Source organism: Pseudomonas ovata, assembly GCF_003131185.1.
Classification (GTDB): domain Bacteria; phylum Pseudomonadota; class Gammaproteobacteria; order Pseudomonadales; family Pseudomonadaceae; genus Aquipseudomonas; species Aquipseudomonas ovata.
Map to the genome: position 1 here is coordinate 57,672 of NZ_QFFU01000014.1, position 57,671 is coordinate 115,342.

Annotated in this window: 41 protein-coding genes, 1 tRNA gene and 2 pseudogenes (2 of these 44 cut by a window edge); 11 read left to right on the forward strand and 33 right to left on the reverse strand. The window is 62.5% G+C overall.

Annotated elements, in window-relative coordinates:
• The 13 genes from DGA31_RS18425 to DGA31_RS18485 form a co-directional block, all read right to left on the reverse strand.
• Window positions 1-442 carry the 5' portion of a glycosyltransferase family 4 protein gene (locus DGA31_RS18425; protein WP_109513529.1) on the reverse strand. It extends 842 nt beyond the left edge of the window, so 442 of the gene's 1,284 nt are visible here — the first part of the coding sequence; it begins with the start codon at window positions 440-442; its stop codon lies off the left edge, out of view.
• A 29-nt stretch (window positions 443-471) separates the two neighbouring features.
• Complete coding sequence (locus tag DGA31_RS18430) at window positions 472-3,291, reverse strand: DUF4347 domain-containing protein (RefSeq protein ID WP_109513530.1); 2,820 nt, start codon at window positions 3,289-3,291, stop codon at window positions 472-474.
• A 200-nt stretch (window positions 3,292-3,491) separates the two neighbouring features.
• Window positions 3,492-7,991: a beta strand repeat-containing protein gene (locus tag DGA31_RS18435; protein WP_109513531.1), complete on the reverse strand. Its 4,500-nt coding sequence runs from the start codon at window positions 7,989-7,991 to the stop codon at window positions 3,492-3,494.
• Between the two features lie 420 nt (window positions 7,992-8,411).
• The gene (locus DGA31_RS18440) at window positions 8,412-9,410 is read right to left on the reverse strand and encodes an NADP-dependent oxidoreductase (RefSeq protein ID WP_109513532.1); all 999 of its coding nucleotides are present in this window, start codon (window positions 9,408-9,410) and stop codon (window positions 8,412-8,414) included.
• Window positions 9,411-9,462: 52 nt separating this feature from the next.
• Window positions 9,463-10,245, reverse strand: coding sequence for an SDR family NAD(P)-dependent oxidoreductase (locus tag DGA31_RS18445; RefSeq protein WP_109513533.1), 783 nt, complete (start codon window positions 10,243-10,245; stop codon window positions 9,463-9,465).
• Between the two features lie 48 nt (window positions 10,246-10,293).
• Window positions 10,294-11,394 carry an alkene reductase gene (locus DGA31_RS18450; RefSeq protein ID WP_109513534.1) on the reverse strand — a complete coding sequence of 367 codons (1,101 nt, stop codon included), beginning with the start codon at window positions 11,392-11,394 and terminating at the stop codon, window positions 10,294-10,296.
• 673 nt (window positions 11,395-12,067) lie between these two features.
• Entirely contained in the window at window positions 12,068-12,307 is a 240-nt protein-coding gene (locus DGA31_RS18455) for a DUF2934 domain-containing protein (RefSeq protein ID WP_109513535.1), read from the reverse strand.
• Between the two features lie 65 nt (window positions 12,308-12,372).
• Complete coding sequence (locus DGA31_RS18460; RefSeq protein WP_109513536.1) at window positions 12,373-12,717, reverse strand: con-10 family general stress protein; 345 nt, start codon at window positions 12,715-12,717, stop codon at window positions 12,373-12,375.
• Between the two features lie 234 nt (window positions 12,718-12,951).
• The gene (locus DGA31_RS18465) at window positions 12,952-13,128 is read right to left on the reverse strand and encodes a con-10 family general stress protein (protein WP_109513537.1); all 177 of its coding nucleotides are present in this window, start codon (window positions 13,126-13,128) and stop codon (window positions 12,952-12,954) included.
• A 369-nt stretch (window positions 13,129-13,497) separates the two neighbouring features.
• Window positions 13,498-17,646 (reverse strand): CheR family methyltransferase, encoded by a 4,149-nt coding sequence (locus tag DGA31_RS18470; RefSeq protein ID WP_109513538.1) that lies wholly within the window; start codon window positions 17,644-17,646, stop codon window positions 13,498-13,500.
• Between the two features lie 569 nt (window positions 17,647-18,215).
• A complete protein-coding gene (locus DGA31_RS18475) occupies window positions 18,216-18,761 on the reverse strand; it encodes a hypothetical protein (RefSeq protein WP_109513539.1) in 546 nt (181 codons plus the stop codon).
• Window positions 18,762-18,869: 108 nt separating this feature from the next.
• Window positions 18,870-19,676: a putative hydro-lyase gene (locus DGA31_RS18480; protein ID WP_109513540.1), complete on the reverse strand. Its 807-nt coding sequence runs from the start codon at window positions 19,674-19,676 to the stop codon at window positions 18,870-18,872.
• 123 nt (window positions 19,677-19,799) lie between these two features.
• Entirely contained in the window at window positions 19,800-21,035 is a 1,236-nt protein-coding gene (locus DGA31_RS18485) for an NRAMP family divalent metal transporter (RefSeq protein ID WP_109513541.1), read from the reverse strand.
• 322 nt (window positions 21,036-21,357) lie between these two features.
• Between DGA31_RS18485 and DGA31_RS18490 the strand changes: the two genes are divergently transcribed.
• Entirely contained in the window at window positions 21,358-21,963 is a 606-nt protein-coding gene (locus DGA31_RS18490; RefSeq protein ID WP_056841443.1) for a GntR family transcriptional regulator, read from the forward strand.
• 11 nt (window positions 21,964-21,974) lie between these two features.
• On the opposite strand, the gene DGA31_RS18495 is transcribed toward DGA31_RS18490, so the two are convergent.
• Window positions 21,975-23,357, reverse strand: coding sequence for an MFS transporter (locus DGA31_RS18495; RefSeq protein ID WP_109513542.1), 1,383 nt, complete (start codon window positions 23,355-23,357; stop codon window positions 21,975-21,977).
• A gap of 987 nt (window positions 23,358-24,344) precedes the next feature.
• Between DGA31_RS18495 and DGA31_RS18500 the strand changes: the two genes are divergently transcribed.
• Complete coding sequence (locus DGA31_RS18500; RefSeq protein ID WP_330219674.1) at window positions 24,345-24,563, forward strand: helix-turn-helix domain-containing protein; 219 nt, start codon at window positions 24,345-24,347, stop codon at window positions 24,561-24,563.
• A 470-nt stretch (window positions 24,564-25,033) separates the two neighbouring features.
• Here the strand turns inward: DGA31_RS18500 and DGA31_RS18505 are convergent.
• From DGA31_RS18505 to rpsU, 6 genes and pseudogenes are all read right to left on the reverse strand, one after another.
• Window positions 25,034-26,158 (reverse strand): annotated as a pseudogene (locus tag DGA31_RS18505) (Fic family protein).
• A 501-nt stretch (window positions 26,159-26,659) separates the two neighbouring features.
• Window positions 26,660-26,736 (reverse strand) — tRNA-Ile (locus DGA31_RS18510).
• A gap of 16 nt (window positions 26,737-26,752) precedes the next feature.
• Window positions 26,753-28,489, reverse strand: a pseudogene (locus DGA31_RS18515) (putative bifunctional diguanylate cyclase/phosphodiesterase); the annotation flags it as partial.
• A 263-nt stretch (window positions 28,490-28,752) separates the two neighbouring features.
• A complete protein-coding gene (gene rpoD, locus DGA31_RS18520; RefSeq protein WP_056841449.1) occupies window positions 28,753-30,594 on the reverse strand; it encodes an RNA polymerase sigma factor RpoD in 1,842 nt (613 codons plus the stop codon).
• Window positions 30,595-30,661: 67 nt separating this feature from the next.
• Window positions 30,662-32,635, reverse strand: a complete 1,974-nt coding sequence (gene dnaG / locus DGA31_RS18525) for a DNA primase (protein WP_109513544.1) — start codon at window positions 32,633-32,635, stop codon at window positions 30,662-30,664.
• 397 nt (window positions 32,636-33,032) lie between these two features.
• Window positions 33,033-33,248 carry a 30S ribosomal protein S21 gene (rpsU, locus tag DGA31_RS18530; RefSeq protein ID WP_002551877.1) on the reverse strand — a complete coding sequence of 72 codons (216 nt, stop codon included), beginning with the start codon at window positions 33,246-33,248 and terminating at the stop codon, window positions 33,033-33,035.
• A gap of 199 nt (window positions 33,249-33,447) precedes the next feature.
• Here rpsU and tsaD point away from each other — a divergent pair, with 199 nt between their 5' ends.
• Window positions 33,448-34,473 carry a tRNA (adenosine(37)-N6)-threonylcarbamoyltransferase complex transferase subunit TsaD gene (tsaD, locus tag DGA31_RS18535; RefSeq protein ID WP_056841527.1) on the forward strand — a complete coding sequence of 342 codons (1,026 nt, stop codon included), beginning with the start codon at window positions 33,448-33,450 and terminating at the stop codon, window positions 34,471-34,473.
• 45 nt (window positions 34,474-34,518) lie between these two features.
• Here the strand turns inward: tsaD and plsY are convergent, their stop codons facing one another.
• Window positions 34,519-35,088, reverse strand: coding sequence for a glycerol-3-phosphate 1-O-acyltransferase PlsY (gene plsY / locus DGA31_RS18540; RefSeq protein ID WP_161959205.1), 570 nt, complete (start codon window positions 35,086-35,088; stop codon window positions 34,519-34,521).
• Between the two features lie 75 nt (window positions 35,089-35,163).
• Here plsY and folB point away from each other — a divergent pair, with 75 nt between their 5' ends.
• Window positions 35,164-35,517, forward strand: coding sequence for a dihydroneopterin aldolase (gene folB, locus DGA31_RS18545; protein ID WP_056841451.1), 354 nt, complete (start codon window positions 35,164-35,166; stop codon window positions 35,515-35,517).
• Entirely contained in the window at window positions 35,508-36,026 is a 519-nt protein-coding gene (folK, locus tag DGA31_RS18550) for a 2-amino-4-hydroxy-6-hydroxymethyldihydropteridine diphosphokinase (RefSeq protein WP_109513546.1), read from the forward strand. Before folB ends, folK begins: the two co-directional genes overlap by 10 nt.
• Window positions 36,027-36,223: 197 nt before the next feature.
• Here the strand turns inward: folK and DGA31_RS18555 are convergent, their stop codons facing one another.
• The 11 genes from DGA31_RS18555 to DGA31_RS18605 all read right to left on the reverse strand — a co-directional run bounded on the left by DGA31_RS18555 (window position 36,224) and on the right by DGA31_RS18605 (window position 50,219).
• Window positions 36,224-37,387, reverse strand: coding sequence for a multifunctional CCA addition/repair protein (locus DGA31_RS18555; protein WP_109513547.1), 1,164 nt, complete (start codon window positions 37,385-37,387; stop codon window positions 36,224-36,226).
• Window positions 37,388-37,461: 74 nt separating this feature from the next.
• On the reverse strand, window positions 37,462-39,027 hold the full coding sequence (locus tag DGA31_RS18560) for a SpoVR family protein (RefSeq protein ID WP_056841454.1): 1,566 nt from the start codon (window positions 39,025-39,027) through the stop codon (window positions 37,462-37,464).
• Complete coding sequence (locus DGA31_RS18565) at window positions 39,024-40,295, reverse strand: YeaH/YhbH family protein (protein WP_056841455.1); 1,272 nt, start codon at window positions 40,293-40,295, stop codon at window positions 39,024-39,026. Before DGA31_RS18565 ends, DGA31_RS18560 begins: the two co-directional genes overlap by 4 nt.
• A gap of 156 nt (window positions 40,296-40,451) precedes the next feature.
• Window positions 40,452-42,374: a PrkA family serine protein kinase gene (locus tag DGA31_RS18570; RefSeq protein WP_056841456.1), complete on the reverse strand. Its 1,923-nt coding sequence runs from the start codon at window positions 42,372-42,374 to the stop codon at window positions 40,452-40,454.
• Between the two features lie 287 nt (window positions 42,375-42,661).
• Window positions 42,662-42,982, reverse strand: coding sequence for a thiosulfate sulfurtransferase GlpE (glpE, locus tag DGA31_RS18575; protein WP_109513548.1), 321 nt, complete (start codon window positions 42,980-42,982; stop codon window positions 42,662-42,664).
• A gap of 27 nt (window positions 42,983-43,009) precedes the next feature.
• On the reverse strand, window positions 43,010-43,870 hold the full coding sequence (locus tag DGA31_RS18580) for a symmetrical bis(5'-nucleosyl)-tetraphosphatase (protein WP_109513549.1): 861 nt from the start codon (window positions 43,868-43,870) through the stop codon (window positions 43,010-43,012).
• The gene (apaG, locus tag DGA31_RS18585; RefSeq protein ID WP_109513550.1) at window positions 43,870-44,250 is read right to left on the reverse strand and encodes a Co2+/Mg2+ efflux protein ApaG; all 381 of its coding nucleotides are present in this window, start codon (window positions 44,248-44,250) and stop codon (window positions 43,870-43,872) included. The genes DGA31_RS18580 and apaG overlap by 1 nt, the downstream gene beginning before the upstream one ends.
• 105 nt (window positions 44,251-44,355) lie before the next feature.
• Entirely contained in the window at window positions 44,356-45,162 is an 807-nt protein-coding gene (gene rsmA, locus DGA31_RS18590) for a 16S rRNA (adenine(1518)-N(6)/adenine(1519)-N(6))-dimethyltransferase RsmA (protein ID WP_109513551.1), read from the reverse strand.
• Window positions 45,162-46,148, reverse strand: coding sequence for a 4-hydroxythreonine-4-phosphate dehydrogenase PdxA (pdxA, locus tag DGA31_RS18595; RefSeq protein ID WP_056841461.1), 987 nt, complete (start codon window positions 46,146-46,148; stop codon window positions 45,162-45,164). Before pdxA ends, rsmA begins: the two co-directional genes overlap by 1 nt.
• The gene (locus DGA31_RS18600; protein WP_056841462.1) at window positions 46,145-47,467 is read right to left on the reverse strand and encodes a peptidylprolyl isomerase; all 1,323 of its coding nucleotides are present in this window, start codon (window positions 47,465-47,467) and stop codon (window positions 46,145-46,147) included. The genes pdxA and DGA31_RS18600 overlap by 4 nt, the downstream gene beginning before the upstream one ends.
• A complete protein-coding gene (locus DGA31_RS18605) occupies window positions 47,448-50,219 on the reverse strand; it encodes an LPS-assembly protein LptD (RefSeq protein WP_056841463.1) in 2,772 nt (923 codons plus the stop codon). The genes DGA31_RS18600 and DGA31_RS18605 overlap by 20 nt, the downstream gene beginning before the upstream one ends.
• Before the next feature lie 128 nt (window positions 50,220-50,347).
• Between DGA31_RS18605 and DGA31_RS18610 the strand changes: the two genes are divergently transcribed.
• Genes DGA31_RS18610 through DGA31_RS18620 form a run of 3 tightly spaced genes read left to right on the forward strand, consistent with a single transcriptional unit; the run spans window position 50,348 to window position 52,850 of the window.
• On the forward strand, window positions 50,348-51,373 hold the full coding sequence (locus DGA31_RS18610; RefSeq protein ID WP_056841464.1) for an aminoglycoside phosphotransferase family protein: 1,026 nt from the start codon (window positions 50,348-50,350) through the stop codon (window positions 51,371-51,373).
• 35 nt (window positions 51,374-51,408) lie between these two features.
• The gene (gene murU, locus DGA31_RS18615) at window positions 51,409-52,083 is read left to right on the forward strand and encodes an N-acetylmuramate alpha-1-phosphate uridylyltransferase MurU (protein ID WP_109513553.1); all 675 of its coding nucleotides are present in this window, start codon (window positions 51,409-51,411) and stop codon (window positions 52,081-52,083) included.
• Window positions 52,083-52,850 (forward strand): DnaJ domain-containing protein, encoded by a 768-nt coding sequence (locus tag DGA31_RS18620; RefSeq protein ID WP_056841466.1) that lies wholly within the window; start codon window positions 52,083-52,085, stop codon window positions 52,848-52,850. The genes murU and DGA31_RS18620 overlap by 1 nt, the downstream gene beginning before the upstream one ends.
• Before the next feature lie 59 nt (window positions 52,851-52,909).
• Here the strand turns inward: DGA31_RS18620 and DGA31_RS18625 are convergent, their stop codons facing one another.
• Window positions 52,910-53,860 carry an alpha/beta hydrolase family protein gene (locus tag DGA31_RS18625; protein WP_109513554.1) on the reverse strand — a complete coding sequence of 317 codons (951 nt, stop codon included), beginning with the start codon at window positions 53,858-53,860 and terminating at the stop codon, window positions 52,910-52,912.
• 92 nt (window positions 53,861-53,952) lie between these two features.
• On the opposite strand from DGA31_RS18625, the gene DGA31_RS18630 reads away from it, so the two are divergent.
• The 3 genes from DGA31_RS18630 to DGA31_RS18640 all read left to right on the forward strand — a co-directional run.
• Window positions 53,953-55,959: a sensor histidine kinase gene (locus tag DGA31_RS18630; protein WP_161959206.1), complete on the forward strand. Its 2,007-nt coding sequence runs from the start codon at window positions 53,953-53,955 to the stop codon at window positions 55,957-55,959.
• Window positions 55,956-56,585 carry a response regulator gene (locus DGA31_RS18635; RefSeq protein WP_056841469.1) on the forward strand — a complete coding sequence of 210 codons (630 nt, stop codon included), beginning with the start codon at window positions 55,956-55,958 and terminating at the stop codon, window positions 56,583-56,585. Before DGA31_RS18630 ends, DGA31_RS18635 begins: the two co-directional genes overlap by 4 nt.
• Window positions 56,586-56,902: 317 nt before the next feature.
• On the forward strand, window positions 56,903-57,671 hold the 5' portion of the coding sequence (locus DGA31_RS18640; RefSeq protein ID WP_109513555.1) for an ABC transporter ATP-binding protein. 356 nt of this gene lie beyond the right edge of the window; the window shows 769 of its 1,125 coding nt (coding positions 1-769); it begins with the start codon at window positions 56,903-56,905; the stop codon falls past the right edge of the window.

A 57,671-nucleotide genomic window follows, 5' to 3' on the forward strand; every position in this document is an offset into this window, starting at 1 on the left:
GGCGGTCGTCCAGAGTCGCAGGAAATTGCGGGTCAAAGCCGACATCGCCGCCCGTGCCGTGGTAGTAGTACTCGAAGTACTGAATCAGGCGCGCCCGGGGAAAGACATCCTTGAGAAACAACCCTTCGCCCCAGCCGGGGTGGGCGACGATGACATCGGGCTGCCAGCCTTCTTCATCGCGCAGCTTGAGCAGCAGCCGCACCACCGTCTGCCCACGACGCACATGCCCTTCGAGGTCTTGCAGATAGTGGTGAGTCTGCTTCTGGCCACCCGCGCCACGCTGGTAGCCCAACAGGCGAATGCGCGGATGCAACGCCCCTCGTGCCTGAAGGTTGGCGGCCTCGCCAAGGGCGATGACCTGGTTGTCCGGATCATCGGCCAGCGCCTTGGCGACGTGGCGAAACTGGCCGGGGAAGTTCTGGTGGATAAAGAGATAACGCATCGAACAGGCCCCGGCCCGGTACAAGTCAGTCAGAGAATGAGGTCGGCCGTGCTCAAGGCGGTCACGCCGACCAGTTGGATCGAGAACTCGGCCTCGGCATCGGCGTCGATGTTGCCATAGAGCACCTGCGCCTTGTTGTCGAAATACAGATCACCCACCGACGCGAAGCGACCGCTGAACGCCGCACCCGTGATCAGCGAGTCGAAGGCGTCATTGGTGCTGGTCGCGGTATTGGCATCGAGGGTCGACAGGTCGATCTTGTCCTGGCCACGCACAAAGTCCGAGATCACATCCCGCGTGCTGCTGGCAAGACCGGTGTCGGTCACCGCATTGAAGTCGAAGAGGTCATTGCCGGCACCGCCCATCAGCGTGTCCTTGCCGCCACCACCGATCAGGGTGTCATTGCCGCTGCCACCTGACAGGTTATCGTTGCCCAGCCCGCCATTGAGCACGTTCTTGCCGCTGGAGCCGCTGAGGATATTGTTGAGGCTGTTACCAACGAGGTTGGCGGCGGCGCTGGTGTCGATACGGCCGTTCTCGACGTTGGCCGACAAGGTAAAGGTGCTGGCCGTGGAGCGAACGGTGTCGATGCCTTCGCCGGCTTTCTCGATGACCACATCGCCGGCGTTGTCGACGTAGTAGGTGTCGTTGCCGGTGCCGCCGGTCATGGAGTCCGCGCCCCAGCTGCCGTCGAGGGTGTCGTTGCCTGCGCCGCCATCGAGGACATCCACGCCCAGGCCGCCGGTGAGGACGTCGGCATTGGTCGTGCCTTCGATTTTCAGAGGGTTGAAGTTATGGGCGTTGACGGCGGTGGCCAGGACGTTCTGGAGCGTCACTGCTGTGTACCAAGAGTATTGGTTGCCGGCCGCGCCATCTTCGTCGTACTGGAGTTCGGTGTGCTTGCCGTTCTGCACCAGGCGCAGGTAGCCGTTGGCAGCGCTCATGGGGTTGCCGCCCTGGTAGCCGCGGCCGTTGGCGGCGCTGTAGTCGAGCAGTGTGCTGACGTCGATCAGGTCGCCGCCGGCGCCGGTGGCGAAGTCGGTGATGGTGAGGCGATAGGCGCTACTGCCTGATATGAACTCATAGGTATCCCTGCCTGCACCGCCTGTTGCAATCATGACGTCATCGTTTCCAGCCCAGCTTACGTTGTAGCTCTTTATCCTGTCGTCACCGTCGCCACCGAATACGCGAGCGGTCTGAGCATGATCGTTGTCGTAGAGCCAGACTGAAAAAGTATCGTTACCACTGCCGCCGAGCAAGGTGTCGTTACCCTGGCCGCCAGAGACGGACAACGTGTCATCACCAGCACCACCATCAATACTGTCATTTCCAGCATTACCATCCAGACGGTCATTGCCAGCGCCACCGAAAATGGTGTCGTTACCCGATCCTCCTTCGATGTAGTCACCACCCCACAGGTCTGTCTCATCACCGCCTTCTATCCGGTCATTACCCCCACTGCCGGTAATCGTATCGTTACCTGCACCACCCAGAAGGGTGTCGTTGAAATAGCTTCCGGCAAGCAGTTCAGAATTGCTTGTACCTGACACTTTTAAGCCCGGCACTGCGGAGCCATCGGGCTTTATGCCGTTATTAAAGTTGTCAGCGGTCAATCGGGTCGCCAATACGTTCTGAAACGTCACTGCTGTGTACCAAGAGTGTTGGTTGCCGGCCGCGCCATCTTCGTCGTACTGGAGTTCGGTGTGCTTGCCGTTCTGCACCAGGCGCAGGTAGCCGTTGGCGGTGCTCATCGGGTTGCCGCCCTGGTAGCCGCGGCCGTTGGCGGCGCTGTGGTCGAGCAGTGTGCTGACGTCGATCAGGTCACCGCCGGCGCCGGTGGCGAAGTCGGTGATGGTGAGGCGATAGGCGCTACTGCCTGATATGAACTCATAGGTATCCCTGCCTGCACCGCCTGTTGCAATCATGACGTCATCGTTTCCAGCCCAGCTTACGTTGTAGCTCTTTATCCTGTCGTCACCGTCGCCACCGAATACGCGAGCGGTCTGAGCACGATCGTTGTCGTAGAGCCAGACTGAAAAAGTATCGTTACCACTGCCGCCGAGCAAGGTGTCGTTACCCTGGCCGCCAGAGACGGACAACGTGTCATCACCAGCACCACCATCAATACTGTCATTTCCAGCATTACCATCCAGACGGTCATTGCCAGCACCACCGAAAATGGTGTCATTGCCCGGCCCGCCCTGAATGTAATCCCCGCCCCACAAGCCGGTTTCATCACCGCCCTCGATCCGGTCATTACCCCCACTACCGATAATCGTATCGCTGCCGGCTCCCCCCCGGATCGTGTCATCCCCCACTGAGCCTTCCAGCGTGTCGTTTCCTGCCGTCCCCACCAGTACCCCAAGGCTTGCCGTCAATGACGACAGGTCGTACCCCTTGGCCTCGACCACGCCGGCCTTCACTTCCAGCACCGAATCCGCCTGGGCACCCGAACGATCATCACTGGCCGCCACATCCGCGCCGGTGAGGTGGGCCAGGGCGTTGACGAAGCTGACGCCGGCCTCGCCCTGCGCCACATCGCACCCGTAGAGCAGGAGGTCGCCATCGGCGGCCAGGCTGGCGCCGATCGCCTTGAGGGGCGCCTGGTACTGGCCGAGGTTGCCGGCCTTGAGCACGGTGCTGCCCAGGTACAACGCCCCGGCCGCGCCGTGGCTGATGACCTGCACCGAGTCGAGCCCGGCGTAGCCTTCCAGTACCTTGTGCATCTGGTTGACACCGTCCTGGCGCGCATCGAGCAGGTACCAGCGGGTATCGGCGCTGAAGCCGGCAATCAGGGTTTCGTAGCCGGCGACGCGGCTATCGATGAAGACAACATTATTGATGGTCATGGTCCAGCATTCCCTGGAGGACGGAAGGGGAAGAAAGCGTGGCCGGCAAAGGAGAGGAATCGGCCGGTGATGGCATTGTGCCCGTTGCTCGTGGGCTTGCCAATCGGGCCTTTGATCAGGCGTGAGCAGGACCGCGTAAGGGCAAAAAAAATGGCCTGTACCTTGCAGTACAAGCCATCTTCAATCGGCCTGTCAGCCGGTTACAGGATGAAGTCCGCCGCCACCAGGGTGTTGATTCCGGTGAGTGCAATGGCGAACTCGGCATCGCCGTCGGCATCGGTGTTGCCGTACAGCACGCCTGCCGCCAGCTTGAGCTGGCCGGCGGTGGTGAACGCCGCCGTGGACCCGATCAGCGTGCCGATAAAGGCATCGTTGGCCGTGGTCGCGGTGTTGGCATCGAGTGTCGACAAATCGATACGGTCGCCCTTGGCGAAGTCGGTGATGATGTCCCACGTGGCACTGGTGGTGCCCATCTCTGACAACGAATTGAAGTCGAACACATCGTTGCCCGCCCCGCCCGACAGCACGTCCTTGCCGGCACCGCCGACCAGCGTGTCATTGCCGGTATGGCCTTCGAGCGTATCGTTGCCGGCGCCGCCGATCAGCATGTCGTTGCCTTCCCAGCCCAGCAGGCGGTTGGCGGCGGCATTGCCGGTCAGGGTGTTGGCCAGGGCGTTACCGGCCCCGCTGGTGCCGAGGGTGCCGGTCAGGACCAGGTTCTCGACGTTATTGGCCAGCTTGTGGCTGACGGCGGCATACACCAGGTCAGTGCCTTGGCCGGCGGTTTCCACGACCTTGTCCAGGGCGTTGTCGACGTAGTAGGTGTCATTGCCGGCACCGCCATTCATGACATCGGCACCGGCCTTGCCGTCGAGGATGTTGTTGTAGTTGTTGCCGGTCAGGGTGTTGGCCGAGGCATTGCCGGTGCCCTTGAGCACGGTGGCGAGGTTGGCCAGCGACAGGTTTTCCAGGCCGGCTGCCAGGGTGTAGTTGTTCAGCGAGGCAATCACGCTGTCCACGCCTGTGGTGTCGGTGATCACATCGCCTGCGTTGTCGACGTAATAGGTGTCGTTGCCGTCGCCACCATTGAGCACGTCGGCGCCGGCCCCGCCATTGAGCGTGTCGTTGCCGGCCAGGCCGTAGAGGACGTTATTGAACTCGTTGCCGGTCAGGCGGTTGTTGTCGGTATTGCCCACGGCATTGAGGGCTGTCGATACGCCGGCCTGCAGGGTCAGGTTTTCAATGTTATAGAGGCTGTCGGTGGTCGAGACGCCGCTGACATAACCGCCCAGGGACGTGTTCAAGGTGGTGATGACGGTGTCGTTGCCGGCGTTCGAGTCTTCGCGAACATAGTCGGACGTGGAGTCGACGTAGTAGGTGTCGTTGCCAGCGCCGCCGACCATCGAATCATTGCCGGTGCCACCGTTGAGGGTGTCGTTGCCGGCGCCACCCTCCAGCGAGTCATTGCCGGCCGCGCCCAGCAAACTGTTATTGAGCTCGTTGCCGGTGATGAGGTTGGCCAGGTCGTTGCCGATGCCATTGAGCGCAGCGCCGGTCAGTTGCAGGTGCTCGACGTTCGCCGTGAGGGTGTAGGAAGCCTGCGAGGAGCGCACGGTGTCGGTGCCTTCGGCGGCATTTTCCACCACGCGGTCGCCTGCGCCATTGACCAGGTACACGTCATCGCCCGTACCGCCCACCATCGAGTCGTTGCCGCTGCCGCCATCCAGCGTGTCGTTGCCCGCGCCGCCCACCAGGGTGTCGTTGGAGACAAAGCTGCTGATATTGATCGGCAGCGAGGCGCTGACCATGGTGCCGGTCGACGACATGGTCATCAGCTTGGCGGTGATCTGGTCGGTGCCGCTGGCGCCCAGGGTAATGGCCGCCGATTCGAAGCGCAGGCCCAGTGGCGTTATGGTGAAGCTGTCGGAACCGATCAGGTCGATCAGCGTGCCGTTGCGGTACACCTCGACCCAGGCGCCGTCGGCCAGTGCCAGCACCGAGGTGTTGAGCAAAGTGGTGTCGAGGTCTTCGGGGTTGGTGACGATGATCGCCGAATTGTTGTCGATGCCGTCATCGAGCAGGTCGAGCGGGTTTTCCGAGGCGCCGTCGCCCATGCCGATGGCGCGGATCGAGGTGCCGTCGGTGCCCAACTGACGAATCAGGTTGGCGGTGTCGATGTAGCTGGTGCCATCGGTCGGTGCGCCATCGGACAGGAAAAACACGATGTTTTTTCCCGAACCCAGCGACGACAGGTAGCTCTGGGTCTGTTGCAGGGCCGCGTTGTAGGCCGTGCCGCCGCCGGCCTTGAGTTGCAGCAGTTGGTCGTACAGGTCGACCCGGCCGTTGGCATTGTTGTCGGTGCCCGGATTACCGTTGTAGAGCACCTCGGCGGTGTCATCGAACTGGATCAGCGAGACGTTGGCCTGGCCGCCCAGGCCGCTGGCAATGATGGTGTCATTGAGCTTCTTGACCGAGGCAATGGCGGCATCGAGCACCGAGTTGCTGTAGTTGTCGCCGTTCAGGTCGCCGACATCGGTGGTGCCCTGGAAGGTGCTGGTCATGCTGCCGGAGTGGTCGACCACATAGACAATGTTGACGCCGGTGTTGCCCAGGCTTACGCCGCTGATGTTGCCGGTGATCTTGACCGTGCCGTTGGCTTGTTCGGGGGCGGAAATGGTCAGCGCCACGACCTGGCCATCGACGATGGCTTCGCCGGAGCTGATAGCGTTCTCGGCGCTGCCGCTGTCGCCCACCAGCAGGTCGTTGCCATCGCCGCCGACCAGACTGTCGTTGCCACCACCACCGAGCAGGGTGTCGTCGCCGGCTGCGCCGGAAATCGTGTTGTTGGCCATGTTGCCGACAATACGGTTGGCCAGGGCGTTGCCGGTCATGCCGGCGGCACTGCCAAGCATGACGCCGTTTTCAATGTTGGCGCCCAGCGTGTGGCCCGACAGGGCCGTGCGCACGGTGTCGACGCCGCCGCCGGCGGCCTCGCTGATCACGTCACCGGCCGCCAGCACATAGGTGTCGTTGCCGGCGCCACCGGCCATGGTGTCGGCACCGGCGCCGCCGTCCAGCCAGTTATCGGACGCATTGCCGGTCAGCTTGTTGGCCAGTGCATTGCCGATGCCTTTGTAGGCGGTGCCTTGCAACACCAGGTTCTCGACGTTATTGCCCAGCGTGTAGTTGAGGCTGGCGTAGACCGTGTCGGTGCCACCGGTGGCAAGCACAGCATTGGTTTCGGTGACCACATCGCCAGCCTGGTCGACATAGTAGCTGTCGTTGCCGTCGCCGCCATTGAGGCTGTCGGCACCGGCACCACCGTCCAGGGTGTCGTTGCCTGCGCCGCCGTTCAGGAGGTTCTTGCCGGCATTGCCGGTCAGCTTGTTGGCGCCGGCATTGCCTGTACCGTTGATATTGCCGGCCCCGGTCAGCACCAGGTTTTCCAGGTTGGCCGCCAGGGTCCAGGACACGTTGGCCTGTACGGTGTCGGTGCCTTCGTTGACCTTTTCGGTGATCACATCGCCGGCCCCGACGATGTAGGTGTCGTTGCCCAGCCCGCCGATGAGCGTGTTGGCGCCGGCGTGGGTGCTGCCATTGAGCACATTGTTGGCGGTGTTGCCGGTGGCCGTCAGCCCGGCGGCGGTGCCGGTCAGGGTGATGTTTTCCAGGTAAGGCTGGGCGGCAATGGAGTAACTGATGCTGGAAATGACCGTGTCGGTGCCTTCGTTGGCATTCTCGGTGATCACATCGCCCGCCGCGTTGACGTGGTAGGTGTCGTTGCCGACGCCACCGGCCATGGTGTCATTGCCGGCGCCACCGTTGAGGGTGTCGTTGCCGGCCATGCCGAACAGCTTGTTGGCCGCGCTGTTGCCTGTGATCAGGTTGTCGCGCGCATTGCCGGTGCCGTTGATGGCAGCGGTGCCGGTCAGGGTCAGGTTCAGGCCGTAGCTGGGCAGGGTGGTGGTGGCGGCCGCGCTGATGTCCTTGGTGAAGTTGACCAGCCCGTTCAGTTCGGCTGCCGTCACGCCGGTGAGGTAGGCATTGTTGCTCAGGTTGGCCAGCGAGTTACCGATTGTCTTGGCCGCCGCGGTGTCGCCGGACAACGCATAGAAATGCATGATCACCTGGGTCTGGCCCGCCGCCAGGTTCAGGTTGTATGAAGTCACTTGCTGGTCTGCGGACGTGGAGCTGACTGCACCAGGGGAGCCGGCGCCGCCCGAAACGATATGCGTCAGTGTCGGGTAGCTGGTATTGGAGGCGCTGCCGTAGGCCGCCCAATCATCGGCGGCGGTGCGTGTGGTGTCGCCGCTGGAGGTCGCCAGGGTCTTGGTGCTGCTGTCGTAGTAGAGATCGTCCTTGAGGTCGATCTTCACGGCCTTGGCCGTGGTGCCGGTGTTGGTCACGATTTCCAGCATGCGCACGTAGCCATCGGCCACGAACGTCTTGCGCTCCACCGAAATGCCCGCCGAGGTATTGGCACCGGTCACGCTGTGGGTGTTGGTGCCCGCCGTCGCTGTCGCCCAGTTCAGGTAGGTGGTGCTGCTGGAGCCTGCGACGTACACCGACAACGAGGTGTTATCCAGGGCATCCTGGGTGGACGTGCTGCCAGGCAGGTACTTGCCTCGGGCATCATTAAGGTTGCCGTTGCTGTCGATGAACCAGATATTGCCGAGTGCATCCGTATAGTTGAGAGACACGTCCGTTCCCTTGCATGAAAAAGTGATGGCGTTGGTTTTTTTCGGTGACACAGCGTGTCAGGCGCGGGCTACGCCTTGATGACGTGCTGGCGTCAGCCGTATTCGGTAGGAAAGTCGCGGGGGGAAAGCAATGACAGGTCGGGCTCGACACACCGGGTGTGCGTCGAGGCGGCACAGGCGTAGAGGCCGGCCGTGCGGTTGCCAATCAAAACGAGATGCCTGAAAGACATGGTCCAGCCTTCCCTGACGGACAAAATGGGCAGCGTAATGTGTACAGAACAGACACATTTGCGAACAAATGGCATTGTGCCCGTTGCCCGCGAACTTGCCAATCAGGCGTGTGGAAGGTTTGTGATGCAGTGCTGGAAAAGAGACGCGCCTGGTCGGTAGAGACCGGCCAGGCGCGCGCCAGGCGGCTCGTCACATGAGCGTGACGACGACCTTGCCCTTGGCGCGGCCTTGCTCGACCAGGCGCAAGGCGTCGGCCGTGGCGGCGAAGGGGAAGGTGCGGTCGATGACCGGCCTGATCACACCGGACTCGACCAATGCGGTGATTTCGCGCAATTGCGCGCCATCGGCCCGCATGAACACAAAGGCATAGTGCACGCCCTTTTTACGGGCCTTGCGGCGGATGCCGAAACTCAACAGACGCATGGCCTGCCGCAGCCCCCAGGACAACCCTTGTGCCTGGGCAAACGCCGGGGTGGGCGGCCCCGAGATGGAGATCAACTGGCCGCCGGGCTTGAGCACGCTGAGCGATTGTTCAAGCACCTTGCTGTCCAGGCTGTTGAGCACCACGTCATAACCACTGAGCACGTGGGCAAAATCCTGCTGGGTGTAGTCAATGACCACGTCCGCCCCCAGTGCCTTGACCCACTCGACATTGGCGGTGCTGGTGGTGGTCGCGACAAAGGCGCCCAGGTGCTTGGCCAACTGGATGGCCACCGTGCCGACGCCGCCTGAGCCGGCATGAATCAACACCTTCTGGCCTTTCTTCAGGCGCGCGGTTTCCACCAGCACCTGCCAGGCAGTCAGCGCCACCAAGGGCAAGGACGCCGCCTGCACCATGTCGAGGTTGTGCGGTTTCAGCGCCAGCGCCTGTTCATGCACCGCGATCCGTTCGGCGAACGTGCCGATGCGGTCTTGCGGTGGGCGTGCGTAGACCTCATCGCCCGGTTTGAAGCGCTGCACGGCCGGGCCCGTGCCCACCACCACCCCGGCCAGGTCGTTGCCCAGAGCCTGCGGCAATGCATACGGCAGGATCAACTTGAACTCGCCGGTGCGAATCTTCGCGTCCAGCAGGTTGACGCTGGCGGCATGCACCTGAACCAGCACATCGTGCGGTCCCACCGCAGGCTCGGGCACCTCATTGAAACTGCCGCTGTGCTTGCCATAGCGATCGATTGAAAAGGCTTTCATGGGGAGCGGTCCTGGTTGCCAAGGGGCGGGGTGGGTGGCGGGCAGGCCGGTTTCAGGCCCGATAACGTTCGGCCACCTCGGCCTGGCGGATGTCACCGAGCAAGGCCTGGCGGGCGCCCTGCAAGGCTTCCCAGCGAGCGGCGTCCTGCAAGGGCGGAATGGTCACCGTTTCCCGGCGATCGAAACCGACCAGCGCGGCATCGACCAGGTCGTCGACTTCCATGATCTCGGCAATGGTGTCGATGTCGATGCCGGCCCGCTCCCAGATGGCCGTGCGCGTGGCTGCCGGCAGCACCGCTTGCACATAGACGCCTTTGGGGGCCAGCTCCAGGCTCAGTCCCTGGGACAGGAACAGCACGAATGCCTTGGTCGCGCCGTACACCGACATGCCGAACTCGGGTGCCAGGCCCACCACCGAACCGATATTGATGATCGCACCTTCACCGGCCTGTACCAGGCGCGGCGCAACGGCGCTGGCCAGGCGCACCAGGGCCGTGGTGTTGAGCGCAACCAGCTGCGCGATGCTCTCGGTGCTCTGCTCGATGAACGTACCGGACTGGGCCGCACCGGCATTGTTGATCAGGATGCCGATGCGGGTGTCTTCACGCAGGCGCGTTTCGACGGCCGCCAGGTCGCCTGGCTGGGTGAGGTCGGCCTGCAGTACATCGACGTTCACCTTGTGCTCGTCGCGCAAGCGGGTGGCCAGGGCGTCCAGTTTGGCCTGGTCGCGGGCAACCAGCACCAGATCGTGACCGCGCTGGGCAAAGCGTGCGGCGTAGGTGGCGCCAATGCCGATGGAGGCGCCGGTAATCAGAACAGCAGGGCGAGCAGTCATGAGGTCGTTCTCTTGAGAAAAGATGGGTCAGTGTGGGAGGCGGGCGGCTTAGCCTTGACGGGCATCGGTGTGGGCCAGCGCCGGGTAGTCGATGTACCCCTCTGCGCCGCCGCCATACAGGGTGGCGGGGTTGAAATCTGCCAGCGGTGCGCCGGCTTGCAGGCGTGCTACCAGGTCCGGGTTGGCAATGAACGGCCGCCCGAATGCGACCAGGTCGGCCTGGTTATCGCGCAGGCGGGCGTTGGCCAGGTTCAGGTCATAACCGTTGTTGGCCAGGTAGGTGCCCTTGAAACGCTGGCGCAGCGCATCGAAATCGAAAGGCGCTACGTCGCGTGGGCCGCCGGTCGCGCCTTCGACCACATGCAGATAGACGATGCCCAGAATGTTTAGCTGGTCGACGAGGTAGTCGTATTGCGCTTGCGGCTCGTGGCTGGAAATACCGTTGGCCGGCGAGACGGGCGAGATACGCACGCCGGTACGCTCGGCGCCGATCTCGGCCACGACAGCGGCCGTCACTTCCAGCAATAGGCGGGCGCGGTTTGCAACCGAACCGCCATAGGCGTCGGTGCGCACATTGGCGCCGTCCTTGATGAACTGCTCCAGCAGGTAACCGTTGGCACCGTGGACCTCGACACCGTCGAACCCGGCGGCCATGGCGTTGGCGGCGGCCTGGCGGAAATCGTTGACGAGGCCAGGTAACTCATCAATGTCCAGCGCCCGAGGGGCCGAGGCATCCACGAAGGTGTTGTTGACGAACACCTTGGTCGCCGCCGGCAGGGCCGAGGGGGCAACGGGGGCCGCGCCTCCGGGCTGCAGGTCGACATGCGAAACCCGGCCCACGTGCCACAGCTGCAGGAAAATCCGCCCGCCCTGGGCATGCACCGCCTCGGTAACTGCGCGCCAGCCCTCGATCTGTGCCTGGGTGTAGATGCCCGGTGTGTCCTGATAGCCCTGGCCCTGCTGCGACACTTGCGTGGCCTCGGCAATCAACAGCCCGGCCGAGGCGCGCTGGCTGTAATAGGTGGCGGCGAACTCGCTGGGGACAAAGCCTGCGCCGGCCCGGTTGCGTGTCAGCGGGGCCAGGACCGCGCGGTTGGACAGCGTCAGGGCGCCAAGGGTGTAGGGGGTAAACAGATTCCGGTCGGTCATGAGAGGGTGTTTCCATGCCAGTGGATGAAAGACGGCTGCGCCAGGTGGAGGGGGTGTGAGCGCGTTGAATTAGGATGATGTTCAAAATCTAAACTGTCAATGGTTTTGATTATGAACAAAATCTAATTTGGGGGGCAGCCCGGTATCACACAGCACACAGGGGTGTAGGAGCGCGCTTGCCCGCGACCGGCTGCGTCAGCAGTCGTAAATTTGCAGCGTTTCACAAAATTTTCGGTCATTAGCTGCAGATTTTCAGCGTTTTGGAGATTTTGCGAGCGCTACGCACTCGGTCGCGGGCAAGCGCGCTCCTACCTGGCGTTGAACGTTATGGCCAGTAACGCCAGTGGATTATTTGTGTTTGATGAGAGGTGAGCAGGGCTGGGGAGGGCTGAGGAACCAGCCATCATTACACAGCACACAAGGGGGCGGTGTAGGAGCGCGCTTGCCCGCGACCGGCTGCGTCAGCAGTCGTAAATTTGCAGCGTTTCACAAATTTTTCGGTCATTAGCTGCAGATTTTCAGCGTTTTGGAGATTTTGCGAGCGCTACGCACTCGGTCGCGGTGGTCCGGCATCCCGGCAAGCGCGCTCCTACCTGGCGTTGAACGCTATGGCCAGTAACGTCAGTGGATTATTTGTGTTTGATGAGGGCGAGAAGGGTGTCCGCAGGCGGACTTAGCGTTTCTTGCTGGCGCGCTGTTGTCTGGCGCCTTTTGATGATTGTTCTTGCGGGGTTTTCAAGTGCGGTGTCGTGGGCGGCGTTACGCCTGTGCTCACCCCACCGGCCAGGCCATCGCTGCCAGTGCTATCCAGCGAGTCCCGGGCTTGCAGCCAATGTTCGAAATCCTGGCCATGAGGCTTGCCCTGCTTTTCCCAGATGTCATAAGCCGCTTTCCTGATGGTTTCTTCATCCATGCCAATGCTCCTGTTGGCTGTTTCGGTAAACGGCAGGGGAGGTGGACTCCCCTGCACCAGTCTGCTTAATGGCGCGCACCGCCATGACTGTTCGAGCCGCCCTTGCTGCCGGCCTCGGACGCTTTCTGCGGGTCATTGGCAAAGTTGCCGCCGCTGTTCTGGCCGCCCTTGCTGCCGGCTTCGGCAGCCCGTTGCGGGTCGTTCTTGAAGTTGCCGCCGCTGTTCTGGCCGCCCTTGCTGCCGGCTTCGGCGGCCTGTTGCGGGTCGTTCTTGAAGTTACCACCGCTGTTCTGGCCGCCCTGGCTGCCAATGTCCTGGTAGAACGCTTTATCGTGGCTGGCCGAGGTGGCTTCGCCGCCTTTCTTGCCGGCTTCGCTGACACTCATGCTGCCGTGTTTGTCATTGGTCATTTCCGTCGTCCTCATAACATTCACCTGCGCGCAGACAGGTACTGGAGCGAGTTGTGTTTCCGGTGGCCCGGAAGCGGAGTATCGATAAGGGCCGTTGCTGACATTCAGGTCATGGCTTTTGCAGCGGAGTTGGAACTGGCCAAGCCGCAACGGATGAATAAGGATCAACGTGCCCTACCGGTAATGCCGTCGTGAAGAAGAGGCAGCAGCGCCGCCTCTAAAAACCGGGCTCAATCACGATTGGCGACCGCCGCCGTGGCTGTTCTGACCGCCTTTACGGCCGGCTTCAGATGCTTTTTCACGGTCATTGGCAAAGTTGCCACCCGAGGCCTGGCCGCCTTTTCTTCCGGCTTCGGACGCCTTGGCGCGATCGTTGGCGAAGTTGCCAGGGTTTTTGTTAGTTGTCGTCATGATGGCTCTCCAATATCAATTGCTCAGTGGGTAAGTGTCCATTTACGTAACGGACATACACTCTGATACAGCGCCATCGAAAATTGTTTTCGGATTTTTAAAGTTCACCGATAAACGGTATTAGTTGTGAATAAAGTTGGACAGAAACTTTATATTTCTTGCCGCTTCGTCCAAGTTTTGGATGGCCTCGAATGAGGGTATTAAAGTTGAATTACAGGTGTTTTGAGGGTTGATAAAAAAGGCGAAGCTGTAGTATCAGGCCGGCAGTTACAGGCGCTTTGATATGTCCGATACCCCCTGTTGAGCAGCCCCGAACAAAAAAGGCGCCGACCGCAGATGCGGCCGGCGCCCGGCGTTGTACACGTCAGCCTATGAGGCTTTGGCAGGCTGCAATTTTTCCAGGGTGCCGATCAGGGTTTCCATGTCCACCGGCTTGCCCAGGTGGCAGGTAAAGCCGGACTGCACGGTCTTCTGCACGTCCTTGCCAGCGCCGTAGCCGGTCAGTGCCACGCTGGGGGTGTCGCTGAAATTGGGCAGGTGACGCATCGCCTGCATCAGCTCGTGGCCGTTCATGCCCGGCATGCCGATATCGGAAATGAACACGTCCACCTCGAGGGCCGGGGCCGCCTCCAGGGCTTTGACAGGATCGGAAAAGGTCTGGACTTCAGCTTCCTCCATCTCCAGCAGCAGCCTGAGGGTTTCGAGTACGTCGGGCGAGTCATCGACCAGCAGCACCTTGACGCCTTGCAAGCGCCCGGCAGGCTCTTCATCGGGTGTGTGCTCCGGCAGGCCGGTGTCATCTGCCAAGGCGGGCAGCATCACCGTGAAGGTGCAACCTTGGCCCAGTCCGTCAGAGTGCACGCGGGTGTGTCCACCGTGAGCTTCGACCAGCTGGCGCACCAGTGACAGGCCGATGCCCAGCCCTTCGCGCTGGTGCGAGGTGTGCTGGATCTCGGCCTGGCTGAACAGGTCGAAGACTTTCTCCAGATGCTCGGGCGCGATGCCAGCGCCGCTGTCGATGACTTCCAGCCGGATCCAGCCCTCTGACTGTGCCGCCGCAATGCGGATCGAACCGCATTGCGGGGTGAACTTCACCGCGTTGCTGACCAGGTTCCAGATGATCTGCTCAAGACGGGTCGGGTCGGCGTCGACAAACAGCGCCGGCTCGTGCGTTGCCGGCAATTCCAGGCTGATGCGGTGTTCCGGGTTGTGATTGATGATGACCGTATGGATCTCGGTCAGCACCTTGCCCAGGTCGATGGGGGTGCGCTTGAGCTTGAGCTTGCCGGTCCTGACCCGGGCAACATCGAGCAGATCATCGATGATGCGCGCCTGGCTGGCCACCGCTTCGCGAATGGTGCCCACGGCCTTGGTGGCCGAGGACGTGGTCTTGATGGCCGGCAGGCGTCGCAGCAGTTCGGCGTTGAGCTGGATCAGGTTCAGCGGGTGCTTGAGCTCGTGGGACATGACCGCAAAGAACTCGTCCTTGAGGTGACTGTTGTTCTCGGTCTCGGCCAGGCGTTGCAACTGTTCTTCCTGATGCTGCTTTTGCCCGGTCAGGTCCCGGGCCATCTTCACATAGCCCTTGAAGTTCTGGCCCCTGAGCACCGACACCTCGCCGCTGCAGAAGAACAAATTGCCGTCCTTGCGCACATGCCAGCGCTCATCTTCGGCGCGGCCCAGGCGCTGGGCCTTTTGCAACTCGCTTTCCGGCACGCCGGCGGCCCGGTCTTCGGCGGTAAAGAGAAAATCGAAGTAGCGGCCTTCGGCCTCCTGCTTGCTGTACCCGAACATCAGTTCGGCACCCCGGTTCCAACTGGTGACCACGCCCTCTTCGTCCTGCACGATGATGGCGTAGTCCAGCGCGCTCTCGGCGACCAGGCGCATGCGCTCTTCGCTCAGGCGCAGTTGCTCTTCGGCGGCCCGGCGCTTGGTGATGTCGATGAAGGTCAGCACGGTGCCGTCGATATGGTCTTCGTTGGAGCGATAGGGCAGCAACCGGGCAATGTACCAGCGGTCATGGGTGCTGCTGACTTCGCGCTCGATGGTGGTCAGCGACTCGAACACGTCGCGGGCGTCCTGGCCCAGGGTGTCGTAGTGCAGGCGATGAGTGATGTCCAGCAGCGAGCGGCCGGTGTCGACCGCCAGCATGCTGAAGATTTCCGTGGCCGCCGGGGTGAACCACTTGATGCGCAGGCTGCGGTCGACGAAGACCGTGGCGATATCGGTGGAGGCGATCAGGTTGGTCAGGTAGTCATTGATCTTGTCGGTCTCGTCGACCTTGGTCTTGAGCTCGTGGTTGACGGTCAGCAGCTCTTCGTTGATCGACTGCAGCTCTTCCTTGCTGGTTTCCAGCTCTTCGGTGGCCGAGCGCAGTTCTTCATTGATGGCCTGCATTTCCTCATTCGAGGCCTTGAGCTCCTCGGCAGAAACCTCCGAATGCTCGATGGTTTCCTGCAGTTGCAGCTTGGTGCGTTGCAGCTCGCCCTCCAGGTTGGCCATCACGTGGTTTTCGGCTGAGTCGAACGTGAAGAAGGCGCCCGGGTATTCTTGCGCGGTGCTCTCGATGAAGGTCACCAGGAAATAGGTGCCTCCCGATTCCTCGTCGTGATACGGCTTGATCTCCATGCGCACTTGCACAGGCGCCTGGTCCTTGCTCATCTCGACTGGCCTTGAGTGCACTTCCTGGCCGTTCTGGTTGGCCTGGAACAAGGCCGTACGCGCTTCCAGGCGCAGCTCGGGCGCGATCAGCGTGACCAAACTGTGAGACATCTCGCCACTGACATAGCGCAAAAAGCGCACGGCTTCTTCGCTGGTGTGCAGGATGTCGCCCTGGCCGTCGACGATGATGCTGGGCGGCGCCGCATGGCCGATGGCGCGCAGGTGAATATCCGAGAATGCCTTGCGCTTGACCCTGATGGGCGAGGCCATGCGCGTTGGTGAGTCCTGGCGCACGATGTTGTTGCGGGCCAGGGTCGGCGGCTTGCGCGGAATCGAGGCGCCGGACAGGGCCCGGTAGATACGGTTTTTCTTGTCGACCGGGGCAAACAGGTCGCTGCACAGGTCGGCCGATTCAGAACTACCCAGAAACAGATAGCCGCCCGGGCGCAGGGCAAAATGAAAGGTCTGCAGGATTTCGCGCTGCACTTCCCGGTCGAGGTAGATCATCAGGTTGCGGCACACCACCAGATCGATTTGCGAGAACGGCGGGTCGCTCAGCAGGCTGTGCTGGGCGAACAGCACGCGCTCGCGGATTTCCTTGCGGATCCGGTAGTGATTGCTCTCCTTGATGAAATACTGGCGCAGGCGCGAGGGCGGCACATCGGTGATGATCGCTTCCAGGTAATTGCCGGCCCGGCCCACCGCAATGGCGCGGGCGTCGATGTCGGTGGCGAACACTTGCAGGCGGGCGCCGCTGTCTTCGACCTGTAATTGATCACTGAACAGCATCGCCAGGGAATACGCCTCTTCGCCCGTGGAGCACCCGGCCGACCAGATGCGGATTTCCTCGTGCTGTTGCGTCGAGGCGGTCGGGATCCTGACCAGCTCGGGAAGGACGTCACGCTCCAGAGCCTCGAAGGCTTCGCGGTCACGAAAGAAATTGGTCACCCCGATCAGCATGTCGCCCAGCAGCGCCTTGGTTTCTTCCGGATGGCCCTTGAGGTACTGGTAATACGCGCCCAGGCTCGATTGCGCGGTGACCTGCATGCGCCGCTCGATACGCCGCAGCACGGTGGCGCGCTTGTAGTGCTTGAAGTCGTGGCCGGTGCCGGTGCGCAGTTGCACCAGAATGTCGAACAGGGCCTGCTCGGCCTGGGCCGCCTCATGCTCGCCAGCCGGCGCCAGGGCCTGGATCTCGGGGTCATCATTGACGGGCAGGATGATTTTCTGTGAATTGCTCCAGAGCTCCAGCAGCCTCTGCGGCATTTCCACCACCGGCATGACCAGGTCGACCTGCCCGGTCTCGATGGCGGCCCGTGGCATGCTGTCGTATTCGGCGTCGTTGGGCGATTGGGCGATGGTCACGCCGCCCTGTTCCTTGATGCGTGAAAGTCCTACTGCGCCATCGGACCCGGTGCCGGACAGGATCAGGCAGAAGGCCCGCTCCTTGTGCACGTCGGCCAGGTCACGGAAGAAATGATCAATGGCCACATGACCGCCCCGACGCGGCTCCGGGGTCGAGACGCGCAGGTAGCCGTCATTCATCAGCAAGTGATGCGCCGGCGAGATCACATAAACCTTGTTGCGCTCTATCGGCACCGGCTGGGTGACCTGCAACACCGGCATCCGCGTGGATTCCTGGATGATCCGGTCGGCAATGCTCTGATGGTCCGGCGACAGGTGCAGGATGATGACGAATGCCATGCCGTTGTCCTGGGGCATGTGCTCGAAGAAGCTCTTGATCGCATGAAAGCCGCCCGCCGAGGCGCCGATGCCTACAATCGGAAATGTCAGGTCGCTGGGCTGCAGTTCCCTGCGCTGGGGAACATTCGGAGAGCGCTGCGTAGGGTGCGACATCTATCTGCGTCCTTACAATAAGATCAAAAGAAGGGGGCAGCACGTGCCGTTCGAACGTGCCCCCTGTCCCTGCATTCGAATTGACGCTCAACGGCGTGAGGCGGCGATAAGGCAAACGGGTCGAAGAGCATAAACCGGAATCAGGGCCTTATAAAACCTGCGCGCCGATACACGTGAGAGTCGCCGCTAACTTGGCAGAGTGCCATCTATCGGCATGGCCAATGCGCAAGTGCAACTTTGAACATAGAGAACAATTCCCTTTGTCCGTGAGATTTCTGACAAGTGGCCGCTTCGTTTGAAGTGTATTGCTCATAAAGTCTTTGTTGTTTGAACGCCGCAGACACTGTTGTAGGAGCGCGCTTGCCCGCGACCGAGTGCGCAGCGCTCGCAAAATTTGTGCAACGCCACAAATGCTGGACTGTGGACGCGTTCAAGATCTATGAAACGCCACAAATTTACGACTGCTAACCCGTCAGGGATCTATGAAACGCCACAAATTTACGACTGCTAACGCAGCCGGTCGCGGGCAAGCGCGCTCCTACCTGGCGGTGAATGCCAAAGCCGGTCAATCAGCAGGGTAGGGTGGGGTGTTGCAGGTACTCGATGACGGCGGCGATGGCGGGCAGTGGCGGGGCTTGTCTGGTGGCCTGCGTGGCCGGGCACCAGGGGTAGCTCAGCCCTTGCAACCAGTCCATCACAGGCACCAGCTCAGTGGCCGGGATGACCTGCATCGTTTCGATCTGGATCGTCAGGTGAGTCACATGCCCTGACTGTGGATCAAACTGCCAGTGGTATTCACCGCACCCCACGCGCACTTCACCCGTTTGCTTGTCCGACATGCCCACGAACCATTTGCAGGTATGGGCCGGCGCGTCTGCCACAGGCGGCTCACCGACGCAGAAGGTGTAGATGTTTTCGTACGTCTGGTTGAAGCGGCGCACCAGTGTCTCGGCAATGGCCGCTCGGTCTTCAAGGTGAGCGGGGAATGAAATGGCGTCCGTACGGACAACCATTTCCACGCGGGCCTCAGGCGTGAACGCCTGGCGCAAGAGGTCGGGGCGGTTTCCATCCTTGCCCAGGATGTAGTTTTCGATAGCGTGGCGAGGGGTTGGCATGCAGTTCACAGTCCTGTGTGGCCGTTCGGTGGTGGGGTGCAGCGTTGAGGCGCACAGGCGCTTTCAGGCTGAGCGTCAGAAAGCGCATGCAAGGCCTCTAAAGGAGCCCTAGACGTGATAGGTGCTGTCAGGCACATCAGTGATAAACATATAGCCGGGTGCATGGGTGATGGCGAACGGCACCCCGGAGGCGGCGACCGCGGCTTGCGGCGTCACGCCACAGGCCCAGAACACCGGCACTTCACCGGGTTCGATGCGCACCGCGTCGCCGTAGTCGGGGCGGCTCAGGTCCTGGATGCCCAGCAACGCGGGTTCACCGATGTGCACGGGCGCGCCATGCACCGACGGGTAGCGTCCGGAAATACCACTGGCCTCGGCCACACGATGAGCCGGGATCGGGCGCATCGACACCACCATTTCGCCTTGCAGGCGACCGGCCGGCCGGCAGGCACGGCTGGTGCGGTACATCGGCACGTTGCTGCCATCAGCAATATGCCGCACTTCGATGCCGGCTTCCTGCAGCGCCGTCTCGAAGGTGAAACTGCAGCCAATCAGAAAAGCCACCATGTCGTCGTGTTCGGCCCAGGCCCCGGTGGCGTCGGTGACTTCTTCCACCAGTTTGCCATCACGCCAGACGCGGTACAGGGGAATGTCGGTGCGCAGGTCGGCGCCCTCGGCCAGCACCGTATGCGGACTGCCGGCATCGGTGACGTCGAGGATCGGGCAGGCCTTGGGGTTGCGTTGGGCGTAAAGCAGAAAATCATAGGCCCAGTCGCGCGGCAGGGCGATCAGGTTGGCCTGGGTCATGCCTGGCGCGATGCCGGCGGTGGGCGTGACCAGACCGTCGCGGTAGGCCGTGCGCGCCTCCTGTGCCGCAGCAATGGCCGCTTGACGGGCGCGTTCGAAAGCATTCATGAGGGATCTCCGGTAGCGGTTGCAAGGGCATGGCGCCTGGGGTGCCAGGCGCGGTTTACAGGCCATCTCGAACGCGGCAGGGTTGTGGCCGTGAGCGTCGCTTGAGACAGCTAGAATTGGCAGTCAGACCACGTTGAGAAAGGCGAAGATCGGACCGACCGATTTGGCCGCCATGTACCAGGTCAGGGCACAGGTAATGGCGCCCAGCACCAGCAGCCAGCGTGGGTAGTGGTAGTTATTCATGAGGTCGGCCCGGCGCCAGCCCACATAGACAAAGATGCTCAGGCCGAGCGGCAGGATCAGGCCATTGAAGCCGCCGGCAAACACCAGCAGCGCTGCCGGGGCGGTGCCGAGCGAGAGGTAGATCAGCAGCGACAGGGTGATGAACACCACGGTGGCCCGGTTGCGACTGCGCTCGTCCAGGGACGGGCGGAACACGGTGATGAACGACATTGAGGTGTACGCCGCGCCGATCACGCTGGTGATGGCCGCCGCCCACAGGATCAGGCCGAAGGCGCGCAAGCCGAATTGTCCTGCCGCCGCCTGGAACGCCTGGGCGGCCGGGTTGGCGCCCTTGCCCGACAGGTCAATGACCACGCCGCTGGCCACCACGCCCAGAATCGCCAGGAACAAGACGTAGCGCATGATGCCGGTGACCAGAATGCCGCTCAGTGCTGCACGCGTGACCTCTTTCACATGCTCTTCGCCGACCAGGCCGCGATCCAGCAGGCGGTGGGCGCCGGCATAGGTGATGTAGCCGCCGACCGTGCCGCCAACGATGGTGGTGATGGTGGCGAAGTTGATCTGGTCAGGCCATACCGTCTGGCGCAACGCCTCGCCGAGCGGCGGATTGGAAGCGTAGGCGACGAACACGGTAAGCCCGATCATCAGCAGGCCCAGCACCACGATCATGCGATCGACGGCCAGCCCGGCCCGGTGCGAAAGGAAGATGCCGATGCCGGCCAGGGCGCTCAAGGCCCCGCCCCATTTCGGATCGAGCCCCAACAAGGCGTTGAGCCCCATGCCGGCCCCGGCAATGTTACCGACGTTGAAGACCAGGCCACCGAAGATCACCAGCACCGCCAGCAGGTAGCCGCTGCCGGGAATGGCCGCGTTGGCCAGATCGGAAGCGCGCATGCGGGTCAGGCTGACGATGCGCCAGACATTCAGTTGCACCACGAAGTCGATCAGGATCGACGCCAGGATGCCGAATGCGAACGCGGCGCCCATGGTGGTGGTGAACGTGGCGGTCTGGGTGATGAAGCCCGGGCCGATGGCCGAGGTGGCCATCAGAAAGATGGCCCCGATTAAGGAGGAGCGGCGTGACTGGACGAACTCACTGGTGGTCTGGACTTGCATGGAACACTCCTCGCGTCTGGATAGGGTCTGCAGGGTGTAACGCAATCACTGTGCCATATAGGGCTAAATGCGCTCGGTTGTTGATTCCAGATGGTTTTATTGTTCAACAATGATGATTGATGTATGGGTTAATGTGCACCAGATTGTTACTCAGATACCCTGTGATGCTACTTATTGAAGCACCCTGCGCTTCTTTCTTGTCCCCCGGACCAGGCTCTGGTGGAATATCGCCGCCTCTTCGCCCTCGGGAACCTTCATGAACGACCACGCGCCGCCCCCTCCCCGCACCCTGGGCGAGACCATCACCCAGGAGATTCGCCGAATGCTGGTCGAAGGCGAACTCGCGCCTGGCCAGCGCTTGTCGGAGGCCGCCCTGGCCGAAAGCCTGGAGATCTCGCGCAATACCTTGCGCGAGGCGTTCCGGGTGCTGACGCGCGAAGGCCTGCTCAAGCATGAACCCAACCGCGGCGTGACCGTCATCGAGCCCGACATGGCGTCGATCATCGACATCTACAGGGTCCGCCGTTTCATCGAATGCAAGGCGATAGGCCAGGGGTATCCCCAGCACCCCGGCGCGCTGCACATGCGCCAGGCCGTCGAGCTGGGCCAGCGTGCCCGTGAAGCCAAGGACTGGGTAGCGGTCGGCACGGCCAACATGATCTTCCACAAGTCCATTGTCGAACTCGCGGACAGTCCACGGCTGGTGATGTTTTACCAGCAGATCTCGGCCGAGCTGCGCCTGGCCTTTGGCTTGCTTGATGATCCGCAATTCATCCACCTGCCGTTTCTCGACATGAACGCTGCGATTCTCGCGTGCGTCGAAGAGGGCCGGGCAGAGGACGCGGCTGCCATGCTTGAGGCATATCTGGTGCAGTCGGAGCGCACGGTGCTGGCCGCCTATGCGCGCAGTACCAGTCGTCAGGCGTAAGGCCTGCTTCGTCAGGCTTTCTTCAGCGCGGCAAGCAGCAGGGCCAGCACCGCCAGGCCCGCTGCGGCCAGGAAGGTTACACGGAACGCGTGGCCGATGACCGGTGCCGGACTCTCGGCCAGGCCAGGCTGGCCCAGCACAAAGGCAAACAGCAGGGGCGGCAGCGAGGCGCCTGCAATGAGCCCGAGATTGCGCGACAACCCCAGCAGCCCGGCCAACAGGCCCCGGTGCTCAGGGTCGGCCTGGACCATCACCACGGTGTTGTTGGCAGCCAGGAACAGTTGAAAGCCCGGGGTCATCAACAACAAGGCCATCACGTAGCCCCGGACACCGGCCAGGGGCGCCAGCGTGGCAAAGGCGGCCAGGCCCACGAGGGTGAGCAGCAGGCCGGCCATCAATGCCCGGTCTGCGCCAAAGCGATCCACGGCCCGCCCCGCCGGCACGCCTGACAGCGCTGCGGCGATCGGCCCTGCGGCCATCACCAGGCCGGTTTCAGCATCGCTCAGGCCAAGCCCGAACGACAGGAAAAACGGGCCGACCACCAGCGTGGCCATCATGAGCATTCCCACCAGCAGGTTCATCGACAGTGAAAGGGCGATCACGCGGCCACGCACCAGGGCCACGGGAACAAGCGGGTTGGCGACGGTCAGCTCGGTGCGGATGAATATCAGCAGCGCCACGGCGGCCAGCGTCATCAGCATCCAGGGCTGGACCCTCACACCCAGCTGCCCACCGGCCGCAGACAGCCCAAGGCCGGCCAGCGCCGTCGACAGCCAGAAGCTGCCCGCCCAATCGATACGGCTGGCAGAAGGGCCGGTGCTTTCGGCCTTGAACAGGCCGCTCAGGAGCAGTGCCAGCAGGCCGGCGCCACACAAGGTCAACAACGTGAACACAGAACGCCAGCCATACACACCGACCAGCGCGCCGCCCAGCGCCGGCCCCAATGCCGTTCCTACGGCGGACAGGGTGCCAAGCAACCCCATCGCCGCACCCAACCGCTCTTTGGCCACCAACGCCTTGGCCATGGGCAGCGGCAACGACATCAGAATCGCCGCCCCCAGGCCCTGCACCACACGGCCCGTGATCAGCCAGCCCAGGCCGGGGGCCAATGCGCAACCGGCAGAGGCCAGGGTAAACAGCGCAACGCCAACGACGAGCACACGGTGATTGCCATAGACATCACCCAGGCGCGCGACCACCACGATGGCCGCCGTGACCGTCAGCAGGTAGGACAGCACCACCCACTGCAGCGCCTGCACGTCTGTCGAAAAGGCCCTGGCCAGGCTGGGCAGCGCCACCGTGGCGATACTGATGCCCAGCGCCGCCAGCATGATCGAGCCGGCCAGTGCAGCGATCAGCAGGGTGTTCTGCAAGCGAGATGAGGGGGTTTGCATGGGCGACTCCTGGCCGTTTCAAAGGGCGATGAGTCACTGTGCGGGTTCAAGTGGACTTGAGGTCAAGCCGCCGATAATCATGGCCTTGGCACCGCCGCAAGGCGGTACGCTGTCGCGCAGCAAAAAGGATTGAAGGAGCGCGCGCTTGCCGGAATGCCGGACCATCGCGACCGAGTGCGTAGTGCTCGCAAGATCTGCGAAACGTCATACATTTACGACTGCTGGCGCAGCCGGTCGCCGGCAGAGCGGGCTCCTACGAGATCTGCGCACGTATCTGTGCCGCCGTCTTGCCTCGGGTTTCCACTTTCGTCCCTAACGCCTGAACCCGGACAATTTCCGCCTCGGTCAGCCCAAGACGACGAAGCCCATCAACCCACCGTTGCAAACGCACCGGTGCGGTGTCCCTGGCGTTAGGCCCCCCGTATGCAGGCAGGTGCGACACCTGTCCTCGGGAAACGGCTTGCTGGCCCAAGTGCCTGGCCGGCGATATTCGAACAGCCCGCAATCGCAGCGGCACACCCAGACCGTGCCTTTGCCCGAACGGCTTGGACGGCACCAGGCAATCGCGGTCATGCGGCCACGCCGTTTGCCGGTGTGATCGGCGGCGTTTTCGGGGCGAGGGGAGAGGTTGGGCAAGCGGTCGAAGATGAGTGCGGTTGTGGCGTCGCTCATGGTTGCCATCCCTGGCTGGTTGATGAGGTCGGGGGCGTGGGCTTTCTTTGGGCAAGCCGATCCCGTTGACGGCTGAGCGTCGTTTTGAGTGTTCATGGTGTGATCTGCTGGTTTGTGGGTTAAAGATGCTGGTTGCGCTCAGGTGAGATGAACAGAGCATGCAGGCGCGATCACGGAGGTCGTGTCGGGGGCGAGCTGTGTTCTGGTAATCTCTGGCGAAAGCTTATTTGAGTAAGGTTCCTTTGTTGGAACTAATTTAGTTCCTTGGTTGGAACCTGTCAACAGGGAAATCTGAGAGTGGATCTGCCAGCAAAGATGAAAGCCATCCGTGCACGGGAAGGGCTCACGCAAGGGGAGTTTTGCGAGGTGGTAGGAATCAGCATCAGTAGCTGGAAGAAGTATGAGGCGGGGATTACCGAGATGGGATTGCAGCCTTTTTTGAAGGTTGCCAATCACGAGCGGTTCAGGAAGTACGCGCTTTGGCTTACGACGGGGGAGGCGGCGATTGAGTGTGGACAGGTGAGTCCGCTTTGATTGGAGCAAACGTAAGGTAAGGGTGTTTATTGTGCTTGCCGGGGCATGAGCCGATTGGCCGGTCTGTTCGGCTTGCGTTTACCCGGGCTGGAACTGCCAGGGGATAGAAGCTTGCTCGGCTGAAAGTCCACGGGGCCAGTAAAACCGGAGTATCTACTGGGTCTGTGCCGCCGCCATCGCCGGCAAGCCGCCTCCCACATGGATCGCGTATTCAGGGGCATAGGCAGCGCTCGCCGTTGCAGCGGGTCGTTCAGATGAAATTTACCTGTTTCTGATTGACGCTGAACCTGTGGGAGGGGGCTCTGCCCGCGACAGGGTCAGTGAATCCAGCACATCTGCTGCGTTTGCACCCCGGCAGTCGCGGGCAGAGCCCCCCACAGAACCGTGCTTTATGCCGAGCGGTCTGTTGTGCCGTGTGCTTACTTAGAACATCCAAGCCTACGCTTGTCTGAAGCTCAGCTCAGCTCAGCTCAGCCCGTCACGATCCGATAGCGAGTGCTACGCCCGCCACCTGCCATACGAATAATGCAGCCCTTCTCTAAAAGATCGCTCAAATGCCGCGTTGCGGTGGCTTTCGATAGTTTGGCGACCGCCTGGTATTGAGCGGCGCTGATGCCGTCTTCAAAGCCACGCTCGCCGCCATCCAGCAGGCGATTAAGGACCTTGGTCTGTTCGGCAGATAAAGTCTGATCGCGATGTGTCTGCCAGAACCGTGCTTTGGCCAGCACCCTGTCGATACGCGCCAGGGCTTGTTCCAAGCTCTTGAGCAATGTGCTCAGGAACCACAGCAGCCAGGCGGTGATGTCCATGCTGCTTTTCTAGCAGGCTTCGAGGATGTCGTAATAGCCGGCGCGGTCGTCCAGGATGCTCGCGGACATGGCATAGAAGCGGATTGCCTGTTGCTCGCCCTGTGCCAGGGCCATGTCGGTAATGGCTCGGGTAAGGCGGCCGTTGCCGTCATCGAAAGGATGCAAGGTGACAAACCAGAAGTGAGCAATGCCTGCGCGTAGCAACGGATCAAGGCTGACATCGTGGCGGCCGGCCTCGAACCAGTCGAGGAAGTTCGTCAGTTGCTGATCAAGCCTTTCGCGGGGTGGCGCTTCAAAGTGGACCGTTGGCTGATCGATCCGGCCAGAAACGACCTGCATGGGTTCATCACCACGCAGCTCACCGACGCGCACAGGACGAGCCGATAGAAGCGTGTCGACAGGAAACAGCCAGCGATGCCAACTGAACAGGCGCTGCACGTCCAGCGGTGACTGGCATTGGCCGGTGGCATCGATCATGAGCTGAGCCAGTCCCTCGGAACGAGGTGTGGCACGGCCGTCTTCAACCATGCCCAGGCGCCGGGCCAGTGAAGAGCGCACCGAGCCGACATTCAATTGTTCACCTTCGATAGCCGACGAGGTGACGATGTTCTGCAGCATGGCATCCAGGCTGCTCTGCACCTCTACGTCACTTCCTACTGCACCCAGCATGCCCAGCAGACGACCCTGTGCGTGGATGCAGGTACGCAGCAGAGGGGCGAGTTGTTCGGCTTGCCAGGTGAAGTGCGGCCATTCGGGGTTTTGCCAGATCCAATAAGGGGAACTCATTACGCTTGCTCAGATGTGAGCCGATTAGCCAGTCTATTCGGCTCATTGGATGAGCCGAATAATGCCGGCTATTCGGCTCACTGTCTAATAGAGCCCACCCGGCCTTGGCGCGGCGCCAAGCCGGCACGCTGTCGCGCAGCAACATGGGACCGGTGTAAGAGCGCGCTTGCCGGGGCGCCGGACCACCGCGACCGGCTGCGTCAGCAGTCGTAAATTTGCAGCGTTTCCGAGATTTCTGCGAGCGCGTCGCACTCGGTCGCGGTGGTCCGGCAGAGCTCGCGCCTACAAGTGGGACGGATTTAATATCCAATAAATCAGTAAGTTATTTTTTGATGAGAGGAGAGATTGCGCCAGCCACAGCCACAGCCACAGCCACAGCCACAGCCATCGCCGGCAAGCCGCCTCCCACATTAGGTTTTGTGACACGGGGATGGGCAAGGCTGTTTTGCCGAATCTTGCGCAAGAAAAAGGCCAGCTCGAAGGCTGGCCTTTTCTCTGATCTGGTGGGCCCACACGGACTCGAACCGTGGACCAAAGGATTATGAGTCCTCTGCTCTAACCAACTGAGCTATAGGCCCTTTTGCAGGTCGCGGATTATAACGGGGCTTGCCCGGCTGTGCTATCTGAAAAATCCGAAAGGCGTGTACGAAGGTACTTTTCCTCAAATTTCTTTGCCGGCAGCGCCGGGCTGAGCAGGTGGCCTTGCAGGTGCTGGCAGCCGGCGGCCTGCAGCCAGTGTTGCTGTTCCAGGGTTTCGACGCCTTTGGCCACCACGGTCAGTTGCAGGCTGCGGCCCAGGGCGATGATGGCGTGGACGATGGCGGTTTCGTGTGCCGCGTCGGGCAGGCCGCGGGTGAAGGCGCGGTCGATCTTCAGGGCGTGCAGCGGCAGGCGCTTGAGGTAGCCCAACGAGGAATAGCCGGTGCCGAAGCTGTCGATGGCCAACTGGATGCCCAGTTGCCTGAGCGTGTTGAGCACGTTCAGGGTGTGCTCGGTCTGGCCCATGATGCAGTGTTCGGTGATTTCCAGTTGCAGGCTGCCCGGTGTCAGTTGGTAATCGGCCAGCCGTTGCTGCACGCGGTCGAGCCATTGTGGCTGGCGCAGTTGGGTGCCGGTGACGTTGATCGACAGCGGCCCGAAGGCCGGGGCGTGCTGGCGCCATTGCTGCAACTGGCGGCAGGCGTTTTCCAGTACCCAGTCACCGATGGCCAGCAGGCTGCCGCTTTCTTCGGCCAGGGCGATGAAGTGTTCGGGCGGGACTTCGCCGAGGCGGGGGTGGTGCCAGCGCAGCAGGGCTTCGGCGCCGACCAGGCGTTGTTCCGGCAGGCTGAACACGGGCTGGTAGTGCAGGCTGAGCTGGTTGCGCTCCAGGGCCTGGCGTAACTCGCGCTCCAGCGTCAGGCGTTCGCCCAGCCGGGTGCCGAGGTCGCAGGTGTAGGCTTCGATGCGGTTGCGGCCCTTGGCCTTGGAGCGATACATGGCGGCGTCGGCGTGCTTGATCAGTGTGGCGGCGTCCAGGCCGTCCTCGGGGAACAGGCAGCTCCCTATGCTGGTGTGCACGATCAACCGGTGTTCGCCGGCCTGCAGTGGCGTATTGAAGCTGCCCAGCAGTTTGCGCGCGATGCTGTGGGCATCGCTGGGGTGTGCAAGGCCCGGCAAAAGAATGACGAATTCGTCGCCACCCAGGCGCGCCACGGTGTCGATGTCGCGCAGGTGGTCCTTGAGCCGCTGGGCGATGGCCTTGAGCAGCAGGTCGCCGGTGGCATGGCCGAGGCTGTCGTTGATGTGTTTGAAACGGTCGAGGTCGAGAAACAGCACGGCGCCCAGGCTGCCGGTTTCCTGGCTGTGTTGCAGTGCCTTGTGCAGGCGTGTTTCGAACAGCAGGCGGTTGGGCAGGCCGGTCAGCGGGTCGTGGTGGGCCTGGTGGTCCAGGCGGGCGTGGGCGTGCTTGAGGCTGGAGATGTCGGCAAGCAGCGCCACGAAGTGCGAGCACTTGCCGTTGCCGTCGCGCACGGCGCTGACGGTCAGCCAGCAGGGCCACAGGTCACCGTTCTTGCGCCGGTTGCAGACCTCGCCCTGCCAGTGGCCTTCGGCGTTGAGGCGGTGCCAGAGCGCGGCGTAGAAGGCGCTGTCGTGCTGGCCGGAGGCGAGCAGGCGCGGGGTCCTGCCGAGCGCGTCCTGTTCGCTGTAGCCGGTGATGTGGCTGAAGGCGTGGTTGATGACATGGATGCGCTGCCGGGCGTCGGTGATCATCACGCCGATATGGGTGTGTTCGATGGCCAGGCTGGCCCAGTGGCGCTTGTGTGCGCTGACGTGGCTATCGATGAGGTCGGGCATTAATCCATGCATGGGGCTCACTTTCATGTTGGCGCGGGCTGATGGCGGCATCAGCGGGCCGGCTACAACAGGAAACCGGAGCGAAGCGGGCGATTTTTTACACCCGTTGCGTACACAGTTGTAGGTCAGATTCGGCGAGCGTGCAGGGTAAATGACGGCTGGAAGGTGCGGGGCAGGGCATACGGGCTGAAAAAAAGTGCCGGGGCCTTAAACGCAAAACCCCCGGCAGGCCGGGGGTTGTGTTCAAGCGCTGAAGCTTATTCGTCCAGGAACGAGCGCAGGTGCTCGCTACGGGTCGGGTGACGCAGCTTGCGCAGCGCCTTGGCTTCGATCTGACGGATACGCTCACGGGTCACGTCGAACTGCTTGCCGACTTCTTCCAGCGTATGGTCGGTATTCATGTCGATACCGAAGCGCATGCGCAGGACCTTGGCTTCGCGGGCGGTGAGGCCCGACAGCACTTCGCGGGTGGCTTCCTTGAGGCTCTCGACCGTCGCGACGTCAATCGGCGACTGCATGGTGGAGTCCTCGATGAAGTCGCCCAGGTGCGAATCTTCGTCGTCGCCGATCGGGGTTTCCATGGAGATCGGCTCTTTGGCGATCTTCAGTACCTTGCGGATCTTGTCCTCAGGCATTTCCATGCGCTCGCCCAGCTCTTCCGGGGTCGGTTCGCGACCCATTTCCTGCAGCATCTGCCGGGAAATACGGTTGAGCTTGTTGATCGTCTCGATCATGTGCACCGGAATACGGATGGTGCGCGCCTGGTCGGCAATCGACCGGGTGATGGCCTGACGGATCCACCAGGTGGCGTAGGTCGAGAACTTGTAGCCACGGCGGTATTCGAACTTGTCCACCGCCTTCATCAGGCCGATGTTGCCTTCCTGGATGAGGTCGAGAAATTGCAGGCCGCGGTTGGTGTACTTCTTGGCGATGGAGATCACCAGACGCAGGTTGGCCTCGACCATTTCCTTCTTGGCGCGGCGGGCCTTGGCCTCGCCGATGGACATGCGACGGTTGATGTCCTTGATTTCAGCGACGGTCAGACCGGATTCTTCTTCCAGGTCGCGCAGCTTCTGCTGGCAACGCTGAATGTCAGGCTGGAAGCGCACGATGGCTTCGGCGTGCTTGCTCTTGCCCTTGGCCAGCGAGTCGGTCCAGCTCAGGTCGACTTCGTTGCCCGGGAACTGGCGCAGGAACTCGGCACGCGGCATGCGGGCATCACGCACACACAGCTGCATGATGGCGCGTTCCTGGGCACGCAGGCGCTCCAGGGCGCCACGAACGCGCTCGACCAGCACTTCGAACTGCTTGGGCACCAGCTTGATCGGCATGAACAGGTCGCCCAAGGCCTGCATCTGGGCGATGGCGTCCTTGTCGTTGCGACCTTTTTTCAGGGCCTTGAGGGTGATTGCCAGTTGATCGGCCACCGCCCCAAAGCGCTGCTGGGCCAGGACCGGGTCCGGACCGCTTTCGACTTCGTCTTCGTCGTCGGTGCTGTCGGCCTCTTCCTCGTCGTCGTCACCGGCGGCCTTGGCCACTTTCTCGTCGATCGGCGGAGGGACTTCAGCCGGCGGCGCGATGCCGTCGTCCGGGTCGATATAGCCGCTGAGGACGTCCGACAGACGGCCGCCTTCGGTGACCACACGGTTGTATTCGGACAGGATGTAGTCGACGGTGCCGGGGAAGTGGGAGATCGCCCCCATCACTTCGCGGATGCCCTCTTCGATACGCTTGGCGATTTCGATTTCGCCTTCACGGGTCAGAAGTTCGACCGTACCCATTTCACGCATGTACATGCGCACCGGATCGGTGGTACGACCGATGTCGGTTTCGACCGCCGCCAACGCTGCGGCCGCTTCTTCAGCGGCGGCCTCGTCGGTGTCGGTGTCGGCCAACATCAGGGCGTCTGCATCCGGAGCACTCTCGTGGACCGGGATCCCCATGTCGTTGATCATGCGGATGATGTCTTCCACCTGCTCGGGATCTGAAATATCCTCAGGCAAATGGTCGTTGACCTCTGCGTAAGTCAGATACTTCTGCTCACGACCCAGGGTGATCAACTCTTTGATACGAGACTGCTGTTGCGCTTTTCCGGACATAACACCCTATCCACTGAAGGTCTTGGCGGGCAAAAAACAAGCCGAGGATTATACCCGAGCTAGGACCTCACGCGCCAGTTGAGGTCGGGTTTTGTGTCTGCTGTTTACGGCAGAGCAAGCTTAAGAGCTGGTTTTTTTCGTCTGCAGTCAGCCCTGTCTGCTTTTCTTTGGTAATCAAACGGTCGAGGCTTCGCTCGCGTTGGCGGGCGGTTAACCTAGTTATAGTGTCGAAAAACTGTTGTTCAAGGTTGCCGGCTTCGATCAGCCATTCCTTTTCGGCCAGCGCCCTGAGCAAGCGGCCCTGTTCGGTGCCATGCCAGCGCGCTATCAACTGTAACGACCGCAACCCCGGATTCTTTTGCCGGGCTTCGATCAAGGCCACCAGAAGCTGGGTCGGCAGGTTCTCTTCATCGGCAAACTGGCTGGCATTGTCGACCTTTTCAGCCAGCTCCGGGTGATGCAGCAGGGTCCGCAGCGCGGTCTGCATCGGTTGCTCGACGGACACCGGCGTACGCGGCTGCCGGGGTTCGAAGTCGCGACGCGGGCCCTTCTTGTCCCACGGCTTCTTGTCCCATTGTTGCTTGCCCTGACGGCCGGCCGGGCCACCGCTTTTCGGCGGCGTCCACTGTGGCGGCTCGTCGAAGCCCTGATAATCGCCGGCCGGCGGCGGATAGTCGGCAAAGTCGGGCATGCTGTCATAGTCGGCATGGCCGCCCTGGCTGGCCGGTGCCGGCGCGCTTTGCGCCAGCTGGCTCATGGCCTCGCCACTCAGGCCGGTGATCTCGCTCAGGCGCTGGCGCATCAGGGTCCGCAGGTTGGCGCCGGGGACCTTTTCGATCAGGGGCGCTGCCAGTGTGGCCAGGTGGGCCTTGCCTTCCAGTGAGCGCGGGTCGGCCTCAAGGGATAACTGTTCAAAAAAGTAATCGGCCAGCGGCTGGGCATGCTGGTTGATGCGCGCCTTGAAGGCATCGGTGCCTTCCGAGCGCACCAGCGTGTCCGGGTCTTCGCCTTCGGGCAGGAACAGAAAGCGCGCACGGCGTCCGTCCTGCAGGCTCGACAAGGTCGCTTCCAGGGCGCGCCAGGCGGCATTACGGCCGGCCTGGTCGCCGTCAAAACAGAACAACACGCTGGGCACCACGCGAAACAGCCGCTTGAGGTGTTCTTCGCTGGTGGCCGTGCCCAGGGTGGCAACGGCATTGCGCAGGCCTTGCTGGGCCAGGGCAATGACGTCCATGTAGCCTTCGACAACGATGATCTCGTCAAGGTTGCGATTGAATTTGCGCGCCTCGAACAGGCCGTACAGCTCCTGGCCCTTGTGGAACACCGGTGTTTCAGGCGAGTTCAGGTACTTGGGCTTGTCGTCGCCCAGTACCCGTCCGCCAAAGGCAATCACCCGGCCACGGCTGTCGCGGATCGGGAACATCACCCGGTCGCGGAAGCGGTCATAGCGCTTGCCGGTCTCGGTGTTCTCGATCAGCAGGCCGGCGTCGATCATCACCTTTTGCTGCAGGGTATCGCTGCTCAGGTGCTTGTACAGGTTGTCCCAGCCCGGCGGGGCAAAGCCCAGGCCGAAGTCGCGGGCGATTTCGCCGGACAGGCCGCGGCCCTTGAGGTAGTCCACGGCGGCCTTGCGCGCCGGGTGGTTCTTGAGCGCCTGACGATAGAATTCGGCGGCTGCCTCCAGCAGTGGATACAGCGGCGAATCGGTGGGCTGGCGGGCCTTCTGGCCGCGTCCGCCTTGCTCGCGCGGCACTTCCATGCCGGCGGCCTTGGCCAGTTCCTCGACCGCCTGGGGGAAATCCAGGTTGTCGTGGTCCATGATGAAGCCCAGGGCGTTGCCGCCGGCACCACAACCGAAGCAGTAGTAGAACTGCTTGTCGGGGCTGACGCTGAACGACGGGGTCTTCTCCTTGTGGAACGGGCAGCAGGCGACGTGGTTCTTGCCGGCTTTCTTGAGTTGCACGCGCGAGCTCACCACATCGACGATGTCGGTGCGGTTCAGCAGGTCGTCAATGAAACTCTGGGGGATCAGCCCGGCCATGGCGTTCTCGTCAGGCGCAATGCGATGAGTCAGTATGGGTCATTGTCGTGCATCCGTGGCGTCTGTCTGTCCAGGGTCCGTTAGGGCCTGGCAACGCAAGGGTGTGCAGCATGAGTGGTGCAATGTCGTCGGCAAACCGGTTGCGCGGCGGTGTCCTGCTTGAATTTCGGTTGAAAGGGTCAAGGCAGGTCTTTCATGCACGCTGATCCGCGCTCTGGGGGGAGGCGAATAATGTGGCCCGTGAAACAGGCGGGGTTGTGTTGACGGAGCGCCCTGGGCGAGCAAGCGCTTTGGGCAGTCTCTGTCAATGAAGCATGCAGCGTGTAGCGTGAACTGCAAATGCCGACAGCCCGGCTTTGGGCCGGGCAAGGCATTCGCTTGCGACGTCAGTCTGTAATCAGTACAGACGAACGGCGCGGCGCTGTTCGCGCTGAACTTTCTTGGCGTGACGCTTCACAGCAGCTGCTGCTTTGCGCTTACGCTCAGAAGTTGGTTTTTCATAGAATTCGCGGCTACGAACCTCAGCCAGAACACCGGCTTTTTCGCAGGAGCGCTTGAAACGACGCAGAGCTACGTCGAAGGGTTCGTTCTCTTTAACTTTGACGGCTGGCATCCAGAGCTACCTTCATTCATTACCGGGGTCAACGTTTCGTGCAAAAACGCACTGAAATACGTCGGTTTTTAAGGGTTGCGGATGTTACCCCTTCGCGAAGCGGAATGCAAAGCCTCTGATCGAAAAGGGTTGGCCGGCGTCATGAGCGGCGACTATGATGCGCGCCTTCGAATCCGCCCCCCTGACAAAGGCGCACCCTATGCTAGTACTGGGACTGGAAACTTCCTGCGACGAAACCGGCGTTGCGCTTTACGACAGTGAAGACGGCCTTCTGGCCGATGCGCTGTTCAGTCAGATCGACCTGCACCGCGCGTATGGCGGTGTGGTGCCCGAGCTGGCTTCGCGCGATCACGTCAAGCGCATGCTGCCGTTGATTCGCCAGGCGCTGGCCGAGGCCGACCGGGTCGCCACCGACATCGATGCCATCGCGTACACAGCCGGCCCCGGCCTGGTCGGGGCCTTGCTGGTCGGGGCTTCCTGCGCCCAGGCGCTGGCCTTTGCCTGGGACATCCCGGCGCTGGGCGTGCACCACATGGAAGGGCATTTGCTGGCCCCCATGCTGGAGGCGCAACCGCCCGAATTTCCGTTCGTCGCTTTGTTGGTGTCCGGCGGCCATACCCAACTGGTGCGCGTCGATGGCATCGGCCAGTACGAAGTGCTGGGCGAGACCCTGGACGATGCGGCCGGTGAAGCGTTCGACAAGACCGCCAAGATGATGGGCCTGCGCTACCCCGGCGGTCCGGAGATTTCCCGACTGGCGGTCGACGGAGTGCCGGGACGCTTTGTGTTCCCCAAACCGATGACGGATCGACCAGGCCTGGATTTCAGTTTCAGCGGCCTCAAGACTGCAGCGCTCAATGCCTGGCAGCAGTGCCAGGCGTCTGGCGACGACAGCGAGCAAACCCGTTGCGACATCGCGCTGGCCTTCCAGCATGCCGTGGTGGAGACTCTGACCATCAAATGCAAGCGCGCCCTCAAGCAGGCCGGCCTCAACAGCCTGGTGATCGCCGGTGGCGTGAGTGCCAACAAGGCGTTGCGTGTGTCGCTTGAGGCCATGCTGGGGCAGTTACAGGGTCAGGTGTATTACGCCCGCCCCGAATTCTGCACCGACAACGGGGCGATGATTGCCTACGCCGGCTGCCAGCGGCTGCTGGCAGGGCAGAAAGAAGGGTTGGCCATCAGTGTTCAGGCGCGTTGGCCGATGGAGCAGTTGCCGGCCATTTAAGCGCTGATCATGGTGCGAATGGCTGCTAACAGGTGGGTATCTTCTTCAGAAGTGCCGCTCGCGCCCGGATAGCAGGTTACGCAGGTTGCTGCGATGACGCCAGACGATCAGCAGGGTCAGGATACTCACCGGCAGCAATGCCCGGGGCTCCTGCCAGGCCAGCAATGGCAGGGTCAGCGGGGTGGCAATCAGGGCGGCCAGTGAGCTGGTGCGGGTCAGATAGGCAGTCAGTGCCCAGATGGCAATGGCCAGGGCGGCTGCAGGAGGGTACAGGCCCAGTAGCATGCCGGCAGCCGTGGCCACGCCCTTGCCACCGCGAAACTTGAAGTACAGCGGCAGCATGTGGCCGATCACGGCGCTGACGCCGATCCAGGCCTGGTCCTGGTGGCCAAGGCCATAGGCGTTGGCCACCAGGACCGGCACCAGGCCTTTGCAAAGGTCGCCCAGCAGCGTCAGGATGGCGAGTTTCTTGCCGGCCAGGCGCAGCATATTGGTGGCGCCGGCATTGCCCGAGCCACTGTGACGTGGGTCAGGGGTGCCGGTGAACTGGCTGAGCAAGATGGCAAAGGACAGTGAACCGAGCAGGTAGGCGAAGATCACCAGTAACCAAAACATGCTGACCATTCCGGGCTAGGATGCTTTTGATTCTAACGGCGCATCGCGCCCTTGTCGTGCAGTGGAGAGTAGTGCTTGGACAGAGTGTTCATCGAGGGGCTGGAAGTCGAGACGGTGATCGGCGCCTATGACTGGGAGCGTGGCATTCGCCAGTGCCTGCGCCTGGACCTGAGTTTTGCCTGGGATAACCGGCCGGCGGCGGCCGGTGACGACCTGGGCAAGGCGCTCGATTACGCCAGTGTCAGCGAGCGCATCCAGGCCTTTGCGGCGCAAACGCAGTTCCAGTTGGTGGAAACCTTTGCCGAGCGACTGGCCGAGGTGCTGATGCAGGAATTCCATATCCCCTGGCTGCATATCAAACTGACCAAGCCCGGCGCAGTCGCTGCCGCCAAGGGCGTGGGTGTGGAGATCGAGCGCGGATGTCGCTAACCCGGATTTTCCTGGGGCTGGGCAGCAATATCGATCGCGAAAAGCACCTGCAGGCAGGGCTTGAAGCACTCGATGGTTTGTTACTCGACCTGCACTGCTCGCCGGTATTCGAAAGCCACCCGGTGGGGATCAAGAGTGGTCCGTTCTTCAATCTGGTGGTCTCGGCCCTGACCGACCTGCCATTGATGGCGCTGGACCGACGCTTGAAGTTCATCGAGGCCGACAACGGCCGCTATGCGCCGGATCGCAAGGGTCTGCCGCTGGACATCGATGTGCTGCTGTACGGCGAGCAGGTGGGCACCTTCGATGGCCTGGTGCTGCCGCGTGCTGAAATTCTCAGGAATGCCTTTGTGTTGCGGCCTCTGGCGCTGATTGCGCCAGAGTGCCTGCACCCAGGCGTGGGCGAGTCGTTTGCCGACCTGTGGGCCCATGCGCAGATCGACCAGCAACTGTGGCCAGTGGCATTCCAGTGGCGCGGCCAGGACCTGACCCCGCCAGGGTTGTTGTAGGAGCGCGCTTGCCCGCGACCGGCTGCGTAGCAGTCGTAAATTTGTGGCGTTTCGTAAATTTCGAATGTGTTCACAGCCGTAAATTTGTGGCGTTTCATAGATCTTGAACACGTCCACAGTCCAGCATTTGTGGCGTTGCACAAATTTTGCGAGCGCTGCGCACTCGGTCGCGGGCAAGCGCGCTCCTACGGGGGCGTCTATCGGTTAAGTGCGGTATCCGCCTTGTAGACCTGCAAGGCGTGCAGGCGTGCATCCTTGAGGGCGTTGCCCAGGTCCTGGCCCTTGAGGCCCTTTTCCAGCAGCGGCTGCACAGGCACCGTGCGGGCGGCGTTGGCGGCACCTTGCAGGTAAGCGGCCTGTGGATAAAGCTGATCCTCACAGCCTGGGCGCGCGCGGGCGTCCATCTCGCAGGCGGCAATGAACTCTTCAAAGCGTTGCGGACGGCGATAGACGTCGAAGCTGTGCAGCAGCTCCAGCAGGACCGATGGCTCAAGCGTCAGGGCCTGGTGCCCGTGAGCCAGGTGCTGGCCGACCAGTTGCGCCAGTTCCTGGCATTCACGCGGGGCGCGAAAGCGCTCATTGATCGCCTTGATCGAGGCCTGGTTCAGGTCGTGCAGCAGGCCGGCCCAGCGCACGCTCAAGGGTTGCTGGTGCCTGGCACTCAGGTGAAGGGTGGTCAGGGCATGCTCGCCGGCGTCGGTTGCAGGGGCGGATTCGCCAAACAACGCTTCGATTTCCGGCATCAATTCTTTCAGCGCGCCGCATTCATGCAGTACACGAATGAACACATCTGGACGCTCTTCCATCAGGGCGCGGGAGATTTCCTTCCAGCAGCGCTCGGGCGTCAAGGCCTTGAGTTCGCCGGACTCGCTGAGCTGGCGCATCAGCGCCAGCGTCTCGGGCGCCACGCTGAAACCGCGCGGCGCATAGCGAGCGGCAAAACGTGCCACCCGCAAAACCCTGAGGGGATCTTCGGCAAATGCCGGTGATACGTGACGCAAGATGCGCGCTTCAAGATCATGCTGGCCGCCGTAGGGGTCGGTCAGGTTGCCGTCCTTGTCTTCGGCAATGGCATTGATGGTCAGGTCGCGGCGGATCAGGTCCTGCTCCAGTGTCACTTCGGGGCTGGCATGAAAAACGAAGCCGCCATAGCCGACCCCGCTTTTGCGTTCGGTGCGTGCCAGTGCGTATTCCTCACCTGTCAGCGGGTGAAGAAACACCGGGAAGTCGGTGCCGACCGGGCGATAGCCCTTGACCAGCATTTCATCGCCGGTGGCGCCGACCACGACCCAGTCGATGTCGGTGACCGGTTGCCCCAGAAGGCGGTCGCGTACGGCGCCGCCCACTTTATAAATCTGCATAAAAAACCTCCGTAAGCGCGACAGGATAAACCTTGCGATGCCTGCGGAGGCTAAAACTGCATGAAGAATGCGGGTCAGAGGTGGTGAACCACCCCCATGTCGAGCCGTGGATAGTCGCCGTCGGCGTGCTCACCCCGGGGCGGAACGTGATGGGTCTTGACCAGTTGATCGCCTTGCAGGCTTTCAAGGTGCACGTCGAAGCCCCAGAGGCGGTGCAGGTGCTTGAGCACCTCTTCGGTGGACTCGCCCAGCGGTTTGCGGTTGTGCTGCTGGTGGCGCAGGGTGAGCGAGCGGTCGCCGCGGCGGTCGATGCTGTAGATCTGCACGTTGGGTTCGCGGTTGCCCAGGTTGTACTGGGCCGACAGGGTTTCACGCACCGTGCGGTAACCCGCTTCGTCATGGATGGCCGGCACCAGCAGTTCGTCTTTCTGGTCATCGTCCATGATGCTGAACAGCTTCAGGTCACGAATGACCTTGGGCGACAGGTACTGGAGGATGAAGCTTTCGTCCTTGAAGCTGCTCATGGCGAACTTGATCGTGCTCAGCCAGTCGCTGCCGGCGATGTCGGGGAACCAGTGGCGGTCTTCGTCGGTGGGATGCTCGCAGATGCGGCGGATGTCCTGGAACATCGAAAAGCCCAGGGTATAGGGGTTGATGCCGCTGTAGTAGGGACTGTCGAAGCCCGGCTGGTAGATCACGCTGGTGTGCGACTGGATGAATTCGAACATGAAGCCGTCGGTCACCAGGCCCTCGTCGTAGAGGTCGTTCATCAGCGTGTAGTGCCAGAAGGTCGCCCAGCCTTCGTTCATCACCTGGGTCTGGCGCTGCGGGTAGAAGTACTGGGCGATCTTGCGCACGATGCGCACCACCTCGCGCTGCCAGGGCTCCAGCAGCGGGGCGTGTTTCTCGATGAAGTACAGGATGTTTTCCTGCGGCTCTGCCGGAAAGCGGGCGTTGTCTTCCTTGCTGCCTTTGCCGGCGCTTTTCGGGATGGTGCGCCACAGGTCATTGATCTGCCGCTGCAGGTGTTCTTCGCGATCCTTCTGCCGGCGGCGCTCTTCTTCGGCGGAAATCGGGTAGGGGCGCTTGTAGCGGTCCACGCCGTAGTTCATCAGGGCGTGGCAGGAGTCGATCAGGTCTTCCACGGCGTCGATGCCGTGGCGTTCTTCACACTGGGTGATGTACTGCTTGGCGAACACCAGGTAATCGATGATCGAGCTGGCGTCGGTCCAGGTACGGAACAGGTAGTTGCCCTTGAAGAAGCTGTTGTGCCCATAGCAGGCGTGCGCCACCACCAGTGCCTGCATGCACATGGTGTTTTCTTCCATCAGGTAGGCGATGCACGGGTCGGAGTTGATGACGATCTCGTAGGCCAGGCCCATCTGCCCGCGGGAGTAGGATTTTTCGGTGCTCAGGAACTGCTTGCCGTAGGACCAGTGGTGATAGCCCAGCGGCATGCCGACCGAGGCGTAGGCATCCATCATCTGTTCAGCGGTAATGACCTCGATCTGATTGGGATAGGTGTCCAGGGCATAGCGCTCGGCGATGCGGCTGATTTCGCGGTCGTACGCCTGGATCAGTTCAAAGGTCCACTCTGACCCGGTGGAGAGGGGCTGGCGTTTCTGGTCTCTGGCGGTCATGTGGCTAACCTGCGCTGGAAGAGTTCTCGGAATACCGGGTAGATGTCACCGGAAGACACCAGCTGCTGCTGGGCAAAGGTGTCAGCGAATTGCTCACCGATGCGCTCGTATTCGAACCACAGGGCCTGGTGCTCGCGCGGGGTGATTTCGACATAGGTGTAGTACTGCACGAACGGCATGATCTGCTTGGTCAGGATCTCGCGGCAGATCGGTGAGTCGTCGTTCCAGTTGTCGCCATCGGAGGCCTGCGCGGCATAGATATTCCAGTCGTTGGCCGGATAGCGTTCGGCCATGATCTCCTGCATCAGTTTCAGGGCGCTGGAGACGATGGTGCCGCCGGTTTCGCGTGAATAGAAAAACTCTTCTTCGTCGACTTCCCGGGCGCTGGTGTGGTGGCGAATGAACACGACTTCGATCTTGTCGTAGTTTCGCTTGAGAAACAGGTACAGCAAGATGAAGAAGCGCTTGGCGACATCCTTGGTGGCCTGGGTCATGGAACCGGAAACGTCCATCAGGCAGAACATGACCGCCTTGGAGCTGGGGTTGGGTTGCTTGACCAGGAGGTTGTACTTGAGGTCGAAGGTGTCCAGGTAGGGCACACGACGAATGCGCGCCTTGAGGCGCTCGATTTCGCCTTCCAGTTCCTGGATATCGCCGAAGTTGTCCGGTTCTTCACGCTTGATGCGCTCAAGTTCTGCCGTGGCCTCGCGCAGCTTGGCGCGGCTGCTGCCCGACAGGGCGATGCGCCGGGCATGGGCCGAGCGCAGGGTGCGGATGATGTTGATGCGCGAGGGGTTGCCCTCGTTGCTGATGCCGGCGCGCACGGTCTTGAAGGTGTCGGTGCCGACCAGGTTGCGCTTGACCAGGTTGGGCAGCTCCAGGTCCTCGAACATGAATTCGAGAAACTCTTCCTGGGTGATCTGGAACACGAACTCGTCCATGCCTTCGCCGGAGTTGCTCGCCTTGCCAGGCCCTTTGCCGCCTCCGCCGCCTTGTGGGCGAGGGATGCGCTCACCGGTGGTGAATTCCTTGTTGCCGGGATGGACTACGGTCTGCTTGCCTCCGCGGCCATGATGCAGGACCGGCTCGTCGATGTCGCGGCCGGGGATGCTGATCTGCTCGCCGTGCTCCATATCGGTAATGGAACGCCGGCCGACGGCTTCTTCCACCGCCTTCTTGATGTGATCACGGTAGCGCCGCAAAAAACGCTGGCGATTCACCGTGCTTTTGTTCTTGCCATTGAGGCGTCGGTCGATCACATAGCTCATAAGGGCCCCTTCGGGGAGCTGCTAGCTCCAAGCTACAAGCTGCAAGTTTGACTATCGAAACGCCGGCTTCATGGGCGCACCAATCAGCGTGTTGCCCTCGATACAGGGCAACACGCTGATCGACTTGCCGCTTGAAGCTTGCCGCTTGTCGCTGCCTTACTGCGATTTGCGTACGCGCAGGTACCATTCGGAGAGTAGACGCACCTGTTTGTCGGTGTAGCCCCGTTCGACCATCCTGGTGACGAAGTCGTTGTGCTTCTGCTGGTCTTCCTTGCTGGCCTTGGCATTGAAACTGATGACCGGCAACAGGTCCTCGGTGTTGGAGAACATTTTCTTCTCGATCACCACCCGCAGTTTCTCGTAGCTCAGCCAGGTCGGGTTCTTGCCGTTGTTGTTGGCCCGGGCGCGCAGCACGAAGTTGACGATTTCGTTGCGGAAGTCCTTCGGATTGCTGATGCCGGCCGGTTTCTCGATTTTCTCGAGCTCTTCGTTCAGGGCCACCCGGTTGAGGATCTCGCCGGTTTCCGGGTCGCGGTATTCCTGATCCTGAATCCAGAAATCGGCGTACAGCACGTAGCGGTCGAAAATGTTCTGCCCGTATTCGCTGTAGGACTCCAGGTACGCGGTCTGGATCTCCTTGCCGATGAACTCGATATAGCGCGGTGCCAGGTACTCCTTGATGAAGCGCAGGTAGCGCTCGCGGGTCTCGGCCGGGAATTGTTCCTGCTCGATCTGCTGTTCCAGCACATACAGCAGGTGCACCGGGTTGGCGGCGATTTCGTGCGGGTCGAAGTTGAAGACCTTGGAGAGGATCTTGAACGCAAAGCGGGTCGACAGACCGGTCATGCCCTCGTCGACACCGGCGCTGTCGCGGTATTCCTGGATCGACTTGGCCTTGGGATCGGTGTCCTTGAGGTTTTCGCCGTCGTACACGCGCATCTTGGAGTAGATATTGGAGTTGTCCGGCTCCTTGAGACGCGACAGCGTGGTGAACTGCGCCAGCATCTTCAGGGTGTCGGGCGCGCAGTGGGCCTTGGACAGCGAGCTGTTGATCAGCAGTTTTTCATAGATCTTGATCTCATCGCTGACACGCAGGCAGTACGGCACCTTGACGATGTAGATCCGGTCGATGAAGGCCTCGTTGTTCTTGTTGTTGCGGAAGGTGTGCCACTCCGATTCGTTGGAGTGCGCCAGCAGGATGCCGGTGAACGGAATGGCGCCCAGGCCCTCGGTGCTGTTGTAGTTGCCTTCCTGGGTGGCGGTGAGCAAGGGGTGCAGGACCTTGATCGGCGCCTTGAACATCTCGACGAATTCCATCAGGCCCTGGTTGGCCCGGCACAGTGCGCCCGAGTAGCTGTAGGCGTCCGCGTCGTTCTGCGGGAATTCTTCGAGCTTGCGGATATCGACCTTACCCACCAGTGCCGAAATGTCCTGGTTGTTCTCGTCGCCGGGTTCGGTCTTGGCCACCGCGATCTGGTTGAGGATCGAAGGGTAGAGCTTGACCACCTTGAACTGGCTGATGTCACCGCCGAACTCGGCCAGGCGCTTGGTGGCCCAGGGCGACATGATGGTGCTGAGGTAGCGTCGCGAGATGCCGAAGTCTTCTTCGAGGATGTCGCCATCCTCGGCGGCGTTGAACAGGCCCAGTGGCGACTCGAAGACCGGCGAGCCCTTGATGGCGTAGAACGGGACTTTCTGGATCAGTTGCTTGAGTTTTTCAGCCAGGGAGGATTTACCGCCCCCTACCGGGCCAAGCAGATAGAGGATCTGTTTCTTTTCTTCCAGGCCCTGGGCGGCATGGCGGAAATACGAAACGATCTGCTCGATGCACTCTTCCATGCCATGGAAATCCGCAAAGGCCGGGTAGCGGCGGATGACCTTGTTGGAAAAGATTCGCGACAACCGCGGGTTGACGGACGTGTCCACCAACTCGGGTTCTCCTATGGCCAGCAACAGGCGTTCTGCTGCCGAGGCATAGGCGCTTCGGTCACGTTTGCAGAGCTCAAGGTACTCCTGTAGTGAGAGCTCTTCCTGGCGTGTGGTTTCGAAGCGTTGTTGGAAGTGGCTAAAAATACTCATGACGTCACCTCGCTCGATACGTTGAGCCGGCGGCGGATCGTCAGTCGATGCTGGCAGCAGCTGAGTATCCAGATGCCGTTACCCCCCAAACACCATGAAAGTAACTACCGATGACCCACGCGCCGGTGTACCGGCTCTCCCCTGATTACGGATGGCCTGTGGGTAAGAATAGATGGCTTTCGGGAAGATAAAGAAGGGATGTGAAAATAGTCTGCGCAACCGTTCATCGGATTCAGGCTCAAACCCGCGCCGTACGCGGCTTGAGCCTGGATGAAATTTTTTTGTACTCAGCCTTGCGTGGTGTCATCGGGGTAAGTGGCGCGCCACAGCTCGAAACCGCCGTCGAGGCTGTACACGTCCGAGAAACCCTGGCCCACCAGATAGGCTGCTGCGCTCTGGCTGGAGTTGCCGTGGTAGCAGACCACGACCAGGGGTTTGTCAAGGTCGGCCTGGGCGATGAAGTCGGCGATGGAGTGGTTGTCCAGATGCCGCGAGCCGCTGATGTGCCGGGTTGCAAAGGTCTCCGGGTCGCGGATGTCGACCAGCACGGCACCCTGTTCGCGCAGGGCATGGGCCTGGTCGGGGGCGATGCGTTTGAAGTCGGTCATGCTGAAAACTCCTGGGCTGAATATGGATCAGGCGGGTTGAGCGCCGGTCGGGCGCCGGTCAGCGGCCCGGCCATCGGGGGTGCAATTGCAGTGGTGGCGTTGCAGGGTATCGACATTGAGCAGCGTCATGCTGCCACCCCAGACACAACCGCTGTCCAGGGCGAAGACGCCGGGCTCGTCGCAGCGGCCTTCAAGGGCGGCCCAGTGACCGAAGATGATCTTCAGGTCGCGGGTCTTGCGCTGCGGGTGGCTGAACCAGGGCGCATAGCCGGGCATGGCGGTCTCGATGCCTTCCTTGCCCTTGAGGTCCAGCCGGCCATCGCTGGTGCAGAAGCGCATGCGGGTGAAATAGTTGGTGATGACCCGCAGGCGAGTGGTGCCTTGCAGGTCGTTATCCCACCGCGCAGGTTCGTTGCCGTACATGTTGTCCAGGAAGCGCTCGTACAGCTTGTCGTCCTGCAGCGCCTGCTCGACTTCGCCGGCCAGCTTCAGGGCCTTTTTCAGCGACCACTGGGGCGGGATGCCGGCATGGGTCATGGCGATATTGCGCTCGGCGTCGTAGTGCATCAGTTTCTGCCGGCGCAGCCAGTCGAGCAATACCGGGCAGTCGGGTGCCTCGATGATCTCGCGCAAGGTGTCGGACTTCTTCAGACGCTCGACGTGTCGGGAGGCGGCCAGCAGGTGCAGGTCGTGATTGCCCAGCACGCAGGTCAGCGAGTCGCGGATACCGTACAGAAAGCGCAGGGTCTCCAGCGATTGCGGACCCCGGTTGATCAGGTCGCCGACCAGCCACAGGCGATCAGTGCCTGGGGTGAAGCGGACCTCGTCCAGCAGGCATTTGAGCGGTTCCAGGCAACCCTGCAGGTCGCCGACGGCGTACACCGCCATCAGTGCAGGGCGCCCGGCACGGCCAGGCGGAAGGGCGCGATGATGGCGTCGAAGCGTTTGCCGTCCTCGGCCAGCATCTGATAGCTGCCCTGCATGTTGCCGACCCTGGTGGGCATGACCGTGCCGCTGCTGTAGGTGTGGCTCTGGCCGGCAGCAATCAGCGGTTGCTGGCCGACCACGCCGTCGCCGCGCACTTCTTCGACCTGGCCGTTGCCGTCGGTGATGACCCAGTGACGCGACAGCAGCCGCGCAGGCAGCTCGCCATTGTTGCTCACGGTGATGGTGTAGGCGAAGGCGAAGCGGTCGTGCTCGGGGCTCGATTGTTCGGCGAGATAGCGCGTAACGACGCTGACATCAACCTTATAACGGGGATCGGACATGCGGAAGGCCTTGAAATCGAAAGCGGAAAGGACGCAAGCACCGGCTCAGTCTAGGCCATCCAGGAACAATCATTGCGCATGAAGTTTCCTGGAGGGCCTGGCCGGTCATTGGACGGGGGGCTTTTCGCTGAGCTGGTCCGCCAGCCGGACAAACGCAGCAAGGTCAAGCTGTTCAGGGCGCAGGCTGCCGTCCACGCCAGCAGCCTCGATCTCGTCGCTGGTCAGCAGCAGCTTGAGGGTGTTGCGCAGGGTCTTGCGCCGCTGGTTGAACGCTTCGCGCACCACGCGCTCGAGCAGGCGATGATCCTTGGCCGGGTGCGGCAGGGTTTCGTGTGGCACCAGGCGCACGATGGCCGAGTCGACCTTGGGCGGCGGGTTGAACGCGCCGGGACCTACGTTGAACAGGTGTTCCACGCGGCAGTGGTACTGGACCATGATCGACAGGCGACCCCAGTCACCACCACCGGGGCCGGCCGCCAGGCGTTCGACCACTTCCTTTTGCAGCATGAAGTGCATGTCGCGGATCAGGCCGGCATTGCTCAGCAGGTGGAAGATCAGCGGCGTCGAGATGTTGTAGGGCAGGTTGCCGACCACGCGCAGGCTGTTGGGGGCGGCATTCAGGCTGGTGAAGTCGAACTTGAGGGCATCGCCCTGGTGCAGGTTGAAGTTCGGCTTGCCGGCGAACTGGCTGTTGAGGATCGGGATCAGGTCCTTGTCCAGTTCAACCACGTCCAGCTGTGCGCCACTGCCCAGCAAGCCTTCGGTCAGGGCGCCCTGGCCCGGGCCGATTTCCAGCAGGCGGTCTTCGGGGCGGGCGCGGATGGCGCGCAGGATGCGGTCGATGACGCCGGCGTCGTGCAGGAAGTTCTGGCCGAAACGCTTGCGCGCCCGGTGTTGGTATTGCTCGGTCATTAGGGGGTCTCGGCCATCTGGTAGGCGGTTTGCAGGGCGACCTGCAGGCTGCCGGTATCGACCTTGCCGGTACCGGCCAGGTCCAGTGCGGTGCCGTGGTCGACCGAGGTGCGGACGATCGGCAGGCCCAGGGTCACATTGACCGCCGCGCCAAAACCCTTGTACTTGAGTACCGGCAGGCCCTGGTCGTGATACATCGCCAGCACCGCGTCGCAGTGCTCCAGGTATTTGGGGGTAAACAGAGTGTCGGCGGGCAACGGGCCGCGCAGGTCCAGGCCTTCGCCGCGCAGACGCTCCAGGGTGGGTTCGATGATGTCGATTTCTTCGCGGCCCAGGTGCCCGCTTTCGCCGGCGTGGGGGTTCAGCCCGCAGACCAGGATGCGCGGATGCCGGATGCCGAACTTGCCGACCAGATCGGCGTGCAGGATGCGGGTGACACGCTCCAGGCGCTCGGCGGTGATGGCGTCGGCCACCTCGCGCAGCGGCAGGTGCGTGGTCACCAGCGCCACGCGCAGGTCACCGGTGGCCAGCATCATGACCACCTGTTCGGTGTGGGTCAGTTCGGCCAGAAATTCGGTGTGCCCGGAAAAGGCGATGCCGCCTTCGTTGATCACGCCCTTGTGCACCGGGGCGGTGATCATGCCGGCGAACTGCCCGTCCAGGCAGCCTTTGCCTGCACGGGTCAGGGTCTGCAGCACAAAGGCCGCATTGGCCTTGTCCAGTGTGCCGGCCACCACGGGCGCCTGCAACGGCGTGTCCCAGACATACAGGCTGCCGGCCGGTGCCGGCACCTCCGGAAAGGCATCCGGGCCGACCGGCAGCAGGTCGACGGCCACGCCCAGTTGCACGGCCCGCTCAAGGAGCAGGTCGTGGCTGGTAATGGCGATCAGGGGGTGTGGCTGGGGCTGCGCGGCGAGCAGCAGGCACAGGTCAGGACCTATGCCGGCCGGCTCGCCGGGCGTCAGTGCGAAACGCCTGGGCTTCACTGGGGGGCCTGGGCGGCGCCAGGAAGCTTGATTTCGACGTAGGCTTCGTCACGGATCTGACGCAGCCAGGTTTGCAGCTCTTCATCGTACTTGCGGTTGCGCAGTACGGTCAGGGCTTGCTGGTCACGCGCCTGGGTGGTGGTGTCGGTGGCCCGACGACCCAGCACTTCCAGGATATGCCAGCCGTAGTTGGTCTTGAACGGCTTGGACAATACGCCTTGTGGCGTCTCGTTCATGGCTTCGCGGAATTCCGGCACCAGCGAGTTGGGGTCGACCCAGTTCAGGTCGCCGCCATTGAGTGCCGAGCCCGGGTCTTCCGAGAAGCTCTTTGCCAGGTCGGCGAAGTTGTCGCCGTTCTGGATGCGCTCGTACAGCTTGGTCGCCAGACGCTGGGTCTCGGCTTCGCTGCGGATCTCGCTCGGCTTGATCAGGATGTGGCGTACATGCACTTCGTCGCGCATCTGTGCCTGGCCCTGGCCACCGCGTTTTTCCAGCAGCTTGAGGATGATGAAACCGCCGGGCGTGCGCGCTGGAGGGGTGACATCGCCTACCGGCATGGAACTGAGCAGGTCGCCGAACGGCGGTGGCAGCTGAGCTGCTTTGCGCCAGCCCATGTCACCGCCGTCCAGGGCGCTTTCGCTGGCCGAACGCGCGACGGCGATCTGGGCGAAGTCAGCGCCTTTTTTCAGCTGGTTGTAGATGTCCTGGGCCTGGCTGGCCGCTTTCTGGATCTCGCTGGACGATGCGCTGTCCGAGGTCGGGATCAGGATATTGGCCAGGTGGAACTCTTCGGACAACTGCGCCTTGCCCATGTCCGAGGCCAGGAAGTTCTTCACTTCCTGTTCGGTGACCTGGATGCGCTCGGCCACGCGACGCTGGCGCACACGGCTGATGATCATCTCGCGACGCACCTGCTCGCGGGCATCGTCATACGACAGGCCGTCATGGGCCAGCGCAGCACGGAACTGGGCCAGGCTCATGCCGTTGCGCTGGGCAATGGTTTCCAGCGCCTGGTTGAGTTCTTCGTCACCGATACGAATGCCGGAACGATCGCCCATCTGCAGTTGCAGGTTTTCCAGGATCAGGCGATCCAGGACCTGGCTCTGCAGCGCTTCGGCAGGCGGAGTGCCGCCGCCGCGCTTGGCGATGGTCTGCTGGACTTCGCGCACGCGCTGGTCCATCTGGCTTTTCATAATGACATCGTTATCGACGATGGCCACTACGCTGTCCAGCGGCTGGACGGCCGCGTGGACCGCACCGCTCAGGAGAAGCGCGCCCAGCATCAGCGGGCGCAGGCCGTTACAAAGCTTTGTCTTCACGTTCACGATAACCTTGAATGCCGTTGTCGAGGAAACTCTCTACCTTGGCGCCAGTCACGCCACCGAGGCCCTTCAACACAATTTGTAGGAATACGCCGCGGTCGCCTTTTTCGTTCTGAGGCGCTTCCTGGCTGTATTCGTCGTAGTCGACCCAGTAGCGGCTGACCAGGCGCAGTTTCCAGCAGCAGCTGTCGTACTCGAAACCACCGAAGGCTTCCAGGGTGCGGGCGCGGTTGTAGTCATACTGCCAGCGGCTGATCAGGCTCCACTGCGGCACGATCGGCCAGATGACCGAGAAGTCGTGCTGCTGGATCTTGTAGTAGTCCTTCACGTAGCCAGGCTGGCCAGGGGTGCCGTAGTCACCGCCGCCCACGCTCCACTTGCCGGAGGTCTGGTCATAGCGCACCACGTCGTTACGGTAGCGGTAGCCGACGTTGATGATCTTGCCCGGGTTGTCCTCAGGCTGGTAATGGAACATCGCGCTGCCGGAGCGGGTGCTGTGGCTGTCCGGGTCCCAGTTGAAATCGGAGTTCAGGCGCCAGTCGCGGTTGAAGCGGAACTCGTATTCCATGCCGATGGGCGAGACATTGGCCCGCGCATCGTCGCGGTCAGCGAAGACCACGCCGGGCAGTTGCACCTTGCGATCTTCGAAGTACAGGGCCTGGCCGATGCTGAAGCGCTGACGCTCGAAGCCGTTTTCCTCGATCCAGCGGTTGGTCACGCCCAGCGACAGCTTGTTCTCGTCGCCGATACGGTCGGAGCCGACGAAGCGGTTGTCGCGAAACAGCGAGGCGTAGTTGAAGGTGGTTTCCGAGCTGTCGAACACCGGGATGTCGTTCTGGTCTTTCTCTGGAACATAGAGATAGAACAGGCGCGGTTCCAGGGTCTGGCGGTAATCCTTGCCGAACCACTGGGTATCACGGTCGAAGTACAGGCCGCTGTCGACGCTGAAGATCGGGACGCTGCGGTTCTGGCTGCTCTTGTAATCCTCGCCGGCGAGCAAGGTGCTCTGGCCCCGGCCATCCAGATCCAGGTCGTACTGCGTATAGACGTACTTGAGCTTCGGCGTCAGGAAGCCGTAGGTCGAATTCATCGGCAGGCTGATCGACGGCGCCAGGTTCAGGCGGTCGCCGTTGGCACGTGCCAGGCCCTGGACGTTGTTGTCCAGGCGCGGGCTGACATTGCCGTCTTCATCGACAAAGCTGCCATTGCGCAGGTCACGGTCGAAACGCACCAGCTCGGTCTGATAGTCGAACTTCAGGCCGCCCGGGTTGTACGGCAGGGTGCCGTCCAGGGTCAGTTGCGGCAGGCGGTTGTACGGCGTGATGTTGGCCACGGTCGCCAGCTTGTAGGCTTGGGCATTGAGCCGGGCGGTGTAGCTGTCGCCACGCCAGGTCACGGAGCCCTGCTGGTTGATGAAGTCGGTCTTGGAGATGCCGATCTGGTCGGTCTGCAGGTCCTGGAAGTAGTACGGGTCGCTGATGTCGGTGTAGTCCACCTGGGTCATCAGGCGCGAGTCCAGGCCGCCCTTGTGCTGCCAGTTGAGCATCCAGCGCGTCTTGTCGTAATCGCTCTGCAGCTTGCGATCATCGTTCTCGTCGTTGAGGTACGCGCCGCCGAACTGGCCTTCGCTGCTCTTGGTGAGGTAGCGGAATTCGCCTTCCATCAACAGGCCGCGCTTGGTCATGTAGCGCGGGTAGAGCGTGGCGTCGTAGTTGGGCGCCAGGTTGAAGTAGTACGGGGTGACCAGCATGAAGCCGGTGTCGCTGCCGCTGGCGATGGTCGGCGGCAGGAAGCCCGACTGGCGACGGTCGTCGATCGGGAAGTAGATATACGGCGTGTAGAGTACCGGTATGTCCTTGACCCGCAGGGTGACGTTGGTCGCGGTGCCGAAACCGGTGGCCGGGTTCAGCGTGATGTTGTTGCCCTTGAGCGACCAGGCGTTGTTGCCCGGCTCGCAGGAGGTGTAGGTACCGTCCTTGAGGCGGATGATCGCGTTTTCGGCGCGCTTGGCGTACAGCGCGTTGCCGCGGATGTTCGACTTGTGCAGCACGTACTCGGCGTTGTCGACCTGGGCCTCGCCGGTGTCGAGTTGCACCTCGGCGCGGTCGCCGACGATCAGGGCGCCCTTGTCGCGCAGGCGCACGTCACCGTTGAGCTCGCCACGGTTCTCGGCCTGGTGCAGGGAAGCCTCCTGGGCCTGGACCTGCATGCTGCCCTGGCGGATGACCACGTCACCGGCCAGGGTCGCAATCTGTTCTTCCTGCTGATAGCGCGAGGCCTTGGCACCGATGAACATCGGCGACTCGTCCATGGGCGTGGTGTCGTCCATGCCGGGGCGCAGTGGCTCGACATAGGCACCGGAGCAGTAAGGCGCGGTTTCGGCCAACTGGGCGGCACTGAGCTGTTCACGCGGCACCCAGTCGAGGTGACTGTAGTCGGCGCTGCGCGACTTGAGGCCCTTGCCCTTGGCTTCGGTGACCAACACGGGACGTTGCCCGGACTCGGTCGACGAGGCGCCGCCTGCGTCCTGCGAGCCTTCGGTTCCGGCCGTGCCGCTGTGCACCGGACGAGGCGGCAACTGCGCTTCGCTGGATTTCGGCGCGCAGTTCCAGGCTCCCGAAGCAGACACTGAACAGTCATACTGTTCGGCGGCAACCGCGAACGGAATGGCCAGGGGTTGCATCGCCAGCAGACTGCCGGTTACCAGCAACGGAAATTTTTTACGAAACGCGGGGGATTTCAATGCCATCTTATTAGTCCGGGCTTCCTGCGCGCCATCTGCCCGCGGGGGGCCGCACGCCTTTCGATGGGCTGAAAAAGATCCCGGATCATAAAGCATGACCCGCTTGACGGCTAGGGCCGTCGGAGACCCTTGTAATGCAAGACCACGATATACGCTTGAAAAAACTCCAGGTTTGGCTCGATGAGCAATTGCCAGCGCTGTTTGCGCGCCAGAACTGGGGCGCCGTGCCCGCGGCCACATTGACCGCCGCCAGCAGCGACGCCAGTTTTCGGCGTTACTTTCGCTGGGAAGGCGCCGGGCGCACGCTGATCGTCATGGATGCCCCGCCGCCGCAGGAAAACTGCCGGCCTTTCGTTGACATTGCACACCTGTTGGCCACCCGTGGCATCAATGTACCGGTGATCCACGCCCAGGACCTGGAGCAGGGCTTTCTGCTGCTCAACGACCTGGGTCGGCAGACGTACCTGGACGTGATCCATGCCGAGAACGCCGACGCGCTGTTCAGCGACGCCATCGATGCCTTGATCGCCTATCAGCAATTGCCGATGGAGGCGCCCTTGCCCAGCTACGACGTGGCGTTGCTGCGCCGCGAGCTGGAGCTGTTTCCCGAGTGGTACGTGCAGCGTCATCTGGGCCTGGCGTTGAGCCCGGAACAGCAAGCGCTCTGGCAGCAAGCCAGCAGCCTGTTGATCGACAGCGCCCTGGCCCAGCCCAAGGTCTTGGTGCACCGTGACTTCATGCCCCGCAACCTGATGCTCAGCGAGCCGAACCCGGGCGTGCTGGATTTTCAGGATGCGGTGTATGGGCCGGTCACCTACGACATCACGTGCCTGTTCAAGGATGCCTTCCTGAGCTGGCCCGAGGCGCGGGTGGCGCAATGGCAGAAGCAGTACTGGGATCAGGCGCGGGACGCCGGTATCGCCGTGCAGGCCGACTTCGCCGAATTCCAGCGTGCCAGCGACCTGATGGGCGTGCAGCGCCACCTGAAGGTCATCGGTATCTTCGCGCGCATCTGTCACCGCGACGGCAAGCCGCGTTACCTGGGCGACGTACCGCGCTTCTTCTCTTATATAGAAACCGTGCTGGCCCGGCGTCCGGAGCTGGCCGTGCTGGGGCAGCTGTTGAGCAGCCTAGAGCAGGCTGTCGAGGTGCCGGCCTGAGGGCCGCACCGTTTACCTGATTTCATGAGGCTTGAATGAAAGCGATGATTCTCGCCGCCGGCAAAGGCGAGCGTATGCGTCCGTTGACGCTGACTACACCCAAGCCGCTGGTGCGCGTTGCCGGTGTACCGTTGATCGAGTATCACCTCAAGGCCTTGCAGGCGGCAGGTTTCGAGGAGGTTGTGATCAACCATGCCTGGCTGGGGCAACAGATCGAAGACCATCTGGGCGATGGCCGGCGCTTTGGCCTGAGTATCCGTTATTCGCCCGAGGGCGAGCCGCTGGAAACCGGTGGCGGGATCTTTCGTGCCTTGCCGCTGCTGGGCGATCAGCCGTTCGTGGTGATCAGCGCCGATGTCTGGACCGACTACGACTTCGCCCGGCTGCGCAGGCCGCTGGCGGCTCAGGCGCACCTGGTGATGATCGATAACCCGGCGCATCACCCCACAGGCGACTTTGCGCTGGTGAGCGGTCAGGTGCGTGATGATGATGACGCGGCCGCGCCGCGCCTGACCTACAGCGGCCTCTCGATTCTGGACCCCGGACTGTTTGCAGGCTGCGAGCCCGGAGCCTTCAAGCTGGCCACCCTGTTGCGCCAGGCCATGCGCCAGGGGCAGGTGAGCGGCGAGCACTTCGCGGGTCGCTGGGTGGACGTGGGGACCCATGAGCGGCTGGCCGAGGTCGAGCGCTTGCTGGCGGAGCCCCACTGATGTTGTGGCCGGGCACCTTGATCGGGGCGGGCGTCGGCTATGCGGTGGCCAGTATTCCAGGCGCGTTGCTCGGCACACTGTTGGGGCAGGTGGTGGACCGGCGCCTGCAACTGCGCAACTGGCAGCAGCTGCGCGAGCGGCTGGGCGGCCGGGCGGCCATTGGCGACGATGAACTGCCGTTCGTCTTGCTCGGCCGGCTGGCCAAGAGCAACGGGCGCGTGCTGCCGGTGCATATTCATCAGGCGCGGGTGCACATGAAGGTGCTGGGGCTGGACGAGCCTGCGCGTGCGCGGGCGGTGGCCGCCTTCAATCGGGGGCGTGACGGGCGTGAAGGCTTGCGCGGTTACCTGCGTTATTGGCGCGCTGACTCCGTGGCCGGGGAGGCGCTGCTGCAGGCCTGTTGGCGCATGGCCTGGGCCGACGGCAAGGTGACGCCCATCGAGCGCGAGCTGATCGGCACCTGGGGGCAGTGGCTGGGCTGGTCGCCGGCCAGGATCGATGCGCTGGGCGCCGAGCATGACCCGCTCAAGCCCCAGGCTCCTGCGATTGCCGATGGTTACCGCGGCGCCCTGTCGTTGCTGGGCGTGCAGGCCGACGCCGAGCCCCAGGCAATCAAGCGCGCTTACCGGCGCTTGCTCAGCCGTCATCACCCGGACAAGCTGACCGGCGCCGGGGCCAGCGCCGCAAGCGTGCGCGAAGCCACCGAAAAGACGCGTGAGCTGCACAGCGCCTATGCACTGATCAAGGCCCGGCGCGGGTTCCGGTAGGCGCAGGCCCGGCCGGCCCGAATCTGCAGCGGGGCCTTCGCGGCTGTTCCTGGAGGGTGTTATTCGGCCTGCACCCAGCCGCGGATGCGGCGGAAGATCTGTTCCTGTTCGGCTTCGGCATTGCCGGCGATGTCGACCAGGCCGATCTGGGTATAGCCCGGGCCCTTGGTGCGCTTGCTGGTTTGCAGGCGTTGCTCGGCATTGCCGCCCTGGCGGTTCTTGTAGATGAAGTCGGCGGTCTTGACCTTGAGGTTCGGGATCAGCTCCAGCAGTGAAGGCACGGCATCCTGCGGCTCGCGTGCGGCCACCAGCACCAGCTTCTGGACTTTGGCATCGGCGCGCTCGTTGGCAAAACGGGTGGCCCAGTACGCGCCACTGTTGTGGCCGAGCAACACGATGCTGCGCGCCTTGTTCTGCAGGGCAAAGGCAATCGCGCTGTCGATGCGGGCAAAGATCTGCTCGGCTTCGGCCTGCGCCAGTGCCCGATTGGCGGCTGCCTGGTTGGCCAATGCGTCGGGGGGCGGGCTGGCGGCGTCCGGGCTGGCTTCGCTGGTGGCGTCCTTGGCGGGCGCAGCCGCGTCGGGCGCGGGCTCGGTTTCGCGTGCCAGCAACGCCGGGTCCTGGGTGTCGGGCAGTGGCAGGCTCAGGGTGGCCCAGCCGATATCGGGAAATTTGCGCCGCAACGGGCCCACGACTTGCGGCCAGTCGGCCGATTCGCCGGCACCGGCGACGATGATCACCGCGCCTTGCGGATCGTCGCTGTTGGCGGGTTGCCACAAGGCCAGAAACGGCGTGTCGCCAGCTTGCAACTGCTGCAGGTCCTGGGCGGGCAGGCGCCGTTCCAGGGCCTGGGCTTCTTCCTGCTCGCGTGACAGCAGCGGCGGACGCTCGACCGGCGTGTCCGCTGCAGGCGTTGCGGGTGCCGTATCGGCAGCCACCGCTGGCAGGGTCTGGGTCAGGCTCAATGACAGCAGTAATGCAGGAAACATTGCGCGAAGGGTCAAGGACATCGGATATTCCAGATCAGAATCCGTGCTGGCGATTTGATCAGTGCCGGCAAGGGTGGCGAATGAGCAGTGCAACAGATGAGAAGCATGCCTTGATGATAGCGGTTGTACGTGGACTTTTTATCGGCAGCCTGGCGGCGCTCTTGATGCTTTTCGCCGTCGGGGCCCGGGCCGAACAGGCGCAGTCCTCGGTGCAGATGAGCCTTGGCCAGGAGCAACGGCGCTGGCTCGACCAGCATGGGCCTTTGCGCGTCGGTGTGGTACTGCGTGCGCCTTATGCGCAGTTCGATCAGCGCCTGCAGCAGTTGTCGGGGGCCAACATCGACCTGATGAATGCGGTGGCGTCGGCGTTGAAGGCCGATTTGTCATGGCGCACCTACACCGACCAGGCGGCGCTGGAAAAGGCGCTGGTCGCCGGCGAGCTGGACCTGGCGCCCGGCCTGATGCAGACCCCGGCCGGGCTGCGCCTGTGGCTGTTTTCCGACCCTTATCTACGGGTGTCGCAACTGCTGGTGGGCGAGCGCGACGGTGGTGGCACGGTCGACCTGGAAACCCTCGACTCATTGTCGCGGGTGGTGGTGCGCATGCCCGGTGCCACGGCCGATTACCTGCGCACCAATTTTCCGCACCTGAACCTGCAAGGCGTGCCGCTGGAGCGCCAGGCGTTGCAACTGCTGCTCAGCCAGCAGGCGCGTTATGCCGTTGTCGATGAAGCACAGCTGAGCCGGTTGTTTCGCGAGCCGGAGTTCGCCGGGCTGGCCATTGTCGGCGACATCGGCCTGCCGCAGTTGCTGCGCATTGCCTCGCGTCGTGATGCGCCAGAGCTGGCGGCCATGCTCGGCGACGCCTTGCTGGCGATCCCGGCCAAGGAGCTGGACCAGTTGCATGCGCGCTGGATGCCGCTGACCTCGTCACGTTTCAGCGAGTCGACGGCGTTGTGGAAGAACCTGTGCCTGTTGTTGCTGGTGATGCTCTTGGCTTGCCTGGCGATTGTCATCTGGCAGCGGCGCATGCAGCAGACCCTGGAGCAGCAGTTGCTGGATGCGCGTGAAGACATTGCCCGGCGCCTGGCGGGCGAGGAGGCGTTGCGCCTGGCGCAGTTTTCCATCGACCAGAGCACGGTTGGCATTCTGTGGGTCAACTGGGACAGCCGGGTGCGCTATGCCAACCGGGCCGCTGAAGCCATGCTCGGTTATCCGCAAGGCGCGGTGGTCGACCGGCCGCTGATTGACTTCGAACCCGGCCTGCACATGGACCGCTGGCTGAACCTGTGGCGCAACGCGCGTTCCAGCGAGGATGGCCCCCAGGTGTTCGAGACCAATTGCCTGCGCGCCGACGGCAGCAGGCTGCCCACCGATGTGTCGCTGAGTTTTCTGCGTTTTCGTGACGCCGAATACCTGGTGGTGTTTCTCAGCGATGTCAGCGAGCGGCGTCGGGCCCATGAGCAGTTGCGCGAACTGTCGGCGCACCTGGAAAGCGTGCGCGAGGAAGAAAAGGCCCGTATTGCCCGCGAGGTGCATGACGAGCTGGGCCAGATGCTGACCGTGCTCAAGCTGGAGACGTCGATGTGCGAGCTGGCCTATGCCGACCTCGATCCGGGGTTGAGTGACCGGCTCAACAGCATGAAACGCCTGATTGCGCAGTTGTTCCAGCTGGTGCGCGATGTGGCCACGGCCCTGCGCCCGCCGATTCTGGACGCCGGCATTGCGTCGGCCATCGAATGGCAGGCCCGGCGGTTCGAGGAGCGCACGCAGATTCCTTGCCTGGTGCTGGTGCCCGACAACCTGCCGGCGCTCAGCGATGCCCGGGCGATCGGCCTGTTCCGTATCCTGCAAGAGGCGCTGACCAACGTCATGCGCCACGCGGCGGCGCATTCGGTTCAGATCAGCCTGACCCTGGCCGATAACCTGGTGTGCCTGAGCATTGCCGATGATGGCCAGGGTTTCGATCCGCTGGCCGCGCGCCCCACTTCGTTCGGGCTGGTGGGCATGCGCGAGCGGGTGCTGATGCTCGGTGGCCGGCTGGAGCTGGACAGCGAACCGGGCGAGGGCACGGCCCTGCATATTTATATTCCGTTGGATCCGGTAGGAGTGAGCGCGTGATTCGTGTCCTGGTAGCTGAAGATCACACCATTGTGCGCGAGGGCATCAAGCAGCTCATCGGCCTGGCCAAGGACCTGCAAGTGGTGGGCGAGGCGTGCAATGGCGAGCAGTTGCTCGAGACCTTGCGCCATGTGCCCTGCGAGGTGGTGCTGCTGGACATCTCGATGCCCGGCGTCAACGGCCTGGAGGCCATCCCGCGTATCCGCGCCCTGAGCAACCCGCCGGCCATTCTGGTGCTGTCGATGCACGACGAGGCGCAGATGGCGGCGCGGGCGCTGAAGGTCGGTGCGGCCGGCTATGCCACCAAGGACAGCGACCCTGCGCTGCTGCTGACCGCGATTCGCCGCGTGGCCGCCGGTGGGCGCTATATCGATCCAGACCTGGCCGACCGCATGGTGTTCGAAGTGGGGCTCACGGATAACCGGCCGTTGCATTCACTGTTGTCGGAGCGCGAGTTTTCGGTGTTCGAACGCCTGGCCCAGGGCGCCAACGTCAACGACATCGCCCAGCAACTGGGCTTGAGCAGCAAGACCATCAGCACCCACAAGGCGCGCCTGATGCAGAAGCTGAACATTCATTCGCTGGCGGACCTGGTGAAATATGCCATGGAGCACAAGCTGCTCTGAACGGGCGACATGCCTGATTGCGACATGTCTGATCTCTGGGGTAGGAGCGCGCTTGCCCGCGACCGGCTGCGTTAGCAGTCGTAAATTTTCAGCGTTTAATCAATTTTGCGAGCGCTGACGCACTCGGTCGCGGGCAAGCGCGCTCCTACAGGCGGTGCCGGAGGGGGCGGGGGGTGTCCAATTGCGTCATCGGTGTAGGGCGATCCCTACACGCACCCTTCCAGTGCGCCTAGGCCAATCTCTCCCGGCGCCCGATTTGCGCGGGCTGCGGCCTGCACTAGGCTTGAGCCCACGCAGACATAACAAAGGTGTGGGCAATGAGCGACGTCGATTCAAGCGCTGGAACCAATGACGTTCTGGTCAGCTTTCGTGGTGTACAAAAAAGCTACGACGGCGAATCGCTGATCGTCAAAGACCTGAACCTGGACATTCGCAAGGGCGAGTTCCTGACCCTGCTCGGTCCGTCCGGCTCGGGCAAGACCACCAGCCTGATGATGCTGGCCGGTTTCGAGACCCCCACCGCCGGGCAGATCCTGCTGGGTGGCCGGGCCATCAACAACGTGCCGCCGCACAAGCGCGACATCGGCATGGTGTTCCAGAACTACGCCTTGTTCCCGCACATGACCGTGGCCGAGAACCTGGCGTTCCCGCTGACGGTGCGGGGCCTGAGCAAGACCGACGTCGGTGAGAAGGTCAAGCGTGCGCTGGGCATGGTCCAGCTCGACGCCTTTGCCCATCGTTATCCGGCACAAATGTCCGGCGGCCAGCAGCAGCGCGTGGCCCTGGCGCGGGCGCTGGTGTTCGAGCCGCAACTGGTGCTGATGGACGAGCCGCTGGGCGCCCTCGACAAGCAATTGCGCGAACACATGCAGATGGAAATCAAGCACCTGCACCAGCGCCTGGGCGTGACCGTGGTCTATGTGACCCACGATCAGGGCGAAGCCCTGACCATGTCGGACCGGGTGGCGGTGTTCCACCAGGGCGAGATCCAGCAGATCGACGCCCCGCGCATCCTGTACGAAGCGCCGAAGAACACGTTCGTGGCCAACTTCATTGGCGAGAACAACCGTCTCAATGGCCGGCTGG

Coding starts and splice junctions, on each gene's coding strand:
- DGA31_RS18430 (WP_109513530.1), bottom strand. CDS start 3,291: ATGACCATCAATAATGTTGTCTTCATCGATAGCCGCGTCGCCGGCTAC.
- DGA31_RS18440 (WP_109513532.1), bottom strand. CDS start 9,410: ATGAAAGCCTTTTCAATCGATCGCTATGGCAAGCACAGCGGCAGTTTC.
- DGA31_RS18445 (WP_109513533.1), bottom strand. CDS start 10,245: ATGACTGCTCGCCCTGCTGTTCTGATTACCGGCGCCTCCATCGGCATT.
- DGA31_RS18450 (WP_109513534.1), bottom strand. CDS start 11,394: ATGACCGACCGGAATCTGTTTACCCCCTACACCCTTGGCGCCCTGACG.
- DGA31_RS18455 (WP_109513535.1), bottom strand. CDS start 12,307: ATGGATGAAGAAACCATCAGGAAAGCGGCTTATGACATCTGGGAAAAG.
- DGA31_RS18460 (WP_109513536.1), bottom strand. CDS start 12,717: ATGACCAATGACAAACACGGCAGCATGAGTGTCAGCGAAGCCGGCAAG.
- DGA31_RS18465 (WP_109513537.1), bottom strand. CDS start 13,128: ATGACGACAACTAACAAAAACCCTGGCAACTTCGCCAACGATCGCGCC.
- DGA31_RS18470 (WP_109513538.1), bottom strand. CDS start 17,646: ATGTCGCACCCTACGCAGCGCTCTCCGAATGTTCCCCAGCGCAGGGAA.
- DGA31_RS18475 (WP_109513539.1), bottom strand. CDS start 18,761: ATGCCAACCCCTCGCCACGCTATCGAAAACTACATCCTGGGCAAGGAT.
- DGA31_RS18480 (WP_109513540.1), bottom strand. CDS start 19,676: ATGAATGCTTTCGAACGCGCCCGTCAAGCGGCCATTGCTGCGGCACAG.
- DGA31_RS18485 (WP_109513541.1), bottom strand. CDS start 21,035: ATGCAAGTCCAGACCACCAGTGAGTTCGTCCAGTCACGCCGCTCCTCC.
- DGA31_RS18490 (WP_056841443.1), top strand. CDS start 21,358: ATGCTGGTCGAAGGCGAACTCGCGCCTGGCCAGCGCTTGTCGGAGGCC.
- DGA31_RS18495 (WP_109513542.1), bottom strand. CDS start 23,357: ATGCAAACCCCCTCATCTCGCTTGCAGAACACCCTGCTGATCGCTGCA.
- DGA31_RS18500 (WP_330219674.1), top strand. CDS start 24,345: ATGAAAGCCATCCGTGCACGGGAAGGGCTCACGCAAGGGGAGTTTTGC.
- rpoD (WP_056841449.1), bottom strand. CDS start 30,594: ATGTCCGGAAAAGCGCAACAGCAGTCTCGTATCAAAGAGTTGATCACC.
- dnaG (WP_109513544.1), bottom strand. CDS start 32,635: ATGGCCGGGCTGATCCCCCAGAGTTTCATTGACGACCTGCTGAACCGC.
- rpsU (WP_002551877.1), bottom strand. CDS start 33,248: ATGCCAGCCGTCAAAGTTAAAGAGAACGAACCCTTCGACGTAGCTCTG.
- tsaD (WP_056841527.1), top strand. CDS start 33,448: ATGCTAGTACTGGGACTGGAAACTTCCTGCGACGAAACCGGCGTTGCG.
- plsY (WP_161959205.1), bottom strand. CDS start 35,088: ATGTTTTGGTTACTGGTGATCTTCGCCTACCTGCTCGGTTCACTGTCC.
- folK (WP_109513546.1), top strand. CDS start 35,508: ATGTCGCTAACCCGGATTTTCCTGGGGCTGGGCAGCAATATCGATCGC.
- DGA31_RS18555 (WP_109513547.1), bottom strand. CDS start 37,387: ATGCAGATTTATAAAGTGGGCGGCGCCGTACGCGACCGCCTTCTGGGG.
- DGA31_RS18560 (WP_056841454.1), bottom strand. CDS start 39,027: ATGACCGCCAGAGACCAGAAACGCCAGCCCCTCTCCACCGGGTCAGAG.
- DGA31_RS18565 (WP_056841455.1), bottom strand. CDS start 40,295: ATGAGCTATGTGATCGACCGACGCCTCAATGGCAAGAACAAAAGCACG.
- DGA31_RS18570 (WP_056841456.1), bottom strand. CDS start 42,374: ATGAGTATTTTTAGCCACTTCCAACAACGCTTCGAAACCACACGCCAG.
- glpE (WP_109513548.1), bottom strand. CDS start 42,982: ATGACCGACTTCAAACGCATCGCCCCCGACCAGGCCCATGCCCTGCGC.
- DGA31_RS18580 (WP_109513549.1), bottom strand. CDS start 43,870: ATGGCGGTGTACGCCGTCGGCGACCTGCAGGGTTGCCTGGAACCGCTC.
- apaG (WP_109513550.1), bottom strand. CDS start 44,250: ATGTCCGATCCCCGTTATAAGGTTGATGTCAGCGTCGTTACGCGCTAT.
- rsmA (WP_109513551.1), bottom strand. CDS start 45,162: ATGACCGAGCAATACCAACACCGGGCGCGCAAGCGTTTCGGCCAGAAC.
- DGA31_RS18605 (WP_056841463.1), bottom strand. CDS start 50,219: ATGGCATTGAAATCCCCCGCGTTTCGTAAAAAATTTCCGTTGCTGGTA.
- DGA31_RS18610 (WP_056841464.1), top strand. CDS start 50,348: ATGCAAGACCACGATATACGCTTGAAAAAACTCCAGGTTTGGCTCGAT.
- murU (WP_109513553.1), top strand. CDS start 51,409: ATGAAAGCGATGATTCTCGCCGCCGGCAAAGGCGAGCGTATGCGTCCG.
- DGA31_RS18620 (WP_056841466.1), top strand. CDS start 52,083: ATGTTGTGGCCGGGCACCTTGATCGGGGCGGGCGTCGGCTATGCGGTG.
- DGA31_RS18625 (WP_109513554.1), bottom strand. CDS start 53,860: ATGTCCTTGACCCTTCGCGCAATGTTTCCTGCATTACTGCTGTCATTG.
- DGA31_RS18630 (WP_161959206.1), top strand. CDS start 53,953: ATGATAGCGGTTGTACGTGGACTTTTTATCGGCAGCCTGGCGGCGCTC.